62 protein-coding genes (2 of these 62 cut by a window edge) are annotated in these 57,671 nt (G+C 31.5%); 32 read left to right on the top strand and 30 right to left on the bottom strand.

Annotation, left to right across the window (positions count from 1 at the left end; translation table 11 throughout):
• The 4 genes from BUA99_RS09565 to BUA99_RS09550 all read left to right on the top strand — a co-directional run.
• Positions 1 to 1,015, top strand: partial view of a sodium:solute symporter family protein gene (locus tag BUA99_RS09565; protein WP_072991392.1) — the 3' portion only. 725 nt of this gene lie to the left of the window's left edge; 1,015 of the gene's 1,740 nt are visible here — the last part of the coding sequence; the start codon falls outside the window, past its left edge; it ends in the stop codon at positions 1,013 to 1,015.
• Between the two features lie 186 nt (positions 1,016 to 1,201).
• Positions 1,202 to 2,059: an aldose 1-epimerase family protein gene (locus BUA99_RS09560; protein WP_072991389.1), complete on the top strand. Its 858-nt coding sequence runs from the start codon at positions 1,202 to 1,204 to the stop codon at positions 2,057 to 2,059.
• Between the two features lie 14 nt (positions 2,060 to 2,073).
• Positions 2,074 to 2,622, top strand: a complete 549-nt coding sequence (locus BUA99_RS09555) for a GNAT family N-acetyltransferase (protein WP_072991387.1) — start codon at positions 2,074 to 2,076, stop codon at positions 2,620 to 2,622.
• Between the two features lie 110 nt (positions 2,623 to 2,732).
• Entirely contained in the window at positions 2,733 to 3,284 is a 552-nt protein-coding gene (locus BUA99_RS09550) for a DUF3575 domain-containing protein (RefSeq protein WP_072991385.1), read from the top strand.
• A gap of 1 nt (position 3,285) precedes the next feature.
• Here BUA99_RS09550 and BUA99_RS09545 read toward each other — a convergent pair whose 3' ends face one another.
• Positions 3,286 to 3,516 (bottom strand): VF530 family protein, encoded by a 231-nt coding sequence (locus BUA99_RS09545; protein WP_072991383.1) that lies wholly within the window; start codon positions 3,514 to 3,516, stop codon positions 3,286 to 3,288.
• Positions 3,517 to 3,564: 48 nt separating this feature from the next.
• On the opposite strand from BUA99_RS09545, the gene BUA99_RS09540 reads away from it, so the two are divergent.
• From BUA99_RS09540 to BUA99_RS09530, 3 genes are all read left to right on the top strand, one after another.
• Positions 3,565 to 4,050 carry a SixA phosphatase family protein gene (locus tag BUA99_RS09540; protein ID WP_072991381.1) on the top strand — a complete coding sequence of 162 codons (486 nt, stop codon included), beginning with the start codon at positions 3,565 to 3,567 and terminating at the stop codon, positions 4,048 to 4,050.
• Between the two features lie 84 nt (positions 4,051 to 4,134).
• Positions 4,135 to 4,587 carry an SsrA-binding protein SmpB gene (smpB, locus tag BUA99_RS09535; RefSeq protein ID WP_072991378.1) on the top strand — a complete coding sequence of 151 codons (453 nt, stop codon included), beginning with the start codon at positions 4,135 to 4,137 and terminating at the stop codon, positions 4,585 to 4,587.
• A gap of 82 nt (positions 4,588 to 4,669) precedes the next feature.
• Positions 4,670 to 5,710, top strand: a complete 1,041-nt coding sequence (locus BUA99_RS09530) for a Fic family protein (protein ID WP_072991375.1) — start codon at positions 4,670 to 4,672, stop codon at positions 5,708 to 5,710.
• A gap of 51 nt (positions 5,711 to 5,761) precedes the next feature.
• Here the strand turns inward: BUA99_RS09530 and BUA99_RS09525 are convergent, their stop codons facing one another.
• Entirely contained in the window at positions 5,762 to 6,403 is a 642-nt protein-coding gene (locus BUA99_RS09525; RefSeq protein WP_072991484.1) for a protein-L-isoaspartate(D-aspartate) O-methyltransferase, read from the bottom strand.
• Between the two features lie 153 nt (positions 6,404 to 6,556).
• Between BUA99_RS09525 and BUA99_RS09520 the strand changes: the two genes are divergently transcribed.
• The 9 genes from BUA99_RS09520 to BUA99_RS09480 all read left to right on the top strand — a co-directional run bounded on the left by BUA99_RS09520 (position 6,557) and on the right by BUA99_RS09480 (position 15,213).
• Complete coding sequence (locus BUA99_RS09520; protein ID WP_072991371.1) at positions 6,557 to 7,522, top strand: Gfo/Idh/MocA family protein; 966 nt, start codon at positions 6,557 to 6,559, stop codon at positions 7,520 to 7,522.
• A gap of 4 nt (positions 7,523 to 7,526) precedes the next feature.
• Complete coding sequence (locus tag BUA99_RS09515) at positions 7,527 to 8,126, top strand: hypothetical protein (protein WP_072991369.1); 600 nt, start codon at positions 7,527 to 7,529, stop codon at positions 8,124 to 8,126.
• 24 nt (positions 8,127 to 8,150) lie between these two features.
• Positions 8,151 to 9,038, top strand: coding sequence for a 3-hydroxyacyl-CoA dehydrogenase family protein (locus BUA99_RS09510; protein ID WP_072991367.1), 888 nt, complete (start codon positions 8,151 to 8,153; stop codon positions 9,036 to 9,038).
• Between the two features lie 75 nt (positions 9,039 to 9,113).
• Positions 9,114 to 10,334, top strand: a complete 1,221-nt coding sequence (locus tag BUA99_RS09505) for a DUF1015 domain-containing protein (RefSeq protein ID WP_072991364.1) — start codon at positions 9,114 to 9,116, stop codon at positions 10,332 to 10,334.
• A gap of 35 nt (positions 10,335 to 10,369) precedes the next feature.
• Positions 10,370 to 11,032, top strand: a complete 663-nt coding sequence (locus BUA99_RS09500) for a YggS family pyridoxal phosphate-dependent enzyme (protein WP_072991361.1) — start codon at positions 10,370 to 10,372, stop codon at positions 11,030 to 11,032.
• A 106-nt stretch (positions 11,033 to 11,138) separates the two neighbouring features.
• The gene (locus tag BUA99_RS09495; protein WP_072991359.1) at positions 11,139 to 12,500 is read left to right on the top strand and encodes an exonuclease domain-containing protein; all 1,362 of its coding nucleotides are present in this window, start codon (positions 11,139 to 11,141) and stop codon (positions 12,498 to 12,500) included.
• A gap of 25 nt (positions 12,501 to 12,525) precedes the next feature.
• Positions 12,526 to 13,356: an ion transporter gene (locus tag BUA99_RS09490; protein WP_072991356.1), complete on the top strand. Its 831-nt coding sequence runs from the start codon at positions 12,526 to 12,528 to the stop codon at positions 13,354 to 13,356.
• A gap of 157 nt (positions 13,357 to 13,513) precedes the next feature.
• The gene (miaA, locus tag BUA99_RS09485) at positions 13,514 to 14,431 is read left to right on the top strand and encodes a tRNA (adenosine(37)-N6)-dimethylallyltransferase MiaA (protein ID WP_072991354.1); all 918 of its coding nucleotides are present in this window, start codon (positions 13,514 to 13,516) and stop codon (positions 14,429 to 14,431) included.
• Between the two features lie 38 nt (positions 14,432 to 14,469).
• Positions 14,470 to 15,213, top strand: a complete 744-nt coding sequence (locus tag BUA99_RS09480) for an acyl-[acyl-carrier-protein] thioesterase (protein ID WP_072991351.1) — start codon at positions 14,470 to 14,472, stop codon at positions 15,211 to 15,213.
• A gap of 122 nt (positions 15,214 to 15,335) precedes the next feature.
• Here the strand turns inward: BUA99_RS09480 and BUA99_RS09475 are convergent, their stop codons facing one another.
• The 12 genes from BUA99_RS09475 to BUA99_RS09420 form a co-directional block, all read right to left on the bottom strand.
• Positions 15,336 to 16,052 carry a response regulator transcription factor gene (locus BUA99_RS09475; RefSeq protein WP_072991348.1) on the bottom strand — a complete coding sequence of 239 codons (717 nt, stop codon included), beginning with the start codon at positions 16,050 to 16,052 and terminating at the stop codon, positions 15,336 to 15,338.
• A 3-nt stretch (positions 16,053 to 16,055) separates the two neighbouring features.
• Positions 16,056 to 17,639, bottom strand: coding sequence for a sensor histidine kinase (locus BUA99_RS09470; protein ID WP_072991345.1), 1,584 nt, complete (start codon positions 17,637 to 17,639; stop codon positions 16,056 to 16,058).
• A gap of 59 nt (positions 17,640 to 17,698) precedes the next feature.
• Entirely contained in the window at positions 17,699 to 18,295 is a 597-nt protein-coding gene (coaE, locus tag BUA99_RS09465; protein WP_072991343.1) for a dephospho-CoA kinase, read from the bottom strand.
• 1 nt (position 18,296) lies between these two features.
• On the bottom strand, positions 18,297 to 19,295 hold the full coding sequence (locus BUA99_RS09460; RefSeq protein WP_072991340.1) for a glycosyltransferase family 2 protein: 999 nt from the start codon (positions 19,293 to 19,295) through the stop codon (positions 18,297 to 18,299).
• 148 nt (positions 19,296 to 19,443) lie between these two features.
• Entirely contained in the window at positions 19,444 to 20,634 is a 1,191-nt protein-coding gene (gene fabV, locus BUA99_RS09455) for an enoyl-ACP reductase FabV (protein ID WP_072991337.1), read from the bottom strand.
• An 83-nt stretch (positions 20,635 to 20,717) separates the two neighbouring features.
• On the bottom strand, positions 20,718 to 22,370 hold the full coding sequence (gene recN, locus BUA99_RS09450; protein ID WP_072991334.1) for a DNA repair protein RecN: 1,653 nt from the start codon (positions 22,368 to 22,370) through the stop codon (positions 20,718 to 20,720).
• Positions 22,371 to 22,408: 38 nt separating this feature from the next.
• Positions 22,409 to 23,293, bottom strand: coding sequence for a type IX secretion system protein PorD (gene porD / locus BUA99_RS09445; RefSeq protein ID WP_072991332.1), 885 nt, complete (start codon positions 23,291 to 23,293; stop codon positions 22,409 to 22,411).
• A gap of 61 nt (positions 23,294 to 23,354) precedes the next feature.
• Complete coding sequence (gene coaBC / locus BUA99_RS09440; RefSeq protein ID WP_072991482.1) at positions 23,355 to 24,572, bottom strand: bifunctional phosphopantothenoylcysteine decarboxylase/phosphopantothenate--cysteine ligase CoaBC; 1,218 nt, start codon at positions 24,570 to 24,572, stop codon at positions 23,355 to 23,357.
• A 7-nt stretch (positions 24,573 to 24,579) separates the two neighbouring features.
• Positions 24,580 to 24,897 carry a DNA-directed RNA polymerase subunit omega gene (locus BUA99_RS09435; RefSeq protein WP_072991329.1) on the bottom strand — a complete coding sequence of 106 codons (318 nt, stop codon included), beginning with the start codon at positions 24,895 to 24,897 and terminating at the stop codon, positions 24,580 to 24,582.
• Between the two features lie 8 nt (positions 24,898 to 24,905).
• The gene (locus tag BUA99_RS09430; RefSeq protein ID WP_072991328.1) at positions 24,906 to 25,700 is read right to left on the bottom strand and encodes an outer membrane protein assembly factor BamD; all 795 of its coding nucleotides are present in this window, start codon (positions 25,698 to 25,700) and stop codon (positions 24,906 to 24,908) included.
• Between the two features lie 128 nt (positions 25,701 to 25,828).
• Positions 25,829 to 26,716, bottom strand: coding sequence for a 4-hydroxy-tetrahydrodipicolinate synthase (gene dapA, locus BUA99_RS09425; RefSeq protein WP_072991325.1), 888 nt, complete (start codon positions 26,714 to 26,716; stop codon positions 25,829 to 25,831).
• An 8-nt stretch (positions 26,717 to 26,724) separates the two neighbouring features.
• Positions 26,725 to 27,243, bottom strand: a complete 519-nt coding sequence (locus BUA99_RS09420; RefSeq protein ID WP_072991322.1) for a DUF6913 domain-containing protein — start codon at positions 27,241 to 27,243, stop codon at positions 26,725 to 26,727.
• A gap of 47 nt (positions 27,244 to 27,290) precedes the next feature.
• On the opposite strand from BUA99_RS09420, the gene BUA99_RS09415 reads away from it, so the two are divergent.
• Positions 27,291 to 28,070 carry a 5'-nucleotidase C-terminal domain-containing protein gene (locus BUA99_RS09415; protein ID WP_072991320.1) on the top strand — a complete coding sequence of 260 codons (780 nt, stop codon included), beginning with the start codon at positions 27,291 to 27,293 and terminating at the stop codon, positions 28,068 to 28,070.
• Positions 28,071 to 28,244: 174 nt separating this feature from the next.
• Positions 28,245 to 29,156, top strand: coding sequence for a bifunctional metallophosphatase/5'-nucleotidase (locus tag BUA99_RS09410; protein WP_072991318.1), 912 nt, complete (start codon positions 28,245 to 28,247; stop codon positions 29,154 to 29,156).
• Here the strand turns inward: BUA99_RS09410 and BUA99_RS09405 are convergent.
• The 7 genes from BUA99_RS09405 to rpsF form a co-directional block, all read right to left on the bottom strand.
• Positions 29,153 to 29,908 carry a hypothetical protein gene (locus BUA99_RS09405; RefSeq protein ID WP_143151735.1) on the bottom strand — a complete coding sequence of 252 codons (756 nt, stop codon included), beginning with the start codon at positions 29,906 to 29,908 and terminating at the stop codon, positions 29,153 to 29,155. The genes BUA99_RS09410 and BUA99_RS09405 overlap by 4 nt on opposite strands.
• 9 nt (positions 29,909 to 29,917) lie before the next feature.
• Positions 29,918 to 31,921, bottom strand: coding sequence for an NAD-dependent DNA ligase LigA (gene ligA, locus BUA99_RS09400; RefSeq protein ID WP_072991312.1), 2,004 nt, complete (start codon positions 31,919 to 31,921; stop codon positions 29,918 to 29,920).
• Between the two features lie 74 nt (positions 31,922 to 31,995).
• Positions 31,996 to 32,469, bottom strand: a complete 474-nt coding sequence (locus BUA99_RS09395) for a DUF6495 family protein (RefSeq protein WP_072991309.1) — start codon at positions 32,467 to 32,469, stop codon at positions 31,996 to 31,998.
• Between the two features lie 111 nt (positions 32,470 to 32,580).
• Positions 32,581 to 35,757 carry a TonB-dependent receptor gene (locus BUA99_RS09390; protein ID WP_072991306.1) on the bottom strand — a complete coding sequence of 1,059 codons (3,177 nt, stop codon included), beginning with the start codon at positions 35,755 to 35,757 and terminating at the stop codon, positions 32,581 to 32,583.
• A gap of 90 nt (positions 35,758 to 35,847) precedes the next feature.
• Entirely contained in the window at positions 35,848 to 36,294 is a 447-nt protein-coding gene (gene rplI / locus BUA99_RS09385) for a 50S ribosomal protein L9 (protein ID WP_072991304.1), read from the bottom strand.
• Positions 36,295 to 36,358: 64 nt separating this feature from the next.
• Positions 36,359 to 36,655: a 30S ribosomal protein S18 gene (gene rpsR / locus BUA99_RS09380; protein WP_026709514.1), complete on the bottom strand. Its 297-nt coding sequence runs from the start codon at positions 36,653 to 36,655 to the stop codon at positions 36,359 to 36,361.
• A gap of 2 nt (positions 36,656 to 36,657) precedes the next feature.
• Positions 36,658 to 36,999, bottom strand: a complete 342-nt coding sequence (rpsF, locus tag BUA99_RS09375) for a 30S ribosomal protein S6 (RefSeq protein ID WP_072991301.1) — start codon at positions 36,997 to 36,999, stop codon at positions 36,658 to 36,660.
• A gap of 165 nt (positions 37,000 to 37,164) precedes the next feature.
• On the opposite strand from rpsF, the gene BUA99_RS09370 reads away from it, so the two are divergent.
• On the top strand, positions 37,165 to 37,860 hold the full coding sequence (locus BUA99_RS09370) for a LytR/AlgR family response regulator transcription factor (RefSeq protein WP_072991298.1): 696 nt from the start codon (positions 37,165 to 37,167) through the stop codon (positions 37,858 to 37,860).
• Positions 37,861 to 37,997: 137 nt separating this feature from the next.
• Here BUA99_RS09370 and priA read toward each other — a convergent pair whose 3' ends face one another.
• The 4 genes from priA to nadC form a co-directional block, all read right to left on the bottom strand.
• Positions 37,998 to 40,478 carry a replication restart helicase PriA gene (gene priA, locus BUA99_RS09365; RefSeq protein WP_072991295.1) on the bottom strand — a complete coding sequence of 827 codons (2,481 nt, stop codon included), beginning with the start codon at positions 40,476 to 40,478 and terminating at the stop codon, positions 37,998 to 38,000.
• An 84-nt stretch (positions 40,479 to 40,562) separates the two neighbouring features.
• Complete coding sequence (locus tag BUA99_RS09360; RefSeq protein ID WP_072991292.1) at positions 40,563 to 40,991, bottom strand: DUF2147 domain-containing protein; 429 nt, start codon at positions 40,989 to 40,991, stop codon at positions 40,563 to 40,565.
• A 2-nt stretch (positions 40,992 to 40,993) separates the two neighbouring features.
• Complete coding sequence (locus BUA99_RS09355) at positions 40,994 to 41,914, bottom strand: YihY/virulence factor BrkB family protein (protein WP_072991289.1); 921 nt, start codon at positions 41,912 to 41,914, stop codon at positions 40,994 to 40,996.
• The gene (gene nadC / locus BUA99_RS09350) at positions 41,911 to 42,768 is read right to left on the bottom strand and encodes a carboxylating nicotinate-nucleotide diphosphorylase (RefSeq protein WP_072991286.1); all 858 of its coding nucleotides are present in this window, start codon (positions 42,766 to 42,768) and stop codon (positions 41,911 to 41,913) included. The genes BUA99_RS09355 and nadC overlap by 4 nt, the downstream gene beginning before the upstream one ends.
• Before the next feature lie 219 nt (positions 42,769 to 42,987).
• Between nadC and BUA99_RS09345 the strand changes: the two genes are divergently transcribed.
• Genes BUA99_RS09345 through rlmH form a run of 3 tightly spaced genes read left to right on the top strand, consistent with a single transcriptional unit; the run spans position 42,988 to position 44,456 of the window.
• Complete coding sequence (locus BUA99_RS09345; RefSeq protein WP_072991283.1) at positions 42,988 to 43,437, top strand: hypothetical protein; 450 nt, start codon at positions 42,988 to 42,990, stop codon at positions 43,435 to 43,437.
• Between the two features lie 29 nt (positions 43,438 to 43,466).
• Entirely contained in the window at positions 43,467 to 43,958 is a 492-nt protein-coding gene (locus tag BUA99_RS09340; protein ID WP_072991280.1) for a CIA30 family protein, read from the top strand.
• A 24-nt stretch (positions 43,959 to 43,982) separates the two neighbouring features.
• The gene (gene rlmH, locus BUA99_RS09335; RefSeq protein ID WP_072991277.1) at positions 43,983 to 44,456 is read left to right on the top strand and encodes a 23S rRNA (pseudouridine(1915)-N(3))-methyltransferase RlmH; all 474 of its coding nucleotides are present in this window, start codon (positions 43,983 to 43,985) and stop codon (positions 44,454 to 44,456) included.
• Between the two features lie 333 nt (positions 44,457 to 44,789).
• Here rlmH and BUA99_RS09330 read toward each other — a convergent pair whose 3' ends face one another.
• Positions 44,790 to 45,413, bottom strand: a complete 624-nt coding sequence (locus BUA99_RS09330) for a hypothetical protein (RefSeq protein WP_072991274.1) — start codon at positions 45,411 to 45,413, stop codon at positions 44,790 to 44,792.
• A gap of 2 nt (positions 45,414 to 45,415) precedes the next feature.
• Positions 45,416 to 46,240 (bottom strand): dihydropteroate synthase, encoded by an 825-nt coding sequence (folP, locus tag BUA99_RS09325; RefSeq protein ID WP_072991272.1) that lies wholly within the window; start codon positions 46,238 to 46,240, stop codon positions 45,416 to 45,418.
• Positions 46,241 to 46,327: 87 nt separating this feature from the next.
• On the opposite strand from folP, the gene BUA99_RS09320 reads away from it, so the two are divergent.
• The 4 genes from BUA99_RS09320 (at position 46,328) to tpiA (ending at position 49,604) form a co-directional block, all read left to right on the top strand.
• Complete coding sequence (locus BUA99_RS09320) at positions 46,328 to 46,873, top strand: DUF1599 domain-containing protein (protein WP_072991479.1); 546 nt, start codon at positions 46,328 to 46,330, stop codon at positions 46,871 to 46,873.
• A gap of 126 nt (positions 46,874 to 46,999) precedes the next feature.
• Positions 47,000 to 48,100: a BT_3928 family protein gene (locus tag BUA99_RS09315; RefSeq protein WP_072991269.1), complete on the top strand. Its 1,101-nt coding sequence runs from the start codon at positions 47,000 to 47,002 to the stop codon at positions 48,098 to 48,100.
• A gap of 189 nt (positions 48,101 to 48,289) precedes the next feature.
• Positions 48,290 to 48,784 carry a TlpA family protein disulfide reductase gene (locus BUA99_RS09310; protein ID WP_072991266.1) on the top strand — a complete coding sequence of 165 codons (495 nt, stop codon included), beginning with the start codon at positions 48,290 to 48,292 and terminating at the stop codon, positions 48,782 to 48,784.
• A 67-nt stretch (positions 48,785 to 48,851) separates the two neighbouring features.
• Positions 48,852 to 49,604 carry a triose-phosphate isomerase gene (tpiA, locus tag BUA99_RS09305; protein WP_072991263.1) on the top strand — a complete coding sequence of 251 codons (753 nt, stop codon included), beginning with the start codon at positions 48,852 to 48,854 and terminating at the stop codon, positions 49,602 to 49,604.
• A 54-nt stretch (positions 49,605 to 49,658) separates the two neighbouring features.
• Here the strand turns inward: tpiA and BUA99_RS09300 are convergent, their stop codons facing one another.
• Positions 49,659 to 50,882 (bottom strand): porin, encoded by a 1,224-nt coding sequence (locus tag BUA99_RS09300; RefSeq protein WP_072991260.1) that lies wholly within the window; start codon positions 50,880 to 50,882, stop codon positions 49,659 to 49,661.
• Positions 50,883 to 50,974: 92 nt separating this feature from the next.
• On the opposite strand from BUA99_RS09300, the gene prmA reads away from it, so the two are divergent.
• From prmA to BUA99_RS09280, 4 genes are all read left to right on the top strand, one after another.
• A complete protein-coding gene (prmA, locus tag BUA99_RS09295; RefSeq protein WP_072991257.1) occupies positions 50,975 to 51,808 on the top strand; it encodes a 50S ribosomal protein L11 methyltransferase in 834 nt (277 codons plus the stop codon).
• 42 nt (positions 51,809 to 51,850) lie between these two features.
• Positions 51,851 to 52,126 carry an ATP-dependent Clp protease adaptor ClpS gene (locus BUA99_RS09290; RefSeq protein WP_072991254.1) on the top strand — a complete coding sequence of 92 codons (276 nt, stop codon included), beginning with the start codon at positions 51,851 to 51,853 and terminating at the stop codon, positions 52,124 to 52,126.
• A 94-nt stretch (positions 52,127 to 52,220) separates the two neighbouring features.
• Entirely contained in the window at positions 52,221 to 53,492 is a 1,272-nt protein-coding gene (locus tag BUA99_RS09285) for a sterol desaturase family protein (RefSeq protein ID WP_072991251.1), read from the top strand.
• A gap of 10 nt (positions 53,493 to 53,502) precedes the next feature.
• The gene (locus BUA99_RS09280) at positions 53,503 to 54,186 is read left to right on the top strand and encodes a lysoplasmalogenase (protein WP_072991248.1); all 684 of its coding nucleotides are present in this window, start codon (positions 53,503 to 53,505) and stop codon (positions 54,184 to 54,186) included.
• Positions 54,187 to 54,220: 34 nt separating this feature from the next.
• Here BUA99_RS09280 and BUA99_RS09275 read toward each other — a convergent pair whose 3' ends face one another.
• Together BUA99_RS09275 and BUA99_RS09270 are read right to left on the bottom strand one after the other, a co-directional pair.
• A complete protein-coding gene (locus tag BUA99_RS09275) occupies positions 54,221 to 54,637 on the bottom strand; it encodes a DUF6691 family protein (protein WP_072991245.1) in 417 nt (138 codons plus the stop codon).
• A 39-nt stretch (positions 54,638 to 54,676) separates the two neighbouring features.
• Positions 54,677 to 55,240, bottom strand: a complete 564-nt coding sequence (locus tag BUA99_RS09270) for a YeeE/YedE family protein (RefSeq protein ID WP_072991242.1) — start codon at positions 55,238 to 55,240, stop codon at positions 54,677 to 54,679.
• A 247-nt stretch (positions 55,241 to 55,487) separates the two neighbouring features.
• On the opposite strand from BUA99_RS09270, the gene BUA99_RS09265 reads away from it, so the two are divergent.
• A complete protein-coding gene (locus BUA99_RS09265) occupies positions 55,488 to 56,801 on the top strand; it encodes a TolC family protein (protein ID WP_072991239.1) in 1,314 nt (437 codons plus the stop codon).
• Between the two features lie 60 nt (positions 56,802 to 56,861).
• Positions 56,862 to 57,671, top strand: partial view of an efflux RND transporter periplasmic adaptor subunit gene (locus BUA99_RS09260; protein WP_072991236.1) — the 5' portion only. Its footprint extends 267 nt past the window's final position; 810 of the gene's 1,077 nt are visible here — the first part of the coding sequence; its start codon is at positions 56,862 to 56,864; the stop codon falls past the right edge of the window.

The following is a 57,671-nucleotide window of genomic DNA, read 5'->3' as shown; positions in this document are numbered from 1 at the left end:
CTTGGCCTTAGCCTACTTTGGGACAGATCAATCGCAAGTTGGACGTTATTTATCAGGAAGATCAGTAAAGGAAAGCCAAATGGGACTGATTATGAACGGACTATTAAAAGTACCGATGCAGTTTTTTATCTTGTTAACTGGAGTTATGGTTTTTGTTTTTTTTCAATTTAATCCTGTTCCTTTAAATTTTAACCCTAACAACAAAACAATGATTGAAAAATCAGCGTTTAAGGGAGAGTATAATACGTTAGAAAGAAAACTAGATGATTTATCAGAAGATAAAAAAGTGATAAATCTACTATATATTGATCAATTGAATCAGGATTACGATAACCCTATTTTGAGAAAAGAATTAGTAGCTTTATCCAATAAAGAAAAAGATCTACGTGATAGAGCTAAAGAAATTATTTTAAAAGCAGATAAAAATAGTGAGACAAATGATAAGGATTATGTCTTTTTTCATTTTATCCTTAACTATTTACCCAAAGGTTTAATTGGTTTATTGTTAGCCGTAATTATTTCTGCAGCAATGTCATCAACGGCTTCCGGACTCAATGCACTGGCATCAACAACAGCAATTGATATTTACAAACGTAATATTAAGGAAGTAAAATCAGAGCGGCATTATCTTTACGCTACTAAATTCTTCACAGTATTATGGGGAGTAATTGCAATTTTATTTGCTTGCGTAGGTACGCTTTTTGAAAATTTAATCCAATTAGTAAACATAATCGGATCAATATTTTATGGAACTGTATTGGGTATATTTCTTGTTGGTTTTTACGTAAAAAATGTTCAGTCTAAAGCTATCTTTTATAGTGCGGTTACAAGCCAACTTACCATTTTTATTATTTTTTACTTTGCAATTTACATCTACCCTAGCGGACAAGAAAAATTAGGGTATCTATGGCTAAACTTTATTGGCGCAATGCTCACTATTATACTGTCATTACTTTTACAATGGACTATATTTAGAAAACAAAAAGCTAAGGAATATCAAACAGTTATTGAATAATTTAAGACATACAAATAATAGTTAAAAGCAAAATTTTTAGTTTGTAGTTTCGAACTTAAATTAAGTAAATAAAAGTATTATAATCGATTTTATAATGTTTACGTACTAAATTTTAAAAAAAACAAGCATAACAATTAATAATTATCGACTTCTTGAAGTAGTGCAATTTAGATAAAGTAAACGCCTATGTTGACAACAACAATATCAAATAATATTCTAACCGTAGAAATTAAAAATCTAGGCGCTGAACTATGTTCGTTGCGAGATAAAAACAACAAACAATACATTTGGGAAGGAAATGCTCAATATTGGCCTAAGCATTCTCCTATTTTGTTTCCAATTGTTGGGACCTTAAAAAATAATATCTACCATTATAACGATGTTTCTTATACTATGTCTCGCCATGGTTTTGCCCGAGAAATGGAATTTAAATTAATAGATCATCAGGTAAATAAAGCTATATTTTCATTACATTCTTCAGAAGAAACTATGAAAACATATCCCTTTAAATTTGAATTACAAATTATATATACTTTGTTTGACAATAGTTTAAACATTGAATATAAAGTGGTTAATACCGGTGATTCGCTTATGCCTTTCTCCATTGGAGCACATCCCGCGATCGCTCTGGCAGACGTATTTGAGAATTACTCACTAGAATTCGAAAAAGACGAAGCTTTACAACAACACACTTTAGAAAATGATTTGATCTCAACGGTGACCAAGGTAATTAATCTAAAAGATAATCAATTGGATTTGAGCTATGACCTATTTAAAAACGATGCTTTGATTTTTAAAAGTTTGACTTCAAGATCATTGACCATTTTAGAAAATCAAAAACCACTTTTAAAATTGAATTTTGATAAATTTCCAAGTTTGGGTATATGGACAAAAATCAATGCACCATTTATTTGCATTGAACCTTGGTTTGGATACTCTGACACAATAAATAGTACTGGAGATTTGTTTCATAAGGAAGGAATTCAAATTTTAAATCATGACGAAGTATTCTACTCTAAATTTAGCATTGAAATCTTAGATTAAAACCAAACTGTATTATGATGACTATAAATTTTAGTCCCTTTCAAAATTTAGAAACGGAGCATTTGTTATTAAGAAGAGTTATTAAATCTGACTTGAAAGAAGTAAAAGCGCTTCGTTCGAATCCAGAAACCATGAAATATATTCCTAGACCATTAGTTACAAATGATGACGAAGGGCTAGCGCATATTACGATGATTGATGAAAAAATTGAAGCAAATGAGGGTATTAATTGGGCGATTACCATAAAAGGCGATTCAAGACTGATTGGGATCATTGGACACTACCGCATTAAACCAGAGCATTACCGTGCGGAAATAGGATATATGGTTTTACCAGAGTATCATGGTAAGGGACTTGCAACCGAAGCTGTAAAACTAGTCGTAAAATATGGGTTCGAAGTTATGAAATTACATTCTATTGAAGCCGTTATTGATCCTGATAATTTAGCATCAGCACGTGTTTTAGAAAAAAATGGATTCGTAAAAGAAGCACATCTCAAAGAAAATGAGTTTTTCAACGGACAGTTTTTAGATTCTGTTATTTACTCCCTTTTGAATAAGTGAAAACAAATTTCTTAAAAAATTTCGTAAAGCTTTTTAACAAAGTGCATTAATTTCTACCTTTGCAGTTGAGGATTTCTAAACCTACTTAAAGTCCTTACTAAATTTTCGATATGAAAAATATTTTTTTTTTATTTTTACTATTATTTACTTTTACAGCACATAGCCAAACTTATGTAAAAGTGAATGCTTTTACAACTTTGTTGACGATTCCTAATGTAGGTATTGAGACTAGCATCGGGGAAAAATCAACTTTTCAATTTGATATTTTAGCATCCCCATGGAAGTCCATAAAAGGGAAACCTATGGAATTTTATACCTTTACACCAGAATATCGCTTTCATTTTAAGGAAAAATATAATGGGTTTTATGTTGGAGCACATGTTGGTATGACTCTGTTTAATTTTCAAAAATGGAATTATATCAATAGTGATCTTTACGAAAAGGGATTTGGTTATGTGATGGGAGCTACTATCGGTTTTCAAACAAAAATCAATAAACGTTTTATGTTAGATTGCTATTTAGGCGGAGGAAATCATCAAGGATTTTATCATGGCTATAAAATTAGCACGGGCGAGCGATATGAAAACGCCAAAAACTGGAATAAAAGCGGAGAATGGTTACCATATCGCGGCGGAGTGATGGTTTCCTACAGCCTGGATTAGTTTAAACCTTCAATTTATCTATTGACTTAACATATAATTCTTCAACTTGTTTTCTAGCCCAATCCGTTTTTCGTAGGAATGTAAGTGATGATTTAAGACTTGGATTATCAGTAAAACATTTAATTTTAATTAATTCTCCCAAGGTGTCAAAACCATACTGAGTAATCAAGAGCTCGAGAATTTTAACTAAGGTAACACCGTGCAACGGATCTTTTGACTTTGTATTTTCCATATTGCAAATATATATAAATGAGAATCAACAATTTTTAAATTCTAAAAAATGAAAAAAAATTTACTAATCGCTCTATTTTTGATTTTCCAAATAAGTTTTGGTCAAGACAGCACTACCACTTATTATTTTATCCGTCATGCGGAGAAAGTTGATGCTTCCAAAAATCCTGATTTATCAAAAATTGGTTTTGAAAGAGCTGCAAGATGGAATGCTATTTTCGCTGAAATTAAATTTGATGCTATATTTTCAACTGATTATAAAAGAACAATACAAACAGTAAATCCTGTCGCATTAACACAAAAAGTTAAGATAAATTTATACAATCCAAAAACTTTGAACATAGAATCGTTTAAGAAACAAAATGTCGGTAAGAAAGTTTTAATCGTAGGTCATAGCAATACGATACCCAATTTCGTAAATCAAATCATAAATGAAAAAGTATATTCAGAGATTGACGATTCAACATTTGGAAATCTTTATATTGTCATAATTATTAATGGCCAAATAAATTTTCAAGTCTTAAAATTACGATAAAATAAATTTTTATCCAGATCGCAGTTGTAAATCTAATTTACATTCGCCTAACCAATCCTTATTTTATCATATCTTTGTATCACTATGCTTAAAACAATAAATATTTCTAATAAAAGGGCCAAATTCGATTACGAAATTATCGAAACATTTACTGCTGGGATCGTACTAGCTGGCACCGAGATCAAATCTATTCGATTAGGAAAAGCCAATATCACTGAGAGTTTTTGTGAATTTAGTAACAATGAACTTTTTGCTATAAATACTTATATTGAGGAATATACTTTTGGAAATCAGTTCAATCATAAAGCAAGAAGTGAGCGAAAATTACTTTTAAATAAAAAAGAATTAAAAGGTTTACTAAAAAGCGTTCAGGCTAAAGGACTAACAATAGTTCCATTAAAATTGTTTACCAACGAAAAAGGATTGGCAAAATTACAAATTGGACTCTGTAAAGGAAAAAAAACCTACGATAAACGCGAATCTTTAAAAGAACAAGACACCAAAAGGGATCTTGACCGCATCAAGAAAGCTTTTTAAATTATATAGGGGAAAGTAAATTTCTCCTTTTTTTACTCACATATAATGACATAAAAAGTCATGACTTAAATAGATTTTTTTTGTGAATACTATACTTAAAAATGCTCGAGAAGCAAAAGGTTTTAAAACTAGGGAAGTAGCTCAAATATTGGGGATAGACCAAGCTTTGATAAGTAAATTTGAAAGTGGTAATCGAAAACCAACAAGAGATCAAGTAATTAAATTAGCTTCATTATTAGAAATTGATTTTGAACTTATTATGATAGCATGGCTTAAAGAGAAAATTCTATTTGAAGTAGGTCAAGATGAATTTGCGCTGCAAGCTCTCGCGGCAGCAACTGAAGAACTTGAATTTAAATGTTTGCCTTCTAATCCAAAAATTTCTATTAAGCTGCAGAAATTGCTGAATGAAATTGATATTTTAAAAACAAGCGTAGGTTCATTTTACAACGCTGATAATTATCCAACAACTCAAGTCTTAGAACTAGAATACACTTTTGAAAGCAATCGTCTTGAAGGTAATACAATGACATTTCATGAAACTGATTTAGTGATAAATGAAGGTGTCACTATCGCCGGAAAAAGTATGCGGGAGCACCTTGAAACGATAAATCATCAAGAGGCTATTGATTATATTAATGACTTAGCACAAAAAAGTACTTCTGCTAATGCACGTGATCTACTTTCTATTTATACTATAATTTCGAGAGGTATTCAGCCTTTGAATGCCATAAAGGATAGAAAAAACAGTAAAGGAGAAGAGGAAAGTAGTAAATTATTATCTCAAGCAAATCTGCAAGCGCAGGAAACTGACGAATTATTAATTTGGTATGAAACTAAAAAAAATAAATTACATCCGATAGTTTTAGCGGCTGAAGCTCATGAAAGAATATTCACAAATCAAACATTTAAGGATGGAAATGGCAAAACATCTCGATTAATTATGAATTTAATTTTACTCCATAATGGTTATGTAATTGCAAATATAAAGGGTGATGATTATAGCAAAAAGGAATATTATCAATCTTTAGAAAAAGCTCAAATTCAAAAACTAAAAGAAGATTTTATACTATTGATTGCTCGAGCGCAGAAAGAAAGTTTAGAGCGATATGTAATAAAATGAGTTATTGAATTATTTTAGAGCAACTTACATAAATTAAAAAAAAATTATTAATTAATTTTTATCTTCCAATAGCGGCACAAATCGAAACTCTCCAAATTCATGTTTTTCAAATTGAGTTTCAGTTACTCGAATTAAAAGTGTCATAATTTGAATGTCTTCACCAAGCGGAATCACGAGCCTACCTCCCACTTTGAGCTGCGCCATCAAGGGCTGTGGTATAAATGGTGCGCCCGCTGTAACGATGATGCTGTCAAATGGAGCATAACTTGGTAAGCCTTTATAACCATCTCCAAAGGATAGATATTTAGGACGAATATTTAATTTTGGAAACAAATTAGAAGTTTGCTTAAACAACTCTTTTTGCCTCTCTACACTAAAAACTTTTGCGCCCATAGTGCATAAAATTGCGGTTTGATAACCAGAACCCGTTCCTATTTCTAAAATTTTCTGTTCTTTTTTAACTTCTAGCAATTGCGATTGAAAAGCAACTGTATATGGCTGCGAAATAGTTTGCCCTGATCCTATAGGAAAAGCTTTGTCTTGGTACGCGTGTTCCTCAAAAGTAGAGTCTAGAAATAAGTGTCTGGGTATTTTTTTAATTGCTTCCAGTACATCTTTATCAGTTATTCCTTTTTGTTTCAAAAGATTTACTAACTGGTTTCGAAGTCCTTGATGTTTGGCTTTATCTTCCAAAATTAAATATTGTTTTCCCGCAAAAATAGCAGTAAAAACACCAATAAACAAGGAAGAAATTTTATATATCTTTATTACAAATTTTATAGAATTAGATATTTTAAAAAATTGAGTTTTAATTTTTATTCCTATTTTTGTATAAAGAATATAATTATGCTGAAAATTGGAGTATTAGGTGCTGGGCATCTAGGAAAAATACATTTACGCTTATTACAACAATCTGACAAATATGAATTAGTTGGTTTTTATGATCCAAATCAGGAAAATGCAGAAAAAGTTGCAAAGGAATTTGGATATAAACATTTTAGCACAATTGCGTCACTAATTCATGCAGTTGATGTAATTGATATTGTTACACCTACCCTCTCACACTATAAATGTGCTAAAGTTGCAATTAAATCAAGTAAACATGTATTTATAGAAAAACCTATTTCAAATACCGTTGAAGAAGCTGAAGAAATTATTGCTCTAGCGAAGGAGTACAAAGTAAAAGGTCAAGTTGGTCATGTAGAGCGGTTTAACCCCGCATTCATTGCTACTAAAAGCATGATCGAAAACCCTATGTTTATTGAAGCTCATAGATTGGCTGAATTTAATCCCCGAGGGACCGATGTTCCTGTAGTTTTAGATCTAATGATACATGATATTGACGCTATTTTAAGCGTAGTACAATCAAAAGTTAAAAATATTAGCGCAAGTGGTGTTTCTGTTATTAGTGACACACCTGATATTGCGAATGCTCGAATTGAATTTGAAAATGGCTGTGTTGCAAATTTAACGGCTAGTAGAATTTCAATGAAAAATATGCGTAAATCTCGTTTTTTTCAGAAAGATGCGTATATATCGGTAGATTTTCTAGAAAAAAAATGTGAGGTAGTAAAAATGAAGGATGCACCTGAAATTCCGGGTGATTTTGATATGATTTTACAAAATGCAGAAGGAGTAAAAAAGCAAATTTATTTTTCAAATCCAGATGTTGAGCAAAATAATGCCATACTCGATGAATTGGAATCATTTGCTCAAGCCATAAACAATAATTCAGAACCGATAGTTACTCTTCAAGATGCTACAGAGGCATTGCGAGTAGCATACCAGATTATTAATTGCTTTAAAAAGTAAGTTGATGACCACGTTAAAAATTAAAATACACAATCAATCTCAAGAATTTACGATACTTGATGATTCCGTAGCAATCGATTTTAATACAAACGAACATAAATTAGCTTACAAAATACCTTTTGATGAAATAAAAGATAGCACGTATACGATCAGAAAAAAAAGAGACAAGAAGGAAGGCTTACTATATATTTCAGCTTTTTTCAATATAATTTTAATTCTTTTTATATTTTCTGAGGAGTTGAAAATTGGACTTATTTTCATATCTTATTTACTAATACCTTTAACAATAATTTTAGCGTTAGGTCTCACCAGTTTTAATAAAGGGTTTGAAGAAAAGAATATTGAATCGGACAAAATTTTATACTTTATTTTTACAAAAAAAAATGAAATTGAAGTTGATCGTTTCATTTCTTGTATTTTCGAAAAGCGAAATGCATTTTTTAAGAACAAATACTTAAAAATTGATGCTGTTCTTCCTTACCACTTTCAAAGTGATAGGATTTTATGGTTATATACAAATAAATTTATTTCTGAATCAGAGTATGAAATTATAAAAGAGGATTTAGATAGATATTTCAATTTTAAGTTAGATTTAAATAATTAAGAAAAATTTTTCAAAAAAAACAGAATGAAAACAATAGCTGTAATTGGAGCAGGAACAATGGGTAACGGAATCGCGCATACATTTGCTCAAAGCGGTTTTACCGTAAAATTAATTGATGTGTCAGAGAAATCTTTGGATAGAGGGATGGCAACTATCGCTGCAAATTTAGATCGAATGGTTTCGAAAGGCACAATAACTTTAGAAGATAAAGCGAAAACAATTACTAACATTATTACTTACACGGATATTAAGGATGGTATTGTAGGCGCTGATTTAGTTGTAGAGGCTGCAACAGAAAATGTTGAATTGAAACTTAATATTTTCAAACAATTAAATGATGCTTGCTCTCACGATACCATTTTAGCCACAAATACTTCTTCTATTTCAATCACGCAAATAGGAGCTGTAGTATCTCATCCTGAAAGAGTTATAGGAATGCATTTTATGAATCCTGTACCAATAATGAAATTAGTTGAAATAATTAGGGGCTACAACACTTCGGATGAAGTGACAAAGATCATCATGGAGTTGTCTGCTAAATTAGGAAAAACACCAGTTGAAGTAAATGATTATCCTGGATTTGTTGCAAATAGAATATTGATGCCAATGATAAATGAAGCAATCGAAACCTTATATAATAAGGTTGCTGGAGTTTACGAAATTGATACTGTAATGAAATTAGGGATGGGTCATCCAATGGGACCGTTACAACTTGCTGATTTTATTGGCCTTGATGTCTGTTTGGCAATTTTAAATGTGATGTATGACGGATTCAAAAATCCAAAATATGCGCCTTGTCCTCTGTTAGTAAATATGGTGCGAGCTGGAAAAATTGGCGTTAAATCTGGTGCCGGCTTTTATGATTATTCTGAAAGTAAAAAAGCAGAAAAAATTTCAAAACAATTCTTGTAGTCTTTGGAATTTTAAGGGCGAAATTGCTGGTTTTTAAAAATTCTAACTTAATATATTTATCGTTTCAATTAATTTATGGCTAAAATAGTTCCTTTTAAAGCAGTGCGACCCACTCGTGATAAAGTTTGTCTTGTAACTTGTCGATCCTATGAAGAATATGTAAATGCTGAATTAGCAGCGCAGTTGGATTTCAATCCATTATCATTTTTACACATATTAAAACCAGCTTACACCAATCAAGAAACCGTTTCATTCGAAAAAAGGTATCGACAAGTTCATCAAAAATATCAGGAATTTAAAGATGAAATTATATTAATTAAAGATAACAAGCCCGCAATTTATATTCATAAAATTGTGAATAAAACACATTCTTTTACTGGAATAATTGCTGGAACGAGTGTCAGCGACTACAGCAACAATATTATTAAGAAACACGAAGACATAATCGATTTTAGAGTGCAACTCTTGAAAGATTATATGAAATACGCCGAGTTTAATACCGAGCCTGTTTTAATGACGTATCCGGATAATAAAATAATTGAAGATTGGATTTTCAACTCGTGTCAAAAGTTAGCAGACTTCGAATTTTCAACTACTAAAAAAGAAATTCATTATTTATGGAAAATTGAGGATAGTTTAGAAATTAACTGGCTACAAAATATTTTTGAAAAAACAGAACATCTCTATATTGCCGATGGTCATCATAGAACAGAAGCGCTGAAACTACTTTCAGAAGAAAATAAACATCCAGAAAATACTACTAAAAATCATATTCTCAGTTATTTAATTTCTGAAAATAATGTCAAAATATATGAATTCAACCGTTTAGTTAAGGATCTAAATGGTCAAACCAAAACTCAATTTTTACAAGCACTAGAACATAATTTTGACATTGAAAATAAATTTCAACAACCATTTGAGCCTGCAAAAAAACATCAGTTTGGTATGTATCTAGGCAATGATTATTATAGTTTGAATCTAAAAAAAGAAAATACGAAACTAAATACTGCTTTAGAAAGTTTGGACACTCAAATTTTATACAAAAATATTCTTTTACCTATTTTAGGAATTGAAGACCTCCGTAACGATGAGAGAATTGAGTATCTTTCAGGGAAACAAGCAATAACTGAAGTTAAAAATAAAATTGATCAAGGCGAATTTGCTGTAGGCTTCCTTTTATTCCCATCAAATATTGCTGAGATAAAAGCATTAGCTGATGCGAATCAAATTATGCCACCAAAAAGCACCTATATCGAGCCAAAATTCAGAAGCGGATTAGTGATATACGAATTTTAATTAAACAATAATTACAGAATTAAAACATTATAAAAATGCCAATAGCTCAAAATTTACTTTCTATAAAATCAACATTACCTGATCAGGTAATACTTGTAGCTGTCTCTAAAACTAAACCTATTTCTGACTTAATGCAAGCTTATGATGCTGGTCAGCGTATCTTCGGCGAAAATAAAATTCAAGAAATGGCAGAGAAATGGCAAGCTATGCCGAAAGATATTCACTGGCAAATGATAGGTCACGTTCAAACTAATAAAGTCAAATTTATGGCGCCATTTGTCAATTTAATCCACGGCGTCGATAGTTTAAAATTATTACAAGAAATTGATAAACAAGCCAAGAAAAACAAACGAATTATTGATTGCTTGCTGCAGATTCACATTGCGGAAGAAGAAACTAAATTTGGATTAAATGAAGAAGAACTTATCGAAATTCTTTCTGGTGAAAACTTATCTGAAATGAAAAATATACGTATTACTGGACTGATGGGAATGGCAACATTTACAGATAATGAAAATCAAGTAAAAAAAGAATTTGCACATTTAAAAACAATATTCAATAATCTACAAACTATAAAGACTACTAATTGCAATCTTGAAATACTATCAATGGGCATGTCCGGAGATTATAGATTGGCAATAGACTGTGGAAGCACAATGGTTCGAATAGGAAGTAGTATCTTTGGAGAGAGAAATTGATGTTTGATTTTTAATTAACAGTTTTTAATTTCAGATTTAAAAACTTAAAAATCAATACTGAATAGCAATCATTAAGCACTGACTACGGAACATTGAACATTAAGATTTGTACGCAATACTAGACATAGAAACTACTGGAGGACAATTCAACGAGGAAGGAATTACTGAGATCGCAATTTATAAATTTGATGGTCATGAAATTGTAGACCAATTTGTCAGTTTAGTTAATCCTGAGATCCCCATTCAACCTTTCGTAGTAAAACTAACAGGAATTAATAATGAAATGCTGCGTTTAGCACCAAAATTTTATGAAGTCGCGAAACGAATCATAGAAATGACAAATGATTGCGTGGTTGTTGCCCACAATGCTTCTTTTGATTACAGAATTTTACGAACTGAATTCAGAAGACTAGGATATGATTTTTCAGCCAAAACATTGTGTACTGTTGAATTATCTAAAAAATTATTACCAGAGCAACCTTCACATAGTTTAGGCAAACTAGTTCGTGCACTTGGAATTCCTATGGCTGATCGACATAGGGCAAGTGGAGATGCGCTTGCAACTGTTAAATTATTTAAAATCCTCCTAGAAAAAGACATAGAAAAAGAAATAGTAAAAGATTTTATAAAGTTAAGAGTTGAAAAAGGAATTACACCTAAGCTGCTAGATATTATTGCTAGCTTACCGTCCACAACTGGAGTATATTATATTCATAATGAAAAAGGTAATTTGATTTACATTGGCAAAAGCCGGAATATTAAGAAAAGAATCAATCAACATTTCACAGGAACAACATCTAAATGTAAAAAAATTCAAGATCAGGTTTTTACTGTAACTTACGAAGAAACAGGCAGCGAATTAATTGCTTTATTAAAAGAAAGTCAAGAAATAAAAGTAAATAAGCCAATACTCAATAGAGCGCAACGAAAAAGTATATTTCAACTTGCTTTATGTGCCGAAAAAGATGAAAAAGGCTATTTAAATTTAAAATTACAAAAAGCCGATGGTCGGAAGAGAGAAATTACTTCATTTACCTCTATTCAAGAAGGAAAAAACGCATTATTTAAAATTACGACCTACTACAATCTTTGCCAAAAATTGAACGGTTTATATCAAAGTAAATCAAATTGTTTTCAATACACAATAAAAGAATGCGCTGGCGCTTGTATCAGTGAAGAATCACCAGAACTTTATAATGCTAGGGTAAATCAATTTATAGAAAAAAATAGTTTCGAAAATCAAAGTATGATTCTTATTGATCGCGGTAGGAACATTAGTGAACGATCAGCTGTTTTAATAGAAAATGGAATTTATAAAGGATATGCTTTTTACGACTTAAATTATCAAATTAATAATATTGAAATTTTGCGAAACATTATTATTCCAATGCAAAATAATCGTGATACTAAAAATATTATAAAGGGACAGATGAGTAGAAGTAAAAGTATTAAGACAATAAATTTCTAAAGAAAATGTTCTAAAAAAACGATTAATGGGGAAAGTAAAATCAAAATTTGAAACTTTTAGACAAAATACGAATATCATAATTTACGGCACTAATACGTTTTATGGACGTCTATTTGATCTTGTACTACTTGGCGTAATTTTGATTAGTGTCATTTTAGTAATGTTGGAAACAGTTAAAGAAATTGACTTAAAATACCACAGAGAACTCATTATTTTTGAGTGGATAATTACAATATTCTTCACAATAGAATATATTCTTAGAATAATCTCAATTAAAAAGCCAGTAAAATACATCTTTAGTTTTTATGGAATCGTTGATTTACTAGCTGTAGTACCCATGTATTTTTCGTTATTCTTTGTTGGTACAAGTGTTCTATCCATTTTACGCTCAGTTCGATTGCTTCGACTGTTCAAAATTTTAAAGCATCCTCAATTTTCCAATCAATCTGTGCATCTAAAACAAGCTTTGATTGCAAGTAAAGGTAAAATATTAATTTTTATATACTTTATGCTGGTAAGTAGCGTTTTGATAGGCTCAATAATGTATGTCGTAGAAGGAAAGGACGGCGGATTTACAAGTATTCCTATCAGCATTTATTGGACAATTGTAACATTAACAACAGTGGGATATGGAGACATTTCACCCATCACTCCTCTAGGTCAGTCTATTGCATCTTTAGTAATGATTATGGGTTATGGAATTATCGCCGTACCTACAGGAATTGTTTCTGCAGAATTTGCTAGCTTTAAAAGTAGAATAAATGCAAAAGATAAAATAAATCCCTGTCCCAATTGCGGGGAAGAAGGGCACGAACTTAATGCTAAATATTGCTACAACTGTGGCCAAAAATTATAATTTATAAATTTGAAGCCAATCCTGCTGTTCACTACAACTCCTCGCTATAGCAGTTGTATTTCAAAGTCATAAAAGGAGCTTCTTACATTCGCTCTTTTACACCAAGAAATACAACTGCAATAACTCCGGGGTTTGCGTTTTCATCTAGGCTATAACTATGAAACATTTAATCACTATTGTCGGACCCACAGCCATAGGAAAAACTTCTTTGAGCATTGCGCTTGCAAATTATTTCAAATGTGAAATTATATCTTGCGATAGTCGCCAGTTTTTCAAGGAAATGAAAATAGGAACTGCGGTACCAAATGAAGCTGAATTAGCAACTATAAAACACCATTTTATTCAAAATAAATCTATTTTTGAAAGTTATACTGTGGGCGATTTTGAAAAAGAAGCGATTGCAAAATTAGACGAGTTATATCTCAATAAGGATATAGCCATTTTAGTAGGTGGCTCTGGACTATATGTAGACGCGGTGCTAAAAGGATTTGACGAATTTCCAGAAATTAATCCTGAAATACGCTCAGAGATCAACTCCAATTATGAAAAATCAGGAATTCAATATTTACAAAATAATTTAGAGAAATTAGATACAAACTATTTTCAAAAATTAACAATTGAAAATCCACAAACGTTACAAAATCCCCAACGAATGATGCGCTTTGTCGAGGTTTGTCTAGGATCTGGAAAACCATATTCTTCGTTTTTAAATCAGAAAAAAAATAGTCGCAATTTCACTCCTATTTTAATAGGTTTAGAAGCGGAAAGGAATATAATTTACGATCGTATAGACCAACGTGTCAGTATCATGATGAGCCAAGGTTTATTAAATGAAGCTGAAAAAGTCTATCCATATAAAGAGCTGAATGCACTTCAAACCGTTGGTTATAAAGAGATTTTCAGTTATTTGGACAAAGAAATATCATTGGAATTTGCCATTGAAGAAATTAAGAAAAATACTAGACGTTTTTCAAAGCGACAATTAACATGGTTTAAAAGAAATCAAAATATAAAGTGGTTCGATTATAAGACTCCTGTCGAGGAATTCTTGAGATTTATAGAATTAAAAAGATAAAATCACCGCCCTAACAAGAATTTAAATTAATTACTTATATGCCAATAGCATCAAATTTTACATCAATAATAAGCAAAGATTGGGATATTAATTTCACTCAATGTTCGCCAAATGGTCATTTAAAATATACAGATCTATGCAATATACTTCAACTAACTGCCGCTGCTCACTCAGAAATAGGAGGAATTAGCTTTCAAGACATGCAAGTATTTGATCAAGCATGGGTTTTAAGTAGAATGCGAGTTGAAATAGATAAATTACCAAAATCAGGAGATATAGTTACGGTTAAAACGTGGATCAATTCACTAGAAAATTCCCGATCAGTGAGAGCCTTAGAAATGTATCTAAATGGAGAAAAAATAGTTGGTTCTGAGACATTTTGGGCAGTCTTAAATACAAAAAAGCGCCGTCCTGAGGCATTACTTTTACCCTATGAACACTTTGAATTATTTCCAGAAGATAGAGCAACAACAGAAAGATTTTCAAAGATCAATTTAACACACGAAAAAGACATAATTTATAATAAAACCGTTTTCTTGTCTGATTTAGATATTGTCAATCATGTTAATAATGTCAAATATTTAGAGTGGTGCATGGATTTTGTTACTCCAAATTTAATTCTGAGTCAAAAATTAAAAAGCTTTGAAATGAATTTCTTAAAAGAACTTTCTTTAAAAGATAAAGTAGAAATTTATCAAAACATCTCTGAAAATGAAACAATTTTTAGCATCACAAAAGAGGGTAAAATAAGCTTTGCACTCCAGCTAAATTGGATTAAATAAATAAATTAAACATAAGTTTTACTATCAAATATAATTTTAAAAAAAAGTTTTTAATCGTTACAAAATATAACTTTATTAATAAAACGACAAAAAGGCTTCAATTTCTTGAAGCCTTCCATTATTTACAATGAAACTTTATTTTTAACAACTAATCTAAACCCTTCTCCATGAATATTTAAAATTTCAACGTCTTCATCAAGTTTTAAATATTTTCTCAGCTTAGCAATATATACATCCATACTTCTAGAGGTAAAATAATTATCATCCCTCCATATTTTTGTTAACGCTAATTCTCTCGGCATTAAATCATTTTCATGAAGAATAAGCATTTTCAATAACTCGTTCTCTTTTGGCGATAATTTAATTGGCTCTTCATTATTAAATGTAAGGAAACGAAGCTTAGAATTCAAATGGAATTTACCAATATTAAATTCGAACTGTAATTGTTCCGCTTTTGTATCTGATGATTTCCTTTGAATGATAGCCTTGATTTTCATCAATAAAACTTCTGAGTCAAATGGCTTATTTAAGTAGTCATCTGCACCTGCTTTATATCCTTTCAGCACATCTTCCTTCATTGACTTTGCTGTCAAAAAAATGATTGGAACTTCATTATTTTTCTCTCTAATCTCTTTTGCAAGTGTATATCCGTCCTTATACGGCATCATTACATCAAGAATACACAAATCAAAAGTGTCTTTCTTAAATTTTTCAAAACCCTCCATTCCATTTTTAGCTAGCGTGACATCAAAATCATTTAGCATTAAATAGTCTTTCAACACCGCTCCAAAATTAAGATCGTCTTCTACTAAAAGAATTTTTTTATTTACATTTTCCATATTCTAATTTATTAATGGTAATTTTATTATGAAGGTACTCCCTTTTCCCTTTTCACTTTCTACATATACTTGACCATTATGGTCATCAACAATTCTTTTAACATAAGCTAATCCTAAACCGTGTCCTTTCACATTGTGGATATCACCTGTATGTTCACGATAAAATTTCTCAAAAACTCTTTTTTGCGCTATTTTACTCATTCCTAAACCTTTATCTTTTATTTTAATAATGATCATATCCTTAATATTTTCCGTACAAATTTCAATATCAGGAGTATTGGGAGAATATTTTATTGCATTCTCTAAAATATTTACGATAACATTTGTAAAATGAACATCATTAATCAAAACAGTATTCCTTGTGGCATTAAAATTATTAATTATTGTTCCCTCTCTATCCTCTAAAATAAGATTTACATGCTCAATAGCGTCATTAATAACATCATGCATATTGTGAGACTCCTTAACAATGTCTAATTCTCTTTTTTCTAACTTTGAAATACGTAAAACATTCTCTACCTGCGCATGCATCCGCTTATTCTCATCCTTTATCATTTGTAAATAGCGCAAAACCTTCTCTTTGTCATCAATTATTTTAGGATTTCTTATCGCATCTAATGCTAGATTTATCGTTGCAATTGGAGTTTTGAACTCATGCGTCATATTATTGATAAAATCATTTTTAATCTCTGATATTTGACGCTGACGTATTAATTGATTCAATGCGCTCGTATAGGCAATTAAAATAATTAATGTAAAAACAATTGATAACACCGTTATACTAACTAATTCAGATAATAAAAACTTCTTTTTATAAGGAAATGTTACTAATAATTGATACCTGCTATTTCCTTCATTATCTGAAAAAATTGGAATTGCATAAGTCGCTTCTTTATCGTACTTAAAGTCTTTAGACTTTACATTTGTTGCTAAATTATTACTATAAACACTAAATTCAAAATTTGTATTTACGCCAGCCGCAAGTAGTTCCTTTTTAATAAGTTTACTAAGAGTCTCAGCAGAAACCCGCTCTTCAATAGGCAAAATTGAGGCAAAATCTTTATAGTATATTTCAAAAGATGCATTATCTAGCACATCTAAATTACCGGTTTTTTCTTCTCTAATGTCTGGAATTAAGCTCCTAGAAACCTCTGACTTATCAACTGATTTGTCATTATAAACTTCTGTCACACGTTTTGAACTAAAACTTCTAAACTTTTCACTGTCAAATTTTTTAGCTAAAAATGAAGGGGAAATACTATAATCTTCAGAGATTATACTATTCGAATAGATTATTGTTTTATTAGTTTTTGGATTCTTTTGCACATAATAAAATTCTCTTATTTCACTTTTTTTTGGAACTTTTCCCGTGCTGTCCTTGTAGTGATTTATATTATCATAAAAATTATAGGCTTCTTGTTTTTGAATTTTATTCGCCACATCACTGATAACTTGAGTTACATGAAATTTAAACTGCTCATCATTATTCTTAAAAGAAGTATTAAACCAATACACTTGCACCAGAATAATCCCTATTAAGGATAAACTCATCAATAACACAAGTAATTTAAAAAAAAGTTTGTTCATCACGACAAATTTAGGATTTTAACAATATATTAAATAATACATTAACCAAAGATTAACACCTATCGATGTTTTTGTTTAATCCTTAAAATTTTAAGAATTTCGTCAATTTGATCTTTAGCAATTTTTAAATCACAATTTTCGATAGCAAAATCGCTTTTCGCAATTCGCTCCTCATCAGTCCATTGTGCATTGATCCTTCTCAAAACTTCTTCACGATCAGTTTTATCTCGCGCGATTACCCGAGCAATCCTTGTCTCAATTGGCGCTGTGACTGTAATTATATAATCACAGTTTTTATAATTGCCACTTTCAAATAAAATTGCCGCTTCGTAAAAAATAAATTCTGCTGCAGTATTTTGAGAAAGCCATTCTTTAAAATGTGTTTTCACAGCGGGATGAATGATCGAATTGAGCTTTTTTAACTGCTTTGGTTCGTTAAACACAATTTTTGCTAATTTCTCTCTAGCAAGCTTTCCATTTACAAAAACAGTTGCTCCAAAAGTATTTTTTATATAAGTCAAAATTTCAGGAGTTTGCATTAATTTTCTAGCCTCCTCATCTGCTATATAAATTTGTAGTCCTAAAGAATGTAAATAATTAGCGATAGTAGTTTTACCACTCCCAATTCCGCCAGTTAAACCAATGATTTTTGTCATATTATATTTTAAAGAATAATTCTGGAAATGCGTTTTGCGGTTTTTGTTTTAAAATAATAACTTTATAATAGGATATTATAAAACCTATTCCATATCCAAAAAATTGCTTCCAAACTGCTATCAATGAAAAATATCCAATTTTTATACTTTTATTTTGATAACTTGAGATTATAAATATTAGTAAAAAATATATAAAATAGAGCTGCAATAAAAAGTCAAAATTGAATAGTAGTAGTATAACAGACAAAAAAAAGCCAATTATAAAAACTGATGGGAAAAAGAATGTTATTTTACTGTATTTTGGGTACCAACTATTTAAAATAGGTCTTGCTTTTCCAAATTTACTTACTTGAATTGAAAATTTCTCCCAATCAATTCTTCGTTTATGATATACATAAGCTTTCGAAAAAAGTCTCGTTTCAAAACCTAAATTCCATAAACGTATAGATAAGTCAGGATCTTCACCAGGATGAATATTTCCAAAACCTTGCGAAGCATCAAATGCTCTCTTCGAGAGTCCCATATTAAAACTTCTTGGTTGAAACTTGCCAATTTTTTCTGATCCACCTCTAATTCCGCCAGTTGTGAGAAAAGAGGTCATCGTAAAATTGATTGCTTTTTGAATATCTGAAAAACTATCTAAGGCTTTATCAGGCCCACCAAAACAGTCTACAAAACTTGTCTTCAGCGCATTATCAACCTCAGTTAAATATTGTCGTGGAATAATACAATCTGAGTCAAAAATGATTAAATAGTCTCCTCTTGCTCTTTTCATTCCATAATTTCTGGAATCACCCGGTCCCGAATTACTTTTAAAATAATAAGAGATATCAAGACTACTTCCATATTTTTCAGCGACGTTTTTACAGCTTAAAGTCGAGCCATCTTCAACAATAACTATTTCAAATATCTCTTTGTAAGTTGATAGTGTTAAACTCTCTAGCAACTCTTCTACTTCTTCTGGCCTATTGAAAACAGGAATTATTATCGAAAACATCATAGATTAAAAAAAGGATTACGTTTAGAGGTGTTTTAAATTTTTAACAAATATAATCTATATCACTAAAAAAACCACCAACTAAAAGTTGATGGTTTCATAATTATAATTCACTGTATTAAGTCAAATTAAGTAGTTGACAACGAAATTATTACGCTATACTTTCAATATTCACTAGTTCATTGGCTTCAGCTTTATAGTCTACACCAGCAACATCAAAACCAAATAAATTATAAAAATCTTTTCTATAACCATCAAGATCTCCAATCTCTGACAGATTTTCAGTAACAGCCTCGTCCCATAACTTAGCTACTTTAGCTTGCACGTCAGCACGCATTTCTAAATCATCAATGCGAATTCTTCCTTTTTCATCCACAGGAACATCCTTTCCAGTGAAGAGACGTTCTTGATACAAACGTTGTATTTGCTCGATACAACCTTCATGTATTCCTTCTTCTTTCATAATTTTATATAATAAAGAAATGTATAAAGGAATAACAGGAATTGCAGAACTTGCTTGAGTTACAAGAGCTTTATTTACTGAAACAAATGCTTTTCCATCAATAGCTTTAAGACTATCAGTTATAGAAAATGCTGTCGCTTCTAAATGATCTTTTGCACGACCAATTGTACCCTTTCTGTAAACTGCCTCGGTTAAGGATGGCCCAATATAGGAATAAGCTACTGTTGATGCGCCAGGAGCAAGCAAGTTCTCAGCTTTCAAAGCCTCAATCCACATCGACCAATCTTCCCCACCCATTACCGCAACTGTATTTTCAATATCGTCGCCGCTACTCGGCTGAATTGATATTTCTGAAACTTTACCGGAATGAAAATCAACAGTTTTATTTGTAAAGGTATCACCTATTGGTTTCAAAGTCGACCGATGTAAAATTCCTGTTTCAGGATTCATACGTACAGGCGAAGCTAAACTATAAATAACTAAATCAATCTGACCTAAATCAGCGCTAATCAATGCTAAAGTTTGTTTTTTTATTTCATTAGAAAACGCATCTCCATTTATACTTTTTGCATACAATCCAGCTTTGTGCGCCTCTGTTTCAAATGCTGCAGAATTATACCATCCTGGCGATGCCGTTTTCCCTTCAGAAGGCTCTTTTTCAAAAAATACACCTATAGTAGCTGCTTGACAACCAAAAGCACTTGTAATTCTAGACGCTAAACCAAAACCGGTAGAGGCTCCAATTACTAATACTTTTTTTGCGCCATCAATAGCTCCCTTAGATTTTATATATTCTATTTGATTTTTAACATTTTGCTCGCATCCCTTTGGGTGTGAAGTTGTGCAAATAAATCCTCTCATTCTAGGCTCTATAATCATGTTTGGTGTTCTTTGAATTTAGTATTTTATATAATTTTAAAGGCTTACGCCAAATTTTAAAAAGACAAATATAAACGAAAATATTAGTTCAACAAGGCTTTTGCATGATTTAAGGCTGATTCAGAAACAGTTGTCCCAGATAACATTTGGGCAATTTCAATCACCCTATCCTCTGCATTCAATAATCTTAATTCAGATTGTGTATCGTCGCCAATTGTTGCTTTAGCTACTTTAAAATGTGCATCGCCTTTAGCGGCAATTTGAGGTAAATGAGTAATAGCAAAAATCTGCATTTCCCTACTCATTTCTTTCATAATTTCTCCCATTCTTATGGCAATTTCACCAGAAACTCCCGTATCAATTTCATCAAAAATAAGTGTTGGTAATTTAGAATATTGTGCTAATATTGCTTTTACAGCGAGCATAATTCTGGACATTTCACCTCCAGAAGCGACTTTCTTCAGTAAACCAAAGTCAGTACCTTTATTTGCAGAAAATAAAAACTGAAGCTCGTCTTTACCATTTTGAAAATAATTTTGAGAAGCTATACAATCAATTTTAAAACGAACATTTGGCATTCCTAATGATCCCAAAATCGCAACTAGCTTTTCAGATAAAACGGGGATTGCCTTTTGTCTATTTTTGTTAATTATAATCGCATAAGAATCTAATTTTTCAGTTTCTTCAGTTATTGAATTTGTAAGTAAGATTATCTCCTCCTCTATATTTCCAAGTTCTAAAACTAAACCTTCAAGAATTCCCTGAATTTCAAGTAATTGATCAACAGTATTGACCTGGTGCTTCTTTTGTAAATTAAAAATGAGCTGCAATTTTTGACTAATTAGATCCAGTTGCTCCGGATCACTAATTACTTTTTCAGAACTTCGATTCAGTTCCTCCAAAATATCGTCAAACTCAATCGTAATACTAGAAATTCTTTCTAGTAAATTTTGATAATCAACTGCAAAAGGAGCAATTTTTTGTAATGAAACCTTGATTTCTTTTAAATTATTCATTACGCCCAATTGTTCATCATTGGCAATAGCCAACGCTTTATCAATAGATTCCTTAATAATTTCTACATTATTTAATTGCTCAAATTCGGCTTCAAGTGTTTCTTGCTCGCCTGATTTAAGATTTGCAACAACTAATTCACTTAACAAAAAAGAATTATATTCTTGCTCTTTATTGAAATCAGTTTGCTTTTTGAGTAAAGCAGTTAATTTCGCTTTGTCAGCTTTAAAGCTTTTTAAAAGCGATTGATATTCAAGAATTATATTTTTATTACCTGCAATTGCATCGATAATCTTAAACTGAACATTCTCATCAGAAAGTTCTTGAGTTTGTTGCTGCGAATGAATATCTATTAAATACAGACTTAATTCCTGAAGTTCTTGGAGATTTACTGGACTATCGTTAATAAAAGCTCTGGACTTTCCAGAAGGTAAAATCTCTCGTCTTATTATTGTATCATTTTCAAAATCTAGATCATTAGCTTCAAAAAATGGCAATAAATTATATTTTGAAATTTCAAATTGCGCTTCAATAATGCATTTTTCTTCTTTATTTTTCAGCGATGACAAATCAGCTCTTTTACCTAAAACAAGTCCTATCGCCCCTAGAATTATTGATTTACCAGCGCCTGTTTCTCCAGTAATTGTAGAAAAACCTTTAGAAAAATCAATTGTCAATTTTTCAATTAAAGCATAGTTTTTGATCGAAAGTGACGTTATCATTTATAGAATTTATTTGAAATTTAGATTAATAGGACTTGCTAAAATTTAATATTAGCCCATTTAGAAGAGTTAAGAGGCGAAATTTTATTTAAATTATCTGTTAAATCGGAAACTGTAATATTGGGCCCACCAGAGAAGATTGAAACAATTTCATCTGATTTTGCATCAAAAAATACTCTCGTTAAATAGGCATTCGGACGAGAATCATTTAACTTGGAAAGATTAAGTAATGAAAGCTTAATTTTTTCTTTCGCTGATTTAAGATCTTTTGCCATCAAATCTAAACCAGTATGGTATTCAAAAATTGAATTTCTTATTTGTTTAAATGTTGGAGACAATAAATCATTAATTAAAAAATAGCGCGTTTGCAAACCATCTGCTTGACTCCATCCTTTGGCACCTCCTTGTTGGGCAACATTTGAAATATTCTGCGCAATTTCAAAATTGTTTGTTCCACTTTCACTAAGAAATGTATCTGCATCTAATCCTAAAATTAAGTAACTATAAAATGATAGCACTGAGACCAAATTAGAGTCAAATGATGCAGGATTTAAAACAAGATTTTCAAACTCTGTATATCTAAAACTGAAATCTTTATCGTTGTAATTTAAAACTGGTGATGAATAAGATGAATTATAAACAGGTCTTGAAGATTGCACTTGAATAGTAGCAGTAAACTGATCAGAATTATTAGCTGAAATTGTAATATACATTGAACAATTTACCTTTTCGTTTTGCTTTAAAGCAACTCCTGACCAATCGGTTTTATTTACAAATTCAGTAATTGATGTTTCTAAAGTTTTAAAAACTTGCTGATTAGTAACACTTAACCGCTGAGAATCGACAGTAACAATGCAATTCAGCTGCTGAGATTGTGCAAATCCAAATACAAAAAACACTAAAAAAGTATATAATTTATTCATTTCTGATTTAATTTTTTTATTACTTACAAGTTTAATGAAAATGAGTAAAGCAAATAATTAATTACTTTTTACTATTAAAATATTCAACAACACGTTCTAAAATATCGGCAGCGACATCCTCTTTAGATTTTAATTCCATAACTTGAAGGTTGAAATCTTGATCAATGAAAGTTACTTTGTTTGTTAGTTTGCCAAAACCAGCTCCTTTATCTTGTAAAGAATTTAGAACAATCAAATCTAAGTTTTTTTTCTGAATTTTTCTCTTTGCATTTTCAATTTCGTTTTCCGTTTCGAGAGCGAAACCTATCAAAAACTGATTTTTCTTATTAGCGCCTAAAGATTCTAGTATATCTTTAGTTTTCTCTAATTCAATTTTAAAACTATCTTCTGTCTTCTTGATTTTTTGACTTGCAACAAATTTTGGTCTGTAATCTGCAACAGCTGCCGCAGCGATAGCAACATCCATATTTTCATAGTACTTAAAACAAGCGTTATACATTTCTTCTGCAGTTACGACAGGAATAACGTCTATTAAAGAGTTTGAAACTTTACAGTTTGTTGGCCCTGAAACTAAAATTACGGAAGCACCTAGATTTGCAGCACTTTCAGCAATATCAAAACCCATTTTACCAGAAGAATGATTACCTATGAAACGCACAGGATCGATTGCTTCATAAGTGGGACCTGCGGTAATTAATATCTTTTTACCTACCAAAGGTAATTTTTTTTTAACATCAGCCTCGATAAACCTGATTATGTTTTCCGGTTCAGCCATTCGACCTTCTCCCGATAAACCGCTTGCTAATTCACCATTTTCAGCAGGGATTATTTTATTTCCAAATTCAGCTAATAAATTAAAATTGCTAACTGTAGAGGGATGTTTGTACATATCAAGATCCATAGCTGGAGCAAAATATACCGGACATTTAGCCGATAAATAGACTGCAATTAATAAATTGTCGCACGATCCTTTCGTCATTTTAGACAAAGTATTTGCTGTGGCAGGAGCAATTACCATCAGATCAGCCCAAAGTGCAAGTTCAACGTGATTGTTCCACTTTTCATTTTCATCCTCTTCATTATAAAAATTAGAAAAAACAGGATTTTTAGATAATGTAGATAGCGTGAGTGGTGTTACAAAATCCTTAGAAGCAGGTGTCATGATCACTTGGACATGTGCACCTGCTTTTATGAATAGTCGTACTAAGTTTGCTGTTTTATAAGCGGCAATTCCACCAGAAATACCTAGTAAAATGTTCTTACCGTTTAAAACTGACATCGTACTATTATTTACTAGAATCTCTGTGGTAAATTTTACCATCTAACCATTCTTGAACTGCTAATGCGTGAGGCTTAGGTAGTTTTTCGTAAAATTTTGAAACCTCGATTTGCTCTTTATTTTCAAAAACTTCTTCAAGACTGTCATTATATGTAGCAAATTCTTCCAATTTCTCAGTCAATTCTTTTTTAATTTCAGAATTGATTTGGTTTGCTCTTTTAGCCATAATTGTTATTGCTTCATATACATTTCCAGTAGGTTCTTCAATAACGCTTTTGTTATACGTTATTGTATTTACTGGAGCATTCGTCTTTTTTAAATCCATGACTTTATTTATTTAGTAAATTTTTGTAAATCTTTTTCAATTCGAGCGAGCATTTGCTCAGCTTCTTTTTTATACTTCGTTTCAGCATTAAATTTAATCAAATTTGTTTGCGCTGTTTTTGCAACATTTAATCGTTCTTCCATTTTAGATGGAATACTATTAATACCTAATTGATAGGCTGAATCCAATTTATAAAACATCGCATCCTCTTTGTAAGGCGTTCCAGGATAATCAGCAACAAAATTATCTAAAGCAACAATTGCAGCTTTAAAATCAGAAATTGTATTGTAACCTTTTGCATTTTCGTATACTTTCTTTTCTAATTTCTCGCTTAACGCTTTTACTGCAATATTGGCTTCCGCCAAATATTCAGAATTAGGGTAATTATCAATAAATGTTTGTAGCTTATCCAGAGCTTTATTAGTATCCGTCTGATCTAAGCTGTAAACTGGTGATAACATGCTGTAGCTTTTTGCCCCTAAATAAGCCGCTTCTTGCAATTTTTCACTTTTGGGATATCCGGATACAAAACTTTCAAACTGATAACCTGATAAAGTATATTGTTTTGTTTTATAATAAGACTGTGCAAACATATAAAACAACTTCTCTGCTTGCGGTTTTCCTCTATAAGCAGGGGCGATTTGCTCAAAAATTCTAATCGCTTTTGAATATTTCCCTGAATCATACAATTTTGTTGCTAGCTCAAATTTAACTCCAACATCCTCTGATTTTAAAGCTTTTTGATATTCATTACAAGAACTAAATAGAACAACAATAAGCAATATGGATACAATTTTTTTCATTTTTTTACTTTTATAATGATTTCTTATGTAAAAATTCTCACGAAATCATACCGAAGTTTCGGTTGCAAATTTAGTTATTAATTTATCGACTTCAAAATATATTTTTTGTTTAAAAAAAGACTCTTTTTTTATACTTGATTATTTATTTTTATTACAAAATCGTTAATTCTTTTAGCTAATAAATCATCTACTATAACTAATGGTAAACGAACTATGTTTTCCGAAATTCCTAGTGACATAAACACTTGTTTAATACCAGCGGGATTACCTTGCTCAAATATCATATCAATAGAATCAGATAATAGATATTGATATTTAAATGCCTCATCAGGTTTTTTATTTAATCCTAAACGGATCATTTCAGAAAATTCCTTTGGAAAACCTTGTCCTATTACTGAAATTACACCGGCTCCACCAGCTAAAACCATTGGCAAAGCAATCATGTCATCGCCAGAAATAACTAAAAAATCTTTTGGCTTATCTTTTATTAATTTCATCGATTGCACTATGTCGCCAGCGGCTTCCTTGATGGCTACAATATTTTCGAAATCATTTGCTAGTCGCAAAACCGTTGCTGGTAACATATTACTAGCTGTCCTTCCTGGAACATTATAAAGGATTACAGGAATTGGTGAGGCTTCAGCAATTGCCTTGAAATGTTGATAAATTCCTTCTTGAGTTGGTTTGTTATAATAAGGAGAAACCGAAAGTATCGCGGCAAACGCAGATAAGTCTCTTGTTTTTAATTCTTGCACAACCTCTGCAGTGTTGTTCCCCCCAACGCCTAGCACGAGTGGTAGACTTCCATTATTAGCCTCAATTACAGTTTGGATTACTATTTCCTTTTCATTGAAAGATAATGTCGCATTTTCGGCTGTTGTGCCTAGAACAACTAAATATTCTATTCCGCCATCAATTGAAAAACAAACAATTCTTTTTAATGCTTCCGTATCAATTGAAAAATCTTTTTTAAAAGGCGTTACAAGTGCAACACCAGTTCCTATTAATGATTGCATAATTAGCTTTATATTTTTTTTAATAATTTTAAATATTTAAATAATTCCCTTATAAAAACACTATGATTTTCAATTGCTGTAGTGATCATAAAATGATTTAACCTTTTGTCTACAGTTGTAAATCCAACTTTAAATAATGCATTCGATTGATGGGTAATTTGTAACAATATTGCTTTTTCTATATCATAATAATTGATAAGAAGATCAAATTTAGCTGCGATAAAAGCATTAATTTCATCGTTGCTAATTGTACCGTCCCAAGAAAGTTGAGATGGCATGAATGAAATAAATTTTGGATGATCTATGTTTGTAATTTTATCGGTACAAACAATAGCACTAATGTTCTCAACCAAAATTCCACTTAAAACAATATCACTAATTAATTTTTCTTTTTCAAAAAAAGAGGCCGAATCAATAAGTAAACCCACTTTTTTTATAGCAACAGAAGAAAAATTATTCTCTAAATTTATCAAGCCGTTTTTTAATGTTTTTTTTAGAATAAAATCCTTTATATAATTTAAAAACATATTACTTTTACTTGTTTACAAAATTAATTAATTAAGTCGCATTTAAAATGGTAAATCTAAAAAAGTATAATCAAGTTTCTAAACTTTTTGTTATATTCTTAACATTATTTTTTGTTGTCTCATGCAGCAAACAAAGTTATCATATTACTAAAATTGAAGGAAAACGAATTCCAATTACTGATAAAGAAAATCAAGTTCTCGAAATTGAGAATTATATTAAGCCTTATAGAGAGCACATTAATAAAGATCTGGATAGTATTCTTGCATATTGTCCTGAAACATTAGATAAAAGTTCAGGAAAATGGCAAACAACAATTGGCAATTTGATGGCTGATGTATCATTAATGCGTGGCAATCTTGTTTTTCAAAGTAGAGAGAAAAAAAGTATTGACATCTGCTTGCTAAACAGTGGCGGTATTAGGTCTATCCTCCCGAAAGGAAATGTAACTGCAAGAAACGCTTTTGAAATTATGCCATTTGAAAATAGTATGGTTGTTATAGCCATGAAGGGAGAGCAAGTTTTTGAATTGGTTGACTTTTTCATTATTGACAAAAAAGCGCATCCGCTTGCTGGAGTAACTTTTACAATCGATAAAAATAATAGACCTAAAAATATTTTAGTTCAAGGGAAACCAGTAGAAAAAGAAACTATTTATTATGTAGGAACAAATGACTATTTAGCTGAAGGAGGCGATAACATGACATTTTTTAACAAAGGAATTAAAAAATATGATCTTGATTATAAATTAAGAAATATTCTCATCGACTATTTTAAACAAGTGGATACAATACCTGTCTTGAGAGATGTCAGAATAATTATAGAATAAGAAAATAAAAAAAATAGTCTTAAGAATGCGCACTATAATCTTGATTGATTTACCATTGTATCTTTTTAATCGAGCGATAAACAAGGTGTAAAGTAGTATGTAATCGAAGCGAACTAAAGAAATAAATAGCTTTGTATCAATCCTAAGAATAAAAAGGACAAAAAAATTTAAAAAATGAAAAGAAGAGAATTTATAGAGAAAACTGCTGCAAGTTCAGCTTTAATCGGGTTAGGAATAACATTGAGTAGTTTTGGCACTTCAGAAATTAAACAGCTTACTATTTTGCATACTAACGATGTACATAGTTATATTGATCCTTTTCCTGCAGACCATCCTCGGAATGCAAATATGGGCGGTGTAGAACGGAGAGCAGCATTGATTAGTAGCATTAGAAAAGAAAATACAAATGTACTTTTACTTGATGCTGGAGATATTTTTCAAGGAACGCCTTACTTTAATTATTATGGTGGAGAGTTAGAGTTTAAACTAATGAGTATGATGCAATATGATGCATCAGCTATAGGAAATCACGATTTTGATAACGGTGTTGAAGGTTTACGTGCACAAATGCCTCATGCGAAATTTGAATTCATTTCTGCTAATTATGATTTTAAAAATACTGTAATGGATGGATTTGTAAAACCTTACAAGATATTTAATAAAAGTGGTATTAAAGTTGGTGTCTTTGGCCTAGGAATTGAGCTCGAAGGATTAGTTAATAAGGGAATGTATAAAGAAACTGTTTATAACGATCCTGTAGAAACAGCTCAGGATATGGTGCGAATTCTAAAAAAGGAAAATAATTGTGACATCGTAATTTGCTTATCACATTTGGGTTATCGCTATAGAGATGAGGCATCAAAAATCAGTGACTTGAAGTTAGCCGAACTAACGCAGGATATCGATTTAATCATTGGTGGTCACACTCATACTTTCCTTGACAAACCTACAATTGCTAAGAATTTAGTTGGTAAAGAAGTTTTAGTCAATCAAGTAGGTTGCTACGGAATAAACCTAGGAAGAATCGATTTTTATTTAGATAATAATAAAACAAAAGCCTTTGAAGGAAAATCAATTATAGTTTAACTGTAGTTGATTTTTTTTAAACTTTGTATTGTGTTTAACTCTTGTATTTTTAAATTATCTAAATTAGTTTTTGATTGCTCAGCATGAATCACAAATTTGTAAAATGAAAAATAACTAGTTGCAAATAACAACATTCCCAGAGGGTTAAAATAAGTTGGCGGTAAATTAGACAAAAAACATTTCTCTATAAATACTGTAAAATAGAGCGCAGTTGATAACAATCCAAAAATAGATAACCAAGCTGTATTACTGTTTTGGTTCATATAGTGATTCGAAAGAATTAAACCAGCAAGCATGGATACTAAAATGTTCTGAACAACTAAAGGATAATAACTATGCTTAGGAATTTCATCGGCTACTGAAAGTAAATAAGAAAACAAAAATATAAAAGGAACTATTGCAATAAGAATAGGAACAAAATCCTTTACCATATTTAATTTAATGATGTAATACATTATTAATATGCGATGAATTATTATACCCACTAAACCAAAAATCAATGATGGCATGTAACTAGAAAGAATGAAAATACTGGTAAGAATTAAAAGAATAAACACAATTAAAAATAAATTATTCCTTTTTTCAGTTTTAAGTAGATATAATCCTAAAATTAGAGATCCTACAACTGGTCTGTAGGGAATAAATGATAAGTTATATTGAAGACATTCAGCTATTATTTCTATCGCAATAAACAACAATAAGATTGATGTAATTACTTTTTCAAATAAAATTTGTTTTTTTTTAGTTTTCATTTGCCACACTTAATTAGAATTTAATAGTTGCATGAATTCAAGTTCAGAAATTATTTTAATATTAAGTTTGGATGCTTTGTCTAATTTAGCTGGGCCCATATTTTCGCCTGCGACAACATAATCCGTTTTAGCAGATATAGAACTTCCAATTTTTCCGCCATTATCTTCAATCGCTTTTTTTAAATCGTCACGAGAAAATTTTTCAAAAACACCAGAGACTACAAATATTTTACCACTGAGAATAGTAGTTGAGTAGGGATTATTGACCTCTAAAATTTCGAATTGTACACCAAATTTTTTTAACCTTTCAATGATAATTTTATTCTCACTATTATCAAAAAATTCAATCACACTTTTTGCAATTCGTTCTCCTATTTCGTCAACTAATATTAAATCAGCGAAGTTCGCCTCACTTAAAGCTTTAATGTTTTTATAATGTTTAGCTAATTTTTTAGCTACAGTTTCACCTACAAATCGGATACCTAAACCAAACAAAACACTTTCAAAAGGAATATTTTTAGACTTAGCTACGCCCAACACTAGATTTTCAGCAGATTTTTTCGCCATTCGTTCTAATGGCAAAATTTGTTCGACCGTCAAATCATATAAATCCGCATAATTACTAACTAATCCATTATTAAAAAGTAGTACTACCGTCTCACCACCAAGGCCTTCAATGTCCATTGCCTTCCGTGAAATAAAATGTTGTATTCTGCCTATTATTTGAGGTGGACAGCCATAAAAATTAGGACAATAATGATTGGCTTCACCTTCATTACGAATTAGCAAAGTTTTACATTCAGGACAATTAATAATATAGTGCGTTGGCTTTGAATCTTTAGGACGACTGTTCAAATCAACAGCAATAATTTTAGGAATAATTTCTCCTCCTTTTTCTACAAAGACAGTATCACCAATGCGTATGTCCAATTTCTCAATTTGATCAGCATTGTGCAATGAGGCTCTTTTTACAATAGTACCGGCAAGTTGGACGGCCTCTAAATTAGCCACAGGAGTTATAGCGCCAGTTCTTCCAACTTGATACGAAATAGATTTTAATTTTGTTGAAACTTGCTCTGATTTGAATTTGTAAGCAATTGCCCATCGTGGCGATTTAGCCGTAAATCCAAGCTCGTCTTGATAGTAGAAAGAATTAACTTTAATAACCACGCCATCTGTTTCATAAGGAAGATCATATCTATGAGTATCCCAATAATCGATGAAGTTAAAAACTTCTTCTAAACTACGAGTTAACGCTGCTTCCTTTGGCACCTTAAAGCCCCACTTTCTGGCAGTTTCTAAACCTTCAAATTGTGATTGATATGGCAAGTTACTTCCAATTGTAGAATACAATAAACAATCTAAGGGACGCTTTGCAACTTGCGCACTGTCTTGTAATTTTAAACTACCAGAAGCTGTATTCCTTGGATTTGAATATGGAGTTTCACCAATTTCAATCAACTCCTGATTCATTTTTTCGAAGCCTGAGAAAGGTAAAACGATTTCTCCTCGAATATCAAATTTTTCAGGGAAATTTCCTTTTAATTGTATTGGAACTGATTTTATAGTTCTAATATTATTCGTTACATCATCACCTTGAAATCCATCACCACGTGTCACCGCACGAGCTAGAATTCCATTTTCATAAGTAATACTAATAGATGCTCCATCATATTTTAGTTCGCAGGTATATGATAGTGGAATTTCACCAAGCACTTTATGTAATCGTTTTTCCCACTCGATAACTTCTTCTTTTGAGTATGAATTATCTAATGAATACATACGATGTTCGTGAGCTACCGTTTGAAAGTTTTTTGTTATTGCACCGCCCACACGTTGCGATGGTGAATTTTCATCAAAATATTCAGGATACTCAATCTCCAGTCCCTGAAGCTGTTTTAATTTCAAATCATATTCATAATCAGATATTGTTCCGTTATCCAATACATAATAATTATAATTATGCTGGTTTAATTCCTGTCTAAGATTTTGAATAGTATTTCGAATATCCATAAAATGAAAATTAGCTATTTTAAATTATTTATTAGTCTACTAAAATAAGTGATTTTAAAATAATAACAATAAATTTAAGACTCAATAATTGAATTAACTTGCTTGAATAATAGTCCATCACTCAAAAAAGCACCTTGCTGTATTAATTCGAAAATTGAAGTATTGCGCTCTTCGGTAAATTCTTTTTTACCAATTTTCATTTCGATAGTTTCGGTAAACATATTATCGCTTAACCATTGCAAGCCTTCCTTGGTTAAGAAATCGACATCTGTTACTAATGATTTCAAAACAATAGACTGCACATAAGTATCAAAAATATGAAAAAGAAAAATATGATTTTTAGAAAAATGTTCTAAAAATTCAGATTTGGTTAACACGCCTTCCCATACCAAATCAGAAAAAACGTCTAGTTCTTGTTCAGCGACTTCAGGTTTCTCGGACTTTATCTTGTCCCATTCTATTTTATCAATGGCTTGCGTAGCTAGAAAATTAGTAAATTCCTGTGTTAATTCTTCGAACTGTTCTTTTGTTAATCTAGAGTATTTCATTATTCTCTTTTAATATTTATTGTTATGCTTAACTTGTTTTTTTGAAAGTTGAAATCAAAAAAAAAGCCCTCTTAATCGAGAGGGCAAATTTACTATAATTTAATCTTTTTTCTAGAAAATATATCTAATTCCAAATTGTGCTTGCCATCTTGACAACAAACTTGCATCGTAATTAAACGTTTTTGTTTGAGTTCCATTAAAAGTATAGATTGGTACTTTTGTATTTTGATCTACAGATACACCAATTGGTTGAATGCTCGTAGGCACTTGAACTAATCCCCAATCAGAATTCAATAAATTCCCAACATTTAAGATATCAACACTAAACTGAATTGTATTCGTTTTATTTGAACTAGAAGATGGTTTAAAATTATAATCTTGAATTAATTTCATGTCCCATTTTCCTCTCCAAGGAGCTAAAGCACCGTAACGCTCTGCATACTGTCCTCTTCTTTCACTCAAATATTTATCTTGACTTATAAAAGTATCAAAAGCAGGTCCTTGACCAGCTCCAGTAAAAGCCATGGTACTAATTTCTGCAGTAGTTGGAACATAAATCAAATCATTTGTCCCTGAACCATCATTGTTAACATCACCACCATAGATGTAATTAAAACGTCCTCCTTGAGCATACTCAAAGAAAGTAGATACTGTTGTGGCCCATTTATCATTAGCTCCATATTTCCATTTCTTAGAAGCTACACCAATAAAACGGTGTGTGTCTCCATATTTAGAATTAGATAGAACAGCATTATTTACATTCCCTAAAGCTGGGTTAAAAGCAAAAGCATCACCCGTAATTTCAGCTTCGATAGAATTCACATCTTTTGAAACTAAATAGTTGTATGCTAAACTGGCGTTTAAACCATTATCAAATGCTTTTTGTAATTTAACAGATGTATTTAAAACATATCCTTTGTTAGAATTTGTCATTACGTACGCATTGTTTGGTCCTTTATCAGCAGCATTATAAATAGCTCTATTGTCAGTTCCTGCTAATGTTCCTGTTGGCGTTTTCAATCCCCAATTCTGTACATGCACGCCATTAATATCCTTATTGTAAGACATATCAATTGTTGCAATATAATTATTATCAAAACGGTGATCCAAACCTAGACTAGATCTCCATACTTGAGGCCATTTGAAATTTTTATCCATAATTTGAAAAAAACCATCATCAGCACCACTAACTTGATTTCCTAACCATACAAAAGGAAGTTTTCCAGTAAATATGCCCGAACCTCCACGTACTTGTGTAGTTTTGTCACCTTTAATATCCCAATTAAATCCTAACCGTGGAGACCACAATAATTTATCAGTAGGTAATGTTGTAGAGATTAATTGTTCGTTAGCTCCAGTTTTTGGATTAAAATACAAGATATTGTTGTTTCGACTAGATCCATTTTGAGTATCAATATATTTCTGGATCAAATCAGAAGTATCAAAATATAAAGGCTTATCAACTCTTAGCCCTAAAGCTAATTTAAAATTTTCAGTTACATTCCAGTCATCTTGTGCATATAAGGCAACTTGACCAACATTTAATTCAGCTAATTTCCATCCATTATCTTTTCCTACGCCAAATGAATTTTTTGCATCAAATGTATCTTGAGCATATTTCAAATTTTGAGCAATAATACTTGTAGCAAAAGGTTTAGCAGCATCAATTAAAAAATCTTGAACACTAAAATATGGAGAGAAGAATGTACCTGCATAACCGTTAGGGTTACCAAAATTATCATATCCAGCTAAATTGAATGAGTTTTCAAATTTATATTTTTCAAATGAGACACCAAAAGTAAAAGCATGCTTGCCTACCGTGTAACTTAGGTTATTGGTAATTTGTAACACTTTTTGGTCTAAAGTATTATTTATAGAAAACGGTTCATGTCCTGCAATTATGTAGTTAGAACCGTTACTCTGAATATTGATTACTGGTGCTGGAGTAGAGAACGGATTTCTAAAATCATTAAAATGAGTATAACCTGCTTGTAGTTTATTAGAAACAGTTTCGCTTACTTTTGAGTTTAATTCGACTAAAAAGGAGTCTAATTTATTGTTAATCTGATATCCTGACTTTTCAAATTGCAACGTATTTACATCTGGTCCTCTAAAACCTAAAGCAGATGGATGTGCTGGTTTATCTTTGGATGCATCCAAAAAATTATAAATTACGGCTAATTTGTTGTTGTCATTAATATTCCAATCCAACTTAATTATTCCTTTGTTAGAATCAGAGTTGTGTCTAAAACCTTGATAAGCACCTGTATTGTAACCTAAACCACTCAAAGCTGCTGAAACAGCTACTAAGTCTGATTCTAAAACGCGTGATTCATTTACTCCAACAATTGCGTCACCATTATTAGCAACAAAATTAGAACCTAAGTCACTTCTCTTATCTATTTCATAATTAGCAAAAAAGAATAATTTATTTTTAATAATTGGACCACCAATACTAAATCCTGCCTGAGTTTGCTCTAAAGAAGGAACAAATATTTTCTCACCATTAATTTTGCTACCTGTTAAATCTTGGTTTCTAAAGTATGCGTAGACTGTACCATGAAACTCATTTGAACCAGACTTAGTAACAGCATTTACTGAGGCACCTGTAAAACCTGATAATGTAACATCATACGGTGCAGTCGCCACTTGAATTTGCTCAATTGCATCAAGTGAAATAGGCTGAGAACCTGTTTGTCCGCCGGGAGTTGCAGCATCTAATCCGAAAGGATTATTAAAAACTGCACCATTTAATGAGTAACTGTTGTATTGATCGTTGCGACCTCCAAAAGAACCACCACTAGCAGAAGGCTCTAAACGAGTAAAATCCTCGGCAGATCTAGAAATTGTTGGCAAAGCTGTTAATTCTTTTCGACCAATAGTTGTCTCCGCTCCCGTTCTACCGCTACCAAAAACTTTGTTTTTCGCTCCAGCAACTTTTACTTCAGATAATTGTTGACTTTGGTCGTTTAAAACTGCATCTAGCAGCAATGCTTTACCTAATTCTAAATATACTTCATTGTACACAGAGGACTCATAGCCAACAAAGGTTATTGTAACTTTGTATGGTCCGCCAATTCGCATGTTAAGCATACTATACCTACCATCCGCATTTGACAGAGCGGAATACTTAGAACCCGTTGGGGTATGAATTGCTTGAATTGTGGCAGCAGGTAGCGTTTCACCTGTTGCAGTTTTTACAATTCCTTTAATACTTGAAGTAGTAGTTTGCCCCATCACAGCAAAAAAACTACAAAGCATTAATAGTGAAGTAATAATTTTTTTCATCAGTTAAATTTATGTTATTTGTGGAGCGAAATTAAACAAAAAAAAATCACTCCTGAGAGTGATTTTTTTTTAATGTGAACAAAATATTAATTAATTGCTAATTTCTGCAACAATTTCATAATCCAATTCAACGATCACGTCTCTGTGTAAACGAACGCTAGCGCTATATTTACCAGTGCGCTTTACAATACCGCTGGTAATGAATTTTCTATCTACTTGTTGGCCACCTTTTGCTAAAGCTTCTGCGATATCTATATTCGTGATTGAACCAAACAATTTTTCTCCACCTGCTTTTGCAAAGATTTTAATTTCAATAGCTTTCAGTGCATCTGCTAATGCTTTTGCATCTCCAACTACTTTAGCCTCTTTGTGTGCTCTTTGTTTTAGATTTTCAGCTAATACTTTCTTTGCAGAAGAAGTTGCTAAATGAGCTTGACCAGTTGGAATCAAAAAGTTACGTCCATAACCATTTTTTACCGATACAATATCATCTTTAAATCCTAAATTTTGAACGTCTTGTCTTAAAATAAGTTCCATGTTGTTGTCCTTTGTTATAGAAGTTAGGTTTCATGTTTCAGAAAACCAACAACTGAGTTAAATATTATTTTAGTAAATCCGCCACGTATGGCATTAAAGCTAAGTGACGCGCTCTTTTAACAGCAACTGAAACTTTTCTTTGAAATTTTAATGAAGTTCCAGTTAAACGACGTGGAAGAATTTTTCCTTGTTCGTTTACGAATTTCAATAAGAAATCAGCATCCTTATAATCAATATATTTGATACCTGATTTTTTGAAACGACAATACTTTTTTTGTTTGTTAGTTTCTATGTTTAAAGGTGTAAGATATCTGATATCTCCGTCTTTTTTTCCTGAAGCCGATTGTTGTAGTGTTGCCATGATTACGCTTTTGTTGCTTTTAATTTAGTTCTTCTTCTCTCAGCCCAAGAAATTGCATGTTTGTCTAAACTTACAGTTAAAAAACGCATAATTCTCTCGTCACGTCTAAATTCAGTTTCAAAAGCAATAAGAACTTCTCCTGGAACTTTGAATTCGAATAAATGGTAAAAACCAGATTTCTTGTTTTGAATTTCGTAAGCCATTTTTTTCAGGCCCCAATCTTCTTTCGATACCATTTCTGCTCCTCTAGTAGTAAGAAAATCTTCAAATTTGCTTACTGTTTCCTTTACCTGTGTGTCAGATAAAACGGGATTTAAAATGAAAACAGTTTCATAATGATTCATAAATGTATATTTATTTGTTAATTTGGGTGCAAAAGTAAACAATTTTGGTTAGTAAACAAGTTAAAACCTGTTTTATTCGGCAAAGGACAAAAAAAATAGGACTACCTACTTTTAATTCAATAGAATTTTGTATGTTTACGATTGCTAATACAAAACTATTCAAATATGAAACTAAATTGTGTTGTAGTAGATGACAGTTCTATTCAAAGAATGATTATTGCAAAGCTAGTTAATAATCATCAAAATCTACACTTGATAGGTGATTTTTCTAATGCAATTGAAGCGAAAAGTTGCATGTCGATACATAATGTAGATTTAATTTTTCTAGACATTGAAATGCCAGTTATTAGTGGATTTGATTTTTTAGATGGCTTAAAAATTAAGCCGCAAATTATTTTTATAACTTCAAAAGCTGAATATGCAATGAAAGCTTTTGATTATGATGCAACTGATTACCTGCAAAAACCCATTGCTATTGATCGTTTTAACGCCTCTGTAAAAAGAGCAATTGATTTTTATTTACTTAAAAATGAAAATAAAGATGAAGATGGAGAACATATTTTCATAAAAAGCAATTTAAAAAAATTGAAAATTTTCACTTCTAAGATTAAGTGGATTGAAGCTTTTGGTGATTATGTAAGAGTGGTCACTGAGGACGATAGTAATCTTGTGCTTTCAACAATGAAGGCTTTCGAAAATGACTTGTCAAAAGATAAATTTGTTCGAGTTCATAAGTCTTACATCATTAACGTTGATAAGGTAGAGCGTTTTAACAGTAAATTTGCAGAAATTGGGCCTACCAAAATTCCTCTAAGCCGTCATAAAAAAGAAGATCTTGTAAAAGCGCTTTCCGCTTCATAACTTTTTTCTAAATAATAACTTGTTTAACTATATCGTATCGCGATTTACCTTCGATGTTATAAAACCGTTGACTAGTCGAAACTTTTCCCGCTTCAAGCCGTAAAATACTCATGAGAGCATAATCCTTTTGAAAAAATCTAATAGAAATCGATGTTTAAAGTTGTTTTAATTGATCGAAATTGTGAAACGGCTTCAAAACTATTTAGCATTTTTTGAATCGTGATTTTTGTATTTCCAATCGAAACGCTCAATGGGATTTTTATCACGATTACACGAATATACTCATTACGAATTCTACTTATAATAGGTTCTTCAGGTCCCAAAACTGGCATATTCAAATTTTGACTCATAACTTGATATAGCCACATAGATCCTGTTTTTAATTTTTCAAAATCACGTTGCTTTAATGTTACTTTAATTATTTTATAATAAGGAGGATATTTATAAATTTTACGATCATACAATTGTTCATCAAACATAGCTTCATAATTATTAGTAGTTACTTGCTGTATTGTATTGTGGTCAGGATTGTATGTTTGTATAATTACTTTTCCCTGCTTCTCCGAACGTCCAGCTCTACCAGCTACTTGTGTTAACATTTGATAGGTACGTTCAAAAGCTCTAAAGTCAGGATGATACAACATATTATCTGCATTCATAACGCCTACTAAACTCACATTATCAAAATCTAATCCTTTAGCTAGCATTTGAGTACCTACTAAGATTTCAATTTCTCTATTTTTAAAACTGTCAATAATTTTTTCAAAACCAAACTTTCCACGAGTCGTATCTTGATCCATTCTTCCAATCTTTGAATTTGGAAAAAGAAAGCATAATTCTTGTTCAATTTGCTCTGTACCAAATCCTTTAGTTGTTAAATCTACACTGGAACATGCTTGACAATGTGTTGGTTTTGCCATTGTGTACCCGCAATAATGACAGCGCAACTGATTTTTATGTTTATGATAAGTTAAACTTACATCACATTGCTGACAATGTGGTACGTGACCACATGTGATACATTCGATTATAGGTGAATAGCCTCGTCGGTTTTGAAATAATATTACTTGTTCTCCCATCGATAACGCAGCTGTTATTTCTTCAATCAGAATATCGCTAAAATGTCCAGTCATTTTTTTTCGAAAGTACTTTTCTTTTAAATCAACTAATTCAATATTTGGCATCAATACGTTTCCATACCGTTTAGTAATTTCAACTAAACCAAATTTTCCTGTTTTAGCGTTAAAATAAGTTTCGATGCTTGGCGTTGCTGATCCCAATAAAACTTTAGCTTTAAACGAATGAGCTAACACTATTGCGGCATCTCTCGCATGATATCTTGGGGCAGGATCAGCTTGTTTGAAAGTTTGCTCATGTTCTTCATCAACAATTATAAAACCTAAATTATCAAATGGTAAAAATAGGGCTGACCTTGCTCCTATTACTATTTGTGCTTTTTCTGATTTTTGTAATACTTGATTCCAAACTTCAATACGCTCGTTATTATTATATTTAGAATGAAATACAGCAACTTTATTTCCAAAATAATTCCTTAAACGACCTACTAACTGGGTTGTTAAAGCTATCTCTGGTAATAAGTACAAAATTTGTTTACCGTTTTCTAAATACTCCTCAATAAGCTTTATGTAAATTTCTGTCTTACCACTAGAAGTTACGCCATGCAGTAAGCACACTTCTTTTTGACTAAAAACATTTTTTATAGCTACTAAAGCTTTTTTCTGTTCCGCACTTAATAATAGCTCGAACTCACTTATTTTACCTGTGAAATTAACTCTGTCTTGCTGTAAAAAATATTCTTCAAAAATTTCTTTTTCAATTAATGCTTTTATAATTGCGGCAGATGAATTAGTTTCGTCCACAAGTTTCTTTACCGTTATCGGCATAGTAATTCTATTTTCAAATCTTGCCTTAGAGTTTTCTGCAGCACTCAATTGGAAATAACGCATTACAATTTCCTTTTGCTTGTTGGCATTTTTTAAGGTTTCCAGCAAATCAGTTAAACCTTGATTGGAATCATATCTAGAATTTAATTTCACGTACCTAATCAACTTCGGTTTATACGTTTCCTGAATTTCTTCTTGCAGAACTAAGATATTTTTGTCAATCAATTGTTGTATGACAGGAAAAATATTTTTCTTGTTTAAAATCGCAATTATATCTTGGACTTTCAAAGAGCTTTGCTGCTGCAGTGCTTCATAAACCAGAAATTCATCATCAGAGAGCAGACTTGTGTCAACGAAAGAATCTGTTTTTTGCGAAATCAACGTCTCGCTTTCCAACAATAGAGCACTTGGCATAGCGCCACGGTAAACATCACCAATAGCGCACATATAATAGGATGCAATCCATTGCCAATGCGAAATTTGTATCTTCGTTACTATTGGTCTTTCATCCAGTATTTGTTGTATTTCCTTTGCTTCGTATAATGCAGGCTTATTTTGATGAATTTCAATTGCTAATGCAGTATAAATTTTACTTTTCCCAAATGGTACAGCGACTCGCATTCCTATTTTTAAGTAATGAGATTCAGCTTCAGAAATGCTATATGTAAAGGTTTTTGCTAAGGAAAGTGGTAAAATTACTTCAACGAAATACATTGATTGTGGATTATGTGTTATCGATTATCATTAAAATGGTTCTCACCGAAAATTTTAATTTTGATTGAAGATTGGAATCTAAAATTATTTTACTCTAGACCAATATTGCGTTCTTCCAAATAAAGAAATACCAATATAACCGCGAACTTTTAATTTATCTTTTGATTCAAGAGTGATAAAACATTTGTAAAGCTTACCATTTTTAGGGTCGAGTATTTTTCCTCCCGTGTATTCATCTCCTTCTTTTTTTAATCCTTTGATTATTGTCAAACCAAGGATTGGTTTATTTTTATCATCACCAGCACAATTGCTGCACACTTTTTTGCGGTTTTCAGCTTCGAGAATTTCTATAACTTTTCCGTATATCTTACCGGAACGCTCATAGACCTCCACAATTGATTTAGCATTTCCTGTTTCGTCATCAATAGTTTTCCATTTCCCAATAACGCCGGAATTTTGACCATAAGAAGCCATTGCAAAAACTAACATAATAACTGTAATCGAATTTTTCATTTTTAAATATTTAATTTTTTATTATTGGCTTTTAATTTATTGACTGTCCCATTCAACTCAAATCCTAAAAGCAATATCATACAGTTTATCCAAATGTAGAACATCAAGACTAATAATGTACCTATCGACCCATATAATTCATTGTATTGCGAAAAGTTTTTAACCCAAATTCCAAATAAGTAGGAGTCGATAACAATTAAGATTGTAGTAAATACCGACCCTATTGAAATAAAAGCTCTCTCATTGTCGTGCTTTGTTCCAAATTTAAAAAGTACAGAAGTTGTGATTAAAATCATTATAATTACAAAGGCGTATCGTCCTAGAACTATAAACTGAATTTGATCACTAAAAACGGTGTTTTGAATAACTACTTCAAAAACTACAATTGTCGAAACCGTTACAATCAATAACAAAGATAATAGTAGGGACATGGCAAGAGCAACCAAAAACTGCTTTATAAACCCTCTTTTTACTAAAACATGACGTGAAGTTTGGAAACCACCTAAAATTCCGTTTAAACCATTTGCCATCAAAAAAATGGAAAGTATAAAACCCGAAGACAGTAAACCAGAATCGCTATTGTTAAGAATATCTGTTATTATTTGGTAAATAGCATCGTACGTGTTAGGCGGCACTCCATCTTTTACAAACATTAGAAAATCTTCTTGAAAACCTTCAATAGGAATAAATGGAATTAAATTTAGAATAAACAATGCAAAAGGAAAAAGAGCCATAAAAAAACTAAATGCAATCGCACTTGCATGATAAGTTAAGGCGCTCTCTACAATACCAAAACCATATAGTTCTAGTAAATCATATAGAGATAAGCCTTCGAGCCAAGGAAGTTTTATTTTCTTCAACCCATGGACAAGATTCCGCAAAATGGGAATTCTTTCAAGTTTACCTTCAATTTCTACGCTCATATTGCTTTGAGGCTCAAATCCATATTACAGACAGAATGTGTCAATGCACCCGATGAAATATAATTAACTCCACATTCGGCATAACTTCGAATTGTTTTTTCATTAATATTTCCTGATGATTCTGTCAAACATTTATCGCCAATCAAATTTACTGCTTTTTTCGTATCTTCAAAATCGAAATTGTCTATCAAAATTCTATAAACTCCATCATTAGCCAGTATTTCTTTAATTTCTTCTAAGTTTCTAGCTTCTACAATTATTTTAAGATTAAGCTTATTTTCTTTAAGATATGATTTGGTTTTGGCTATAGCCAAGGTAATACCGCCAGCAAAATCATTGTGATTATCTTTCAACATCACCATATCATATAGTGCGAAACGGTGATTTTCACCACCACCAATTTTTACGGCCCACTTTTCACAAGCTCTAAATCCGGGCGTTGTTTTACGTGTGTCTAAAATTTTAGTATTTGTTCCTTGCAGCAAACGAACATAATCGGCGGTTTTTGTGGCAATAGCTGACATTCGTTGCATTGAATTTAGAATAACTCGTTCTGACTTTAAAATAGATTGTGAACTTCCGGAAACATGAAAAACAACATCACCTTTTTTAACAGCAGTGCCATCTTCAATAAATGTCTCAATTTGTAAATCTGGATCTACGTAATTAAATATCATTTTAGCAAAAGTTACTCCAGCAATAATCCCGTCCTCTTTTACAAGTAATTTAGCTTTTCCTGTAGCAGTAGCAGGAATACAAGCTAACGAACTATAATCACCAGTACCAACATCTTCTCTTATAGCATTTTCTATTATTAATTCTAACTCTTTTTGGAATTGCTTTTCACTAATCATTTTATACTATTTACTGAACGCTAAAGTACTGCATATTTTACGAATTTGAAAATTTAGCCATTGTGTTCTTTTTGAAAATTAAATAGAAAATCTACATATTTTCTTCAACAGTTTTTGAGGTGAACCAAAATATAGTTTTTAAGTTAAAATCAACAGTAATAATTGGCAGATCAGTATATAAAATCATATATTTGGAAATAGTAATTTAATACCTTTTTTATGAAATATATAATGAGCCTAGCTTTAGTAGCAGCTGTTTCCTTAACATCATGTAAAAATGAAACAGAAACTAGCGTTACGAAGACAACTCCAACCAATGTTGTTCCATTTACTGAAGTGGGTAACCAAATGAAATCTCAGCAGCAGGTTGCAGCAACTGAAGCTTCTCCCGTCTCCCCTTCTACCACTGTTGCTGGAATGAATCCAGCACACGGGCAGCCAGGACATCGTTGCGAAATTCCTGTTGGTGCGCCGTTAAATACGCCTTCATCAACTACGAAGCCGGTTGTTACTACTGCTAATCCAACAGTAACTACAGCTGTCGCTCCAAATGTAATAACTCAAAATCCTGTTGTAACAACTCCAACGGCAGAAGGTATGAATCCTCCCCACGGACAAACAAATCACAGATGCGATATAGCCGTTGGCGCACCATTACCAAAAGCGTAATATTACTATTCCTAATAAATCCGATAGTAATGAATGATCTAATAATATTTGAATTTAGTTCAAAAAGCGATTTAAGCAATTGGCAAGTAGTCAATGACGGAGTTATGGGTGGGAAGTCTAAAAGTCAATTTTACCTAAATGAAAACGGCGAAGGCACTTTTGAAGGGAAAATTTCTCTTGAAAATAATGGCGGATTTTGTTCGGTACGGTACAATGGCAATCCTATTTCTGCTAAAAACAGTCAGTTTTTTAGACTCCGTTTGAAAGGCGATGGTAAATCGTATCAGTTTCGTGTAAAGTCTAACAAAAACGATGCGCAATCATATGTCTTCCCTTTTCAAACATCAGGGGAGTGGGAAACAATAATGATTCCAACACAGGAACTATATCCTGCGTTTAGAGGTCAAAAATTAGCGATTCCAAATTATGATGGTTCAAAATTAGAAGAAGTAGCCTTTTTAATAGGCAATAAAGAAGTAGAAAATTTTAAATTATTAATCGCCAGTATAAAAGTGCAATAGTAATTTAAAGCCTTAATTGAAAAAATGAACATCAAATTAATAGCTATTGGTAAAACCGATAACAAAGCATTACAAACTTTAGTTGACGATTACACCAAACGTTTAAGTTTTTATGTCAAATTTGACTTAGAAGTAATACCCGATATTAAAAATGTAAAAAACTTATCAGAAAGCCAACAAAAAGAGAAAGAAGGTGAATTAATTTTATCTAAAATCACAACCACTGATCACCTCATTTTATTAGATGAAAACGGCAAAACCTTTTCTAGTCTATCTTTTTCAAGTGAATTACAAAAAAAAATGAATTCAGGTGTTAAGACATTAGTTTTTGTAATAGGTGGACCTTATGGTTTTTCAGATACTATTTATATGAAAGCTAAAGGAAGAATTTCCCTATCGTTAATGACTTTTTCTCATCAAATGGTGCGTTTGTTTTTTATCGAACAACTATACCGTGGATTTACTATTTTAAAAAATGAACCATACCATCATCAGTGAAACTTAAGATAAAGATGAGTGGAATTAACTGCCGGTTTATAATAACGAGGTTTGAGATAAAATCACGAAAAGTTAGTTTAAAAGTTATGAATTCTAATTAAGTCTAAATTCAAATATTTAATCGCAGATGTATCTTCTTTATGTTAAATTTAATTTTTAATGCTGAAAGCATCACAAGCAGATAAAATAATTATTCCTATTTGATCTGCATATTAAGCCGATACCTGATCTTGCATAAAAAAAAGATTCTTAACGTTCTCAAAGAATTCGATTTTACAATTAATATTTTCTAGCACTAAAATAAATTTAATAAAAGTTTACGAATGTAATTTCTTAAAACACAAATTCATTAAATTCCAGATTAGGCAATGACGGAATTATACTTTCAATAAATATTTTACTTTGAATATAACTTCCGTAAGACAAATTCTCACTGAAGCAGAAAACGAAAGGATTTAATTGCTCTTCCTTTAATCCAACTAAGTACTTTTTTAGCTCATCTTTTTTAATTTGTACATTATTAAGAGTAATTTCACTTTTACTATCAAAATAAACAATATTACCTTTAGGTTTCTCCATTTTATAATAAACATTTGTAAAAGCAATAAATGCTAAATTTTTACTAATGGTATCTGCATAGGAATAGTAATTTTCTGCTTTTTCGTTTTTATGTGCTTTTTCCTCACGCTTTTTTTGCTGTAGCTTTATAATCTCGGGAATCACTAATCGCAATGGTAAACGCTTATCAATATTTAAAATCCAATTGGTCGAAATAATACTGTTTTTACGGTTGACTTCTGCTATTGTATCTTTTTGTTTTGTTCTAAAAAAAATATAAATTGGTGATAAATCATTGACCTCTTTAACAATAGTTATATTTGATTTTGGAAGTAATATATCTTCTTTATTGCTACAAGAAAATAAAGTAAATAACGCAAATAACGCGAAGTATTTCATAATTAAGAATTTATTTTATTAAATAAGGTAACGCATTCTACAGCTTCTTTTATATCGTGCACTCTGAGAATTTTAGCTCCACTTATAAGTGCCATAGTATTTAAAACTGTAGTTCCGTTTAAAGCACTTTCTGCAGTACCATCGAAAATTTTATAAATCATTGATTTTCTTGAAACACCTGCCAGTAAGGGCAATTCTAATATTTTAAACAATTCCATTTTTTGAAAAACCTCGTAATTTTGATCTAACGTTTTAGCAAATCCAAATCCAGGATCAACAATTAGATCATTAATACCAAAAGTGCGCGCTTTAGCTACTCTTTCTGAAAAATAAAAAAGAATTTCTTTAACAATATCATCGTAATTAGTCAAACTTTGCATTGTTTGTGGAGTGCCACGCATATGCATCATTATATAAGGAACGTTATATTTACCAATTATTTCAAACATTTTGTCATCAAGCTTTCCTGCTGAAATATCATTGATAATTGCGGCACCACTTTCTAAAGATGCTTTAGCCACTTCACTTCTAAAGGTGTCGATAGATAGATAAGTTTCTGGAAAATGCTGGATAATTAAATTTACTACGGGAATGATTCTCGATATTTCTTCTTTTTCGGGGACAAACTCAGCACTCGGTTTACTGGAGTACGCGCCAATGTCAATAAAATCAGCACCTTCATTTAGCATTTTCTCGACCTGAGATAGAATTTCGTTTTCGTTTTTATACTTTCCACCGTCATAAAAGGAGTTAGGCGTTATATTTAAAATACCCATTACTTTAGGCGTTGCTAAATCTACTAATATTCCTTTACAATTAATAGTCATTCGTTGATGGTTTTAGAGATCAAAATTGTACTTTCAAATAAAAATGTATTATTTTTGAGAAATTTTGAATACAAATATACATCAATAATGAAGAATACCTCAAAGGAATATGATAGTGTTATTGGAATAAGTCGCGAACTTTTTATTAACAAAATGAAAGATTATGGCTGTGCATGGCGCATTTTACGATTACCTTCTGTAACGGATCAACTTTACATAAAAGCACAACGTATTAGAAGTTTACAAGAAAATGAAATCCGTAAAATTGATGAAGATGAAAGCGGGGAATTCATTGGCATAATTAATTACTCGATTATGGCTTTGATCCAGCTGGAACTGGGTGTCGTAGAGCAACCGGATTTAACTGTTGAAAAAGCCACTAAATGGTATGATACTATGATTAAAGTAACTAAGGAATTGATGGAAAATAAAAATCATGATTACGGCGAAGCTTGGCGCGAAATGCGAGTGAGTTCACTAACTGATTTAATTTTACAAAAATTGCTTCGAGTGAAACAAATTGAGGATAACAAAGGCAAAACTTTAGTATCTGAGGGAATCGATGCTAATTATCAAGATATGATTAATTACTCCGTTTTTGCTCTGATTTTAATGGGCTTTGGAAACAAATAAGTAACAAATGAAATAGTTAAAATTAGATCTTGAGTTCACAGTTATGGGACAAAATTAAATTTTAGTCTTAAAGTCCAAGAATAGAATAAAAACAACAAATACAATTAGTGATAAACAAAAAAAATAATGAAAAATATAATAACTCAATTTTCTAGAATATTTGTTGGGATACTTTTTATAGTTTCGGGATTAATAAAACTTAATGACCCATTAGGATTCTCCTATAAATTAGCAGAATATTTCAGTGAACCTGTCTTTAACATGCCTTTCTTTGTACCTTTTTCATTAGCGTTAGCTATTTTTTTAGTAATTATTGAAGTAGTATTAGGCATCATGCTGCTCATTGGTCACAAAACAAAATTCACGATTTGGAGTTTGCTACTTTTAATAGTAATGTTCACTTTTCTTACTTTTTATTCTGCATACTTTAATGTTGTAAAAGATTGTGGTTGTTTTGGCGACGCATTAAAATTGACGCCGTGGGAATCCTTTACTAAAGATGTAGTACTTCTTTTCTTTATCCTAATCCTATATTTAAATAGAATATTGATTAAACCTCTTTTCAAAACTAGCATCCAAAATATTATTTTCTACGCCAGTATTGCTTTGTGTTCACTTTTAGGTTTTATTGTCTTAAATCATTTACCAATCATTGATTTTCGCCCCTATAAAGTTGGTAATAATATTCAAAAAGGAATGCGTATTCCTGACAATGCAGAAAAATCAGTTGTTGAAATGGTCTTTATTTATAAAGTTAATGGCGTAGACACGGAATTTACTGAAAAAGACTTAATGAACATTCCCGAAGGTGCAGTTTTTGTTGATCGCAAGGATAAAGTTATAACTGAAGGTTACGTCCCTCCTATTCACGATTTTACCATGGAGAAAGACGACGTTGATTATACGACCGAATTTCTAGAAGCACCAAAAACAATTTTGATTGTTGCATACGATTTACCAAATGCGGACAAAGATGGATTAGCTAAAATGGAAAAATTATATCTTGATGCTAAAGCAAAAGGATATAAAGTAGCGGGAATGACATCATCATCAGCTGAAGAAATAGGTGCTGCTAAAAAACAATTTGGACTTACATTTGAGTTTTATTTTTGTGATGCTATTACATTAAAAACAATCGAACGAGCGAATCCCAGTATTGTAATTCTTGAAAAGGGTACAATAATGCAGAAAGTGCATCACAATGATCTATCCGATTTAAAACTATAAACATTTCTTGAACTTTAGCTATAAAGTCTTGATAACTTTAGAGCTAAACTTATTTACTCTAGATCTAGAAGGTAAATAATTTCTTAAACTTATTAACTATAACGATAGTAAATTTAGTTGTTTTTTTTCAAAATAGATTATAAACTTTAAATCTCAATTCTTTTTTTAACTTTACTAAAAATATAAATAATGAAAAAAATTATAGTAGCTTTATTTGCTTTTGCAGCATTTTCGTGTTCTAAAAGCGAAAAAACAGAATTCTCACAGGAAGCTTTATCAGAAACACTTTTAGCAACAGATGGTAGCCAAGTTGCTTTCAGAGATATTTTGCAAAAATACAAAGGAAAGACTTTAGTAATTGAAGTATGGGCTTCTTGGTGTGGCGATTGTGTGAAAGCAATGCCAAAAATAAAAGAATTACAAGCGCAAAACCCTGATGTTGCGTATTTATTTATTTCAATGGATAGAAAGGTTGAAGCGTGGAAAGATGGTCTTGTAAAACATGAACTGCAAGGAGATCACTTTATGGCAAATGACCAAATGAAAGGCGTTTTTGCAAAAGCAGTAGATGTAGATTGGATTCCAAGGTATATAATTGTTGACAAAGATGGTAAAATTGTTTTATACCGCGCTATCGAAACTGATTTTGAAAAAATCAATGAAACGTTGAAGGAATTAAAATAATACTTTAACCGTAATTGATCAATTACAAAATTATAATGAAATTAGAATAAAACATAATACAACTAAAATGAGAAAAAAGATTATTGCAGGAAACTGGAAGATGCATAAAAATGCAGAGCAAACAGAAGATTTATTAAATGAATTAATTGCAAAAATACCAACAGATACTGATGTGCAAATCATTGTAGCTCCTACATTTGTAAATTTAGCCTCGGCTGTAGATCATTTGGAATTTACTAATATTGATGTAGCTGCACAAAATGTTCATCAAGCGGAAGCGGGTGCTTTTACAGGCGAAGTTTCAGCAGATATGTTGAAGAGTATTGGCGTAAATATCGTTATCCTAGGACATTCAGAACGTCGAGCTATTTTTCACGAAACAGATGCATTAATAGCCGCTAAAGTGAATACCGCTCTTACTCATGAAATGACTGTTATTTTTTGTTTTGGAGAGGAATTAAAAGATCGTCAAACTAAAAATCATTTTAATGTAGTTGAGAATCAGTTAAAAGATGGTTTATTTCATATTAACGCTAATAATTGGGAAAGGATCGTTTTAGCCTACGAGCCTGTTTGGGCAATTGGGACTGGTGAAACAGCTTCGCCAGAGCAAGCACAAGAAATGCATGAATTTATTAGACGCACTGTACTTACTGCATTTGGCCCTGATATTGCTGATAACGTATCAATACTTTACGGAGGAAGCGTTAAACCTGACAATGCAAAAGAAATTTTCTCAAAACCAGATGTTGACGGAGGTCTTATAGGTGGAGCAGCGCTAAAAGCAGATGACTTTGTTGCAATTGTAAATGCAATATAGATTTCATTTAAAAGGAAAAAAAGCGGTAAATTTTTGAAATTTACCGCTTTTTCATTAAATACCTATTTCGACTTGGAAACGCAGATACCAATTATTTTTAGTACTTCCACTGTAATAATCTAGAGTATCAAAGGTCAGCTCCGTTTGTAATTTAAAATTATGCTGCCATAAATATTTAGTTACACCTACGGTATATTGCTTCGTATTAGGAGTAAGAATTTCGATATCTTTCGCTACTTTTTGGGTAGAATACCTACCTATAATTTCATAATTAGATGGAAAATTGTAACTCAACTGATAATCAAAACCACTACCTACGTATGCAAAATTTAATTGAGAATTATTTAAAGGATTTATCGTAACGGCATTTCTTGACGTATTTCTGGACATATAACTGGACATTGCCGCCCACCCGTTATATTTTAAAATAGCATCTAGCATAACAGATTTCATAGTGCGCGCTTCAAATAAATCATTCCCTAGTTGGCCTTGGGTCCTCTTAGCGTGATTATTTTGCTGAAAAGCAGCTGATAGTAATAATTTTGCCGTCTTCTCTCTAATAATATCACCTTCAAAATACGCACCGTCTTTACTAAAAGCACCAAACGGTAATAACTCAATTTTTCCTGTAAAAGCAAGATCTGCATCAGCGTTACCAGTTACGTTGCGACCTTCGCCAGTAGAAACTGCTGTTTTAAAATTATAAGAAAATTTATCTTTAAACTCATTTAGATTATGAACCTGAAAGCCAAAATCTCGATCAATTGTAAATCGAGCATTATTTATCGAACGATCCGTCAATTGCAATGCTCCAGAGGAATTCAATCTCTGCCGGTTTCCGGGCAGTTTAGTCTGTCCAAAACTGATATTCCAATGCTTATTTGGTCTGTAAAAAACAACCGCGTCACGAATAATATTAATATTCTCACCCTCTTTAATTTCGCCTACATCGCCTGGTGCAAATGAGAGTTGAATCGCATAAAGGAACTTGGGATTGCCAACAAATCCGTCAAATCGCAGCCGAAGACGCCTAATTTGCGCATCGTAAACTCCATCTTTACCATCATTCTCTGTATATGTAACTCTATTTTGCATTCGGAATCGTATATTAACCTGATATAAACTATCGGGAGAAGTGATTCCTATTCCTTTCCCAAAACTATAATAAGGTAGAGCTGATAATTTCAAATCGTTGCTGTGCTGCGTTTGCTTTATATTCTCTTGCGAAAAACCAAAAAAGCTTGATAGAAGTAAAAAATAAATAGGGAATTTTCTCATTGGTAGTTTTGTGTAAAATACAAATTTAAAATAAAATTTGATTTCCAAATACAATTTGATAAGTGATTATTACCTTTGCAGTAAAAAACAAAATGTCAAACATTTATATCGCATATCATTTTACTATCGAGCCTAAAGAACTAGGGTCAGAGATATTGATTGCTGAACTCGGAGAAAGAGCATTTGAAAGTTTTACAGAGATAGAAAAAGGGATTTCAGCCTTTGTACAAAAAGATTTGTGGGACGAAATGATTCTTAATGATATTCGAATTTTACAATCAGATGAATTCCAGATCAGTTATACTTTTGAAGAAATCGACCAAGTAAACTGGAACGAAGAATGGGAAAAAAACTTTGAGGCAATTGATGTTGATGGTAATTGTCACGTTCGCGCTCCTTTTCATCCAAAAACTAATGCTGAATTTGACATTATTATTGAGCCAAAAATGAGTTTTGGAACGGGTCATCATGAAACTACACACATGATGATTCAGCATTTATTAGAGATGGATGTAACCGGATTAAAAACGCTTGATATGGGTTGTGGCACTGCAATATTAGCGATACTAGCTGAAATGAAAGGTGCAAGACCAATTGATGCAATTGATATTGACAACTGGTGCTATCTAAATTCTATAGAAAATGCAGAGCGAAATAATTGTTCTCACATAACGGTTTATGAAGGAGAAGCAGCATTATTAAAAAATAAGAAATACGATTTAATCATTGCTAATATTAATAGAAATATTTTGTTGAATGATATGCAAAGTTATGTTGATTGTTTAAATCCGAATGGAACTTTGCTATTGAGCGGTTTTTACAACGAGGACATTCCGTTTATCGACACTTCATGCATTGAAAAAGGATTAACTTATGTTAAAAAATTCGAAAGAAACAATTGGGTTTCATTAAAATACATAAATTAGTTTTGTTTTTTTATTAATTACGAAAGTACAAAAACCTACAAAATGAGTACTAAAGAAAAAGTTAGAGAAAGAGTCAGTGTCAAAGAGGCTATTCAATTAGATAATGAAATAGTAGTTTACAATGATGACGTAAACACTTTTGACCATGTGATAGAAACATTAATACGCGTTTGTGAACATACTCCTGAACAGGCAGAGCAATGTTCATTAATTATTCACTACAATGGAAAATGTACTGTTAAAACCGGTTCTTTTGAAAAATTAAAACCTCAATGCACGCAATTATTAGAAGCAGGCCTCAATGCTGAAATAATTTAAGAAGTTACAGATTTTTTTATAGAAAAAATTTACTGCAAATAATTCATAAAAACTCTCTTTTATTCTATATTTGAATAACTAAAGAGTTTTTTTTATGGAAGAATATGGTAAAATTTTAGTGTTTGTAATGCCTATTTTTTTAATTTTAATCATAATTGAAAAAATTTATGGCCATGTCAAAGGAGAAAATTCTTCTCCTAATATGGATACAGTTTCCAGTGTAAGTTCTGGCATGATAAATTCAGTTAAAGACGTTTTGGGAATTAGTATTACACTAATTTCATACGATTGGATGGTCTCTAAAATTGCCTTATTCGAGATGGAAGCTAATGTTTTCACATATTTAATAGGTTTTGTCGTTATTGATTTTTACGGGTATTGGAGCCACCGCTTATCTCACCAGATAAACTTTTTATGGAACAAACACGCGATTCATCACAGCAGTGAAGAATTTAATTTAGCGTGTGCCTTACGCCAAACTGTTTCTAGCTTTGTCAATCTATTTATCTTCTTGTTAATTCCGGCAGCACTTATTGGCGTTCCCGCCAAAGTAATTGCGATTACGATTCCAATACATTTATTTTTACAATTTTGGTATCATACAAAACACATTAAAAAAATTGGTTTTCTCGAAAACATACTCGTTTCTCCTTCCCATCATAGAGTCCATCATGCAATAAACCCAGAATATATGGATAAAAATCACTCTCAAGTCTTTATTGTTTGGGATAAGTTATTTGGTACTTTTCAGGAAGAATTACCACATGTTACGCCTGTGTACGGCATCACAAGACCAGCAAAAACTTGGAATCCAATCCGTATAAACTTTCAACATTTATGGTTAATGATTACAGATGCTTGGCGTGCTGAAACTTGGAAAGATAAAGTTACAATTTGGTTTAAACCTACAGGTTGGAGACCAGAAAATTTTGAAATTAAATATCCCGTAACAAAAATTACGAATGTTTACAATTTTGAGAAATATGGCACAATTTATTGTAACAAATTAATGTACTGGTCTATTTTTCAAGCTTTAATCACTTTATTAATGATCAGCTACATGTACAACTCAATTGCGATTATTGGTTTACCAAACGTATTTATTTACGGTGCTTTCATTTTTTTAACCGTTTATAGTTACACTGAGTTAATGGATACACGAAAGATTTCGATTTTATGGGAAAGTCTTCGTTTTACTTTTGGTATCGGTTTAATTTTATATTTTGGAGACTGGTTCGGTATGAATCAACTTTTTCCTTATGCCACCTATATAATTTCAGGCTATCTTTTTTTATCGCTGCTTGTAACTATATATTTTACAGGTACCAAATTTCAAAAAGAACAATCTCTGGCACTACAATCATAAAAGATTCTATATGAAAAGCAGTTTTGTATTAAGAAGTTTTGCTGTATTCTGCATTATTTATTTAGGGATTATTCTTTTAAGAATGGAGAATACAGCTTGGTTTTTAAAACCAATTTTACTTCCGTTTCTAATTTTTGCAGTTTATATACACGAAAAATTTACAAGCAAGCGAATACTTTTAATCGCATTAACTTTTTCTTGGATTGGTGACATAATCTTATTATTTACTGATAAGGGAGAATTATACTTTATTTGTGGATTAATCGCATTTTTAATATCACACATCTTTTATATCGTTTTATTTAACAAGCAATTAAAGATGTATATTAAAAAAAGCAAAACAATTTATTGGATTGGAATTACATTGATAATCTTTTACTTAGTGACAATGATGTTAATCTTACTACCTAATTTAGGTCCATTATTTATTCCTGTATTTGTATATGCAATGACAATATCTATCATGTTGGTTTTTGCTTTTAAAGGCTTTTTAAATTGGGATAAGCCAGCTAATAGCTATATTTTTATAGGAGCGATAATTTTTGTAGCCTCTGATAGTCTTTTAGCCTTTGATAAATTCTACGCCCAAATACAATACAGCTCATTTTTAATTATGATAACCTATCTAACGGCACAATATTTAATAGTCATTGGTGTTTTAAAATTAAACAAAAAAAGGCTGCAGTTTCTTTAAATAATGCGGCCTTTTTTATATAATAAAATCACGATTAATGAGGTAATTTATTTTTGAGTACTCCGTATAAATATGTCCCTAATAGCGCTCCAAAAAGAACTATCAGAACAGTCCAAAATCCAGCTCCTATTAGTATGAATATAGGTCCTGGACAAGAACCAACTAATGCCCAACCCAATCCAAATAAAATGCCACCAATCCAGTAACGAGTAGATCCTTTCTCCTTATCTGCTATAACTATTGCCTCTCCATTATTATCTTTTATATTTTTTCTTTTAATCAGTTGTATTCCAATTACTCCTGTCAAAATTGCTACAGAAATAATTCCGTACATGTGGAAAGATTGAAATTGAAACATTTCATAAATGCGATACCAAGAAACAGCTTCTGATTTGGTTAAAACAATTCCAAAAATAAATCCAACTATTAAATATTTTAATATATTTTTCATGCTAATTTTAATGATTTGTGAAATTTAATTTTTGAACTATTATTCCCTTAAAATGATTGGCAATAAAAAATGTGCCATCATCAATCCGCCAATAAAGAATCCCACAACCGCTTTTAAGGAAGGAATTTGTAAATTACTCAATCCTGCAATTGCGTGTCCCGAAGTACAACCGCCAGCGTAGCGCGAACCAAAACCAATTAATAATCCTCCCACTAAAAGAATTAAAATAGTTTTTGGTGATTCTAAAATTTCTAGTCCAAAAAGAGCTTGTGGCATCAACTTCCCGTTTGGTGCATCAATTCCCATCTCTGCTAATTTTTCAATGGTTAGTGGATTAATGGACACATTTGATGGAGCACTCATATAATGAACCGCTACAAATCCACCTAACATGGCTCCTATTACAACAACTAAATTCCAACGCTGTGCTTTCCAATCAAAATCAAAAAAAGAAACTTTTTTCCCTAAACCAGCTATTGAACATAATGAACGTAAATTAGAAGACATTCCGAATGTTTTTCCAAAATAAATTAAACTTAGCATCACTACACCTATTATTAATCCTGAAACGTACCAAGACCAAGTTTGAAAAATCATTTCCATATTTTATATTTATTTTTTCACAAAGATAGGTTGCATTTTCAATAAAAAGAAGGAGTATTTCAATGAAAGTAGTTGGTTTTATTAGCATTTCATAATCCTACGTCAATTCCCAATCATACTATAAGATTCAGTTTACCCGAAACCAATTCTTTAAAAAAAGGCATTAAAAAATGCAAGTGTGACTTATGTTACCATGTACGCTTTTTTGTCAATCTATCTTTGCTTCATAAACTAGAGAAAATCAATTATGAAGAAATTAAACTATATACTGCTTTTAGGACTATTATCTATTTCTACTTTAGGATTTAGTCAAGATACTTTGCCTATTTCTAAAAAAGACATTTGGTTAAAAGCTACTGATAAGAACCTACAAATTAAAATTTCAAATCAAGACTTTAAATCGGCACAGGCAGATTACAATCAATCGAATTCGTTATTCTTGCCAAGTATTTCAGCTTCACATACTGCCATTTCGACCACAAATCCTTTAATGGCTTTTGGGTCTAAATTAAATCAAGAAATTCTAACAGCATCTGATTTTGATCCAGCGAGACTAAATAATCCAGCAACAACAAAAAACTTTGCAACAAAATTTGAAATCTTACAGCCTTTAATTAATGTAGATGGAATTTATGGCAGGCAAGCAGCAAAGGCAAAAATGGAAGCTTTCTCTTTGCAAACTGAACGTACTAAAGAATATCTAGAATTAGAAGTGAATAAAGCCTTTATGGAATTGCAACTTGGTTATAAAGCGGTTACTGTTTTAGAAAAAGCAAATAAAACAGCTGATGCTAACTTGAAATTAATAGAAAACTATTTTAAACAAGGTATTCTTCAAAAAACAGATTTGCTTTCAGTGCAAGTACGTGTAAATGAAATTAAAAATCAGTTACAATATGCTAAAAGTAATGTACAAAACGCCTCGGACTATTTAGCTTTCCTTTTAAATGAAGAGAATACAAACAAAGTGTATAAACCAATTGAAGAATTAGAAAATTCGATTGCTATCGAAAGTATAAATAGTACACTTCCCAGTACCAGAAAAGACATTCAAGCAATGGATAAATCATCTGAAGCTTACGCCAAAATATTGCAATCAAGTAAAATGAATTTCTTACCAAGATTAAATGCTTTTGGAAGTTACGAGTTGTACGATGACACTTTATTTGGAACCACAGCGAAAGGATATTTAGTAGGAGCGCAATTATCATGGAGCTTATTCGACGGTTATAAATCGATAGGGAAAATGGAAAAAGCAAAAGCAGAATTCCAAAAATCAGAGATAGAAACTCAACAATACAAGGCTAAAAGTCAAATGGAATTGAACAAAGCCAACCGTCAGCTTAAAGATGCGGAGAACAAGGTGAATCTTTCTAAACTTGCTTTAGAACAATCGCAAGAAGCCTATCGCATTCGCAACAACCGATTTACTCAAGGATTAGAAAAAACAACCGATTTGTTACAATCAGAAACGCAGATGTTTCAAAAAGAATTAGAATTTTTACAAGCTGTTTTTGAATATAATTTCACTCAAAACTATTTACAATTTTTAACGAAATAAAGAAATAATAATTCAAATGCCATTGCAAAAGTCAATTGCAAAATCAATAAAAACAAAACTATGAAAAAGATATTTATACCTGTGTTAGCCTTATTAATTTTAGCTTCTTGTAATAGCGAAAAGAAAGAAGAAATTGTAAAAGAACCTGCAATAGCTGTAAAAGTAAGTGGAGTTTCTGAAAACAATAATAGTCCTTTTGTTACTGCAAGTGGAAAAATTGAAGCTAAAAACAGTGCTAACTTAAGTACTAGAATGATGGGATATGTAACTAAAGTTCATGTGCAAGTGGGTCAAAAAGTAAATGCGGGACAATTATTAGTCAGCATTAATAATACAGATTTACAAGCTAAAAGAGCGCAGGTAGATGCCAGTATTCTCCAAGCAACAGCAGGTTTTAACAGCGCTAAAAAAGATTACGATCGTTTTGTTAATTTGTTCAAACAGCAAAGTGCATCACAAAAAGAATTAGATGACATGACGGCTCGCTACGAAATGGCTAAAGCAGGATTAGAAGGTGCGAAACAAATGAGAAATGAAGTAGTGGCACAGTTTAATTACTCAAACATCACCGCTCCATTTGCCGGAGTCGTAACCAATACTTTTATAAAAGAAGGTGATATGGCCAATCCAGGAATGCCATTAGTAAGTGTTGAGGGCGCTTCTAAATTACAAGTTATGGCGATGGTTTCTGAAAATGATATTGCTGCAATTACAAAAGGAATGCCTGTTAGCGTTTTAGTAAAATCATCTAATGAGAAATTAAGCGGAAAAGTAAGCGAGGTAAGTATTTCGGCTACTAATACGGGTGGTCAATATTTAGTAAAAGTAGATTTAGATAAAACAGATGCCACTGTCTTATCAGGAATGTTC

Origin of the sequence: Flavobacterium segetis (assembly GCF_900129575.1) — a bacterium.
Classification (GTDB): domain Bacteria; phylum Bacteroidota; class Bacteroidia; order Flavobacteriales; family Flavobacteriaceae; genus Flavobacterium; species Flavobacterium segetis.
This window is presented reverse-complemented; position numbering and strand designations above follow the sequence as displayed.

Coding starts and splice junctions, on each gene's coding strand:
- BUA99_RS09345 (WP_072991283.1), top strand. CDS start 42,988: ATGAAATATATAATGAGCCTAGCTTTAGTAGCAGCTGTTTCCTTAACA.
- BUA99_RS09460 (WP_072991340.1), bottom strand. CDS start 19,295: ATGATGTTTTCGATAATAATTCCTGTTTTCAATAGGCCAGAAGAAGTA.
- BUA99_RS09315 (WP_072991269.1), top strand. CDS start 47,000: ATGAAAAATATAATAACTCAATTTTCTAGAATATTTGTTGGGATACTT.
- BUA99_RS09310 (WP_072991266.1), top strand. CDS start 48,290: ATGAAAAAAATTATAGTAGCTTTATTTGCTTTTGCAGCATTTTCGTGT.
- BUA99_RS09470 (WP_072991345.1), bottom strand. CDS start 17,639: ATGAACAAACTTTTTTTTAAATTACTTGTGTTATTGATGAGTTTATCC.
- miaA (WP_072991354.1), top strand. CDS start 13,514: ATGAAACATTTAATCACTATTGTCGGACCCACAGCCATAGGAAAAACT.
- BUA99_RS09300 (WP_072991260.1), bottom strand. CDS start 50,882: ATGAGAAAATTCCCTATTTATTTTTTACTTCTATCAAGCTTTTTTGGT.
- priA (WP_072991295.1), bottom strand. CDS start 40,478: ATGTATTTCGTTGAAGTAATTTTACCACTTTCCTTAGCAAAAACCTTT.
- rlmH (WP_072991277.1), top strand. CDS start 43,983: ATGAACATCAAATTAATAGCTATTGGTAAAACCGATAACAAAGCATTA.
- smpB (WP_072991378.1), top strand. CDS start 4,135: ATGCTTAAAACAATAAATATTTCTAATAAAAGGGCCAAATTCGATTAC.
- BUA99_RS09415 (WP_072991320.1), top strand. CDS start 27,291: ATGGTAAATCTAAAAAAGTATAATCAAGTTTCTAAACTTTTTGTTATA.
- BUA99_RS09505 (WP_072991364.1), top strand. CDS start 9,114: ATGGCTAAAATAGTTCCTTTTAAAGCAGTGCGACCCACTCGTGATAAA.
- BUA99_RS09320 (WP_072991479.1), top strand. CDS start 46,328: ATGAAGAATACCTCAAAGGAATATGATAGTGTTATTGGAATAAGTCGC.
- BUA99_RS09290 (WP_072991254.1), top strand. CDS start 51,851: ATGAGTACTAAAGAAAAAGTTAGAGAAAGAGTCAGTGTCAAAGAGGCT.
- rpsF (WP_072991301.1), bottom strand. CDS start 36,999: ATGAATCATTATGAAACTGTTTTCATTTTAAATCCCGTTTTATCTGAC.
- BUA99_RS09265 (WP_072991239.1), top strand. CDS start 55,488: ATGAAGAAATTAAACTATATACTGCTTTTAGGACTATTATCTATTTCT.
- BUA99_RS09490 (WP_072991356.1), top strand. CDS start 12,526: ATGGGGAAAGTAAAATCAAAATTTGAAACTTTTAGACAAAATACGAAT.
- BUA99_RS09560 (WP_072991389.1), top strand. CDS start 1,202: ATGTTGACAACAACAATATCAAATAATATTCTAACCGTAGAAATTAAA.
- nadC (WP_072991286.1), bottom strand. CDS start 42,768: ATGATTAGTGAAAAGCAATTCCAAAAAGAGTTAGAATTAATAATAGAA.
- BUA99_RS09550 (WP_072991385.1), top strand. CDS start 2,733: ATGAAAAATATTTTTTTTTTATTTTTACTATTATTTACTTTTACAGCA.
- BUA99_RS09285 (WP_072991251.1), top strand. CDS start 52,221: ATGGAAGAATATGGTAAAATTTTAGTGTTTGTAATGCCTATTTTTTTA.
- coaE (WP_072991343.1), bottom strand. CDS start 18,295: ATGACAAAAATCATTGGTTTAACTGGCGGAATTGGGAGTGGTAAAACT.
- BUA99_RS09360 (WP_072991292.1), bottom strand. CDS start 40,991: ATGAAAAATTCGATTACAGTTATTATGTTAGTTTTTGCAATGGCTTCT.
- dapA (WP_072991325.1), bottom strand. CDS start 26,716: ATGCAATCATTAATAGGAACTGGTGTTGCACTTGTAACGCCTTTTAAA.
- BUA99_RS09480 (WP_072991351.1), top strand. CDS start 14,470: ATGCCAATAGCATCAAATTTTACATCAATAATAAGCAAAGATTGGGAT.
- BUA99_RS09545 (WP_072991383.1), bottom strand. CDS start 3,516: ATGGAAAATACAAAGTCAAAAGATCCGTTGCACGGTGTTACCTTAGTT.
- rplI (WP_072991304.1), bottom strand. CDS start 36,294: ATGGAACTTATTTTAAGACAAGACGTTCAAAATTTAGGATTTAAAGAT.
- BUA99_RS09395 (WP_072991309.1), bottom strand. CDS start 32,469: ATGAAATACTCTAGATTAACAAAAGAACAGTTCGAAGAATTAACACAG.
- BUA99_RS09510 (WP_072991367.1), top strand. CDS start 8,151: ATGAAAACAATAGCTGTAATTGGAGCAGGAACAATGGGTAACGGAATC.
- fabV (WP_072991337.1), bottom strand. CDS start 20,634: ATGATTATAGAGCCTAGAATGAGAGGATTTATTTGCACAACTTCACAC.
- BUA99_RS09500 (WP_072991361.1), top strand. CDS start 10,370: ATGCCAATAGCTCAAAATTTACTTTCTATAAAATCAACATTACCTGAT.
- BUA99_RS09410 (WP_072991318.1), top strand. CDS start 28,245: ATGAAAAGAAGAGAATTTATAGAGAAAACTGCTGCAAGTTCAGCTTTA.
- BUA99_RS09520 (WP_072991371.1), top strand. CDS start 6,557: ATGCTGAAAATTGGAGTATTAGGTGCTGGGCATCTAGGAAAAATACAT.
- BUA99_RS09390 (WP_072991306.1), bottom strand. CDS start 35,757: ATGAAAAAAATTATTACTTCACTATTAATGCTTTGTAGTTTTTTTGCT.
- BUA99_RS09435 (WP_072991329.1), bottom strand. CDS start 24,897: ATGGATTTAAAAAAGACGAATGCTCCAGTAAATACAATAACGTATAAC.
- folP (WP_072991272.1), bottom strand. CDS start 46,240: ATGACTATTAATTGTAAAGGAATATTAGTAGATTTAGCAACGCCTAAA.
- BUA99_RS09340 (WP_072991280.1), top strand. CDS start 43,467: ATGAATGATCTAATAATATTTGAATTTAGTTCAAAAAGCGATTTAAGC.
- BUA99_RS09430 (WP_072991328.1), bottom strand. CDS start 25,700: ATGAAAAAAATTGTATCCATATTGCTTATTGTTGTTCTATTTAGTTCT.
- BUA99_RS09475 (WP_072991348.1), bottom strand. CDS start 16,052: ATGGAAAATGTAAATAAAAAAATTCTTTTAGTAGAAGACGATCTTAAT.
- BUA99_RS09280 (WP_072991248.1), top strand. CDS start 53,503: ATGAAAAGCAGTTTTGTATTAAGAAGTTTTGCTGTATTCTGCATTATT.
- BUA99_RS09275 (WP_072991245.1), bottom strand. CDS start 54,637: ATGAAAAATATATTAAAATATTTAATAGTTGGATTTATTTTTGGAATT.
- BUA99_RS09515 (WP_072991369.1), top strand. CDS start 7,527: ATGACCACGTTAAAAATTAAAATACACAATCAATCTCAAGAATTTACG.
- BUA99_RS09420 (WP_072991322.1), bottom strand. CDS start 27,243: ATGTTTTTAAATTATATAAAGGATTTTATTCTAAAAAAAACATTAAAA.
- rpsR (WP_026709514.1), bottom strand. CDS start 36,655: ATGGCAACACTACAACAATCGGCTTCAGGAAAAAAAGACGGAGATATC.
- ligA (WP_072991312.1), bottom strand. CDS start 31,921: ATGGATATTCGAAATACTATTCAAAATCTTAGACAGGAATTAAACCAG.
- porD (WP_072991332.1), bottom strand. CDS start 23,293: ATGAATAAATTATATACTTTTTTAGTGTTTTTTGTATTTGGATTTGCA.
- tpiA (WP_072991263.1), top strand. CDS start 48,852: ATGAGAAAAAAGATTATTGCAGGAAACTGGAAGATGCATAAAAATGCA.
- recN (WP_072991334.1), bottom strand. CDS start 22,370: ATGATAACGTCACTTTCGATCAAAAACTATGCTTTAATTGAAAAATTG.
- BUA99_RS09555 (WP_072991387.1), top strand. CDS start 2,074: ATGATGACTATAAATTTTAGTCCCTTTCAAAATTTAGAAACGGAGCAT.
- BUA99_RS09405 (WP_143151735.1), bottom strand. CDS start 29,908: ATGAAAACTAAAAAAAAACAAATTTTATTTGAAAAAGTAATTACATCA.
- prmA (WP_072991257.1), top strand. CDS start 50,975: ATGTCAAACATTTATATCGCATATCATTTTACTATCGAGCCTAAAGAA.
- BUA99_RS09270 (WP_072991242.1), bottom strand. CDS start 55,240: ATGGAAATGATTTTTCAAACTTGGTCTTGGTACGTTTCAGGATTAATA.
- BUA99_RS09355 (WP_072991289.1), bottom strand. CDS start 41,914: ATGAGCGTAGAAATTGAAGGTAAACTTGAAAGAATTCCCATTTTGCGG.
- BUA99_RS09330 (WP_072991274.1), bottom strand. CDS start 45,413: ATGAAATACTTCGCGTTATTTGCGTTATTTACTTTATTTTCTTGTAGC.
- BUA99_RS09370 (WP_072991298.1), top strand. CDS start 37,165: ATGAAACTAAATTGTGTTGTAGTAGATGACAGTTCTATTCAAAGAATG.
- coaBC (WP_072991482.1), bottom strand. CDS start 24,572: ATGTCAGTTTTAAACGGTAAGAACATTTTACTAGGTATTTCTGGTGGA.
- BUA99_RS09540 (WP_072991381.1), top strand. CDS start 3,565: ATGAAAAAAAATTTACTAATCGCTCTATTTTTGATTTTCCAAATAAGT.